This is a genomic window from Cellulomonas sp. URHE0023 (genome assembly GCF_000688475.1).
Lineage (GTDB): Bacteria > Actinomycetota > Actinomycetes > Actinomycetales > Cellulomonadaceae > Cellulomonas.
This window is the reverse complement of sequence record NZ_JIAN01000006.1, coordinates 683,604-741,274: the sequence shown is the minus strand read 5'-3', so window position 1 is coordinate 741,274 and position 57,671 is coordinate 683,604. Positions and strand designations below refer to the sequence as shown.

51 protein-coding genes, 1 tRNA gene and 1 riboswitch (2 of these 53 cut by a window edge) are annotated in these 57,671 nt (G+C 72.3%); of the genes, 36 read left to right on the top strand and 16 right to left on the bottom strand.

Features of this window, described 5'->3' with window-relative positions; translation table 11 throughout:
• Positions 1-530 carry the 3' portion of an NAD(P)H-dependent glycerol-3-phosphate dehydrogenase gene (locus N553_RS0112605; RefSeq protein WP_028046819.1) on the top strand. The gene continues 469 nt to the left of window position 1, outside the view, so the window shows 530 of its 999 coding nt (coding positions 470-999); its start codon lies off the left edge, out of view; its stop codon occupies positions 528-530.
• Positions 531-534: 4 nt separating this feature from the next.
• Here N553_RS0112605 and N553_RS0112600 read toward each other — a convergent pair whose 3' ends face one another.
• The gene (locus tag N553_RS0112600; protein ID WP_028046818.1) at positions 535-1,677 is read right to left on the bottom strand and encodes a PLP-dependent aspartate aminotransferase family protein; all 1,143 of its coding nucleotides are present in this window, start codon (positions 1,675-1,677) and stop codon (positions 535-537) included.
• 49 nt (positions 1,678-1,726) lie between these two features.
• Here N553_RS0112600 and N553_RS0112595 point away from each other — a divergent pair, with 49 nt between their 5' ends.
• Positions 1,727-2,860, top strand: coding sequence for a D-alanine--D-alanine ligase family protein (locus N553_RS0112595; protein ID WP_028046817.1), 1,134 nt, complete (start codon positions 1,727-1,729; stop codon positions 2,858-2,860).
• 334 nt (positions 2,861-3,194) lie between these two features.
• Positions 3,195-4,268 (top strand): acyl-CoA desaturase, encoded by a 1,074-nt coding sequence (locus N553_RS0112590; protein WP_028046816.1) that lies wholly within the window; start codon positions 3,195-3,197, stop codon positions 4,266-4,268.
• A gap of 4 nt (positions 4,269-4,272) precedes the next feature.
• Here the strand turns inward: N553_RS0112590 and N553_RS0112585 are convergent, their stop codons facing one another.
• Positions 4,273-4,749 (bottom strand): DUF3515 family protein, encoded by a 477-nt coding sequence (locus N553_RS0112585; protein ID WP_051640123.1) that lies wholly within the window; start codon positions 4,747-4,749, stop codon positions 4,273-4,275.
• Positions 4,750-4,795: 46 nt separating this feature from the next.
• On the opposite strand from N553_RS0112585, the gene N553_RS0112580 reads away from it, so the two are divergent.
• On the top strand, positions 4,796-5,773 hold the full coding sequence (locus N553_RS0112580; RefSeq protein ID WP_028046814.1) for a thiamine-phosphate kinase: 978 nt from the start codon (positions 4,796-4,798) through the stop codon (positions 5,771-5,773).
• Positions 5,774-5,821: 48 nt separating this feature from the next.
• On the opposite strand, the gene N553_RS0112575 is transcribed toward N553_RS0112580, so the two are convergent.
• Positions 5,822-6,346, bottom strand: coding sequence for a GNAT family N-acetyltransferase (locus N553_RS0112575; RefSeq protein ID WP_028046813.1), 525 nt, complete (start codon positions 6,344-6,346; stop codon positions 5,822-5,824).
• An 86-nt stretch (positions 6,347-6,432) separates the two neighbouring features.
• Positions 6,433-6,624 carry a 50S ribosomal protein L28 gene (rpmB, locus tag N553_RS0112570; RefSeq protein WP_028046812.1) on the bottom strand — a complete coding sequence of 64 codons (192 nt, stop codon included), beginning with the start codon at positions 6,622-6,624 and terminating at the stop codon, positions 6,433-6,435.
• A 288-nt stretch (positions 6,625-6,912) separates the two neighbouring features.
• On the opposite strand from rpmB, the gene N553_RS24310 reads away from it, so the two are divergent.
• The 11 genes from N553_RS24310 to mutM all read left to right on the top strand — a co-directional run bounded on the left by N553_RS24310 (position 6,913) and on the right by mutM (position 17,289).
• The gene (locus N553_RS24310) at positions 6,913-8,406 is read left to right on the top strand and encodes a DAK2 domain-containing protein (RefSeq protein ID WP_231505254.1); all 1,494 of its coding nucleotides are present in this window, start codon (positions 6,913-6,915) and stop codon (positions 8,404-8,406) included.
• 2 nt (positions 8,407-8,408) lie between these two features.
• On the top strand, positions 8,409-10,730 hold the full coding sequence (locus N553_RS0112560; protein ID WP_369796710.1) for an ATP-dependent DNA helicase RecG: 2,322 nt from the start codon (positions 8,409-8,411) through the stop codon (positions 10,728-10,730).
• 51 nt (positions 10,731-10,781) lie between these two features.
• The gene (locus N553_RS0112555; RefSeq protein WP_028046810.1) at positions 10,782-11,471 is read left to right on the top strand and encodes an ABC transporter ATP-binding protein; all 690 of its coding nucleotides are present in this window, start codon (positions 10,782-10,784) and stop codon (positions 11,469-11,471) included.
• Entirely contained in the window at positions 11,468-13,084 is a 1,617-nt protein-coding gene (locus N553_RS0112550; RefSeq protein WP_028046809.1) for a DUF6297 family protein, read from the top strand. Before N553_RS0112555 ends, N553_RS0112550 begins: the two co-directional genes overlap by 4 nt.
• On the top strand, positions 13,081-13,656 hold the full coding sequence (gene rsmD / locus N553_RS0112545; protein ID WP_028046808.1) for a 16S rRNA (guanine(966)-N(2))-methyltransferase RsmD: 576 nt from the start codon (positions 13,081-13,083) through the stop codon (positions 13,654-13,656). Before N553_RS0112550 ends, rsmD begins: the two co-directional genes overlap by 4 nt.
• A 119-nt stretch (positions 13,657-13,775) precedes the next feature.
• A complete protein-coding gene (gene coaD, locus N553_RS0112540) occupies positions 13,776-14,264 on the top strand; it encodes a pantetheine-phosphate adenylyltransferase (RefSeq protein ID WP_028046807.1) in 489 nt (162 codons plus the stop codon).
• Positions 14,261-14,746 (top strand): hypothetical protein, encoded by a 486-nt coding sequence (locus N553_RS0112535; protein ID WP_028046806.1) that lies wholly within the window; start codon positions 14,261-14,263, stop codon positions 14,744-14,746. Before coaD ends, N553_RS0112535 begins: the two co-directional genes overlap by 4 nt.
• Positions 14,747-14,856: 110 nt before the next feature.
• Positions 14,857-15,435, top strand: coding sequence for a DUF177 domain-containing protein (locus tag N553_RS0112530; RefSeq protein WP_028046805.1), 579 nt, complete (start codon positions 14,857-14,859; stop codon positions 15,433-15,435).
• Between the two features lie 2 nt (positions 15,436-15,437).
• Entirely contained in the window at positions 15,438-15,635 is a 198-nt protein-coding gene (gene rpmF / locus N553_RS0112525) for a 50S ribosomal protein L32 (RefSeq protein ID WP_028046804.1), read from the top strand.
• 49 nt (positions 15,636-15,684) lie between these two features.
• On the top strand, positions 15,685-16,383 hold the full coding sequence (gene rnc / locus N553_RS0112520) for a ribonuclease III (RefSeq protein WP_028046803.1): 699 nt from the start codon (positions 15,685-15,687) through the stop codon (positions 16,381-16,383).
• Between the two features lie 15 nt (positions 16,384-16,398).
• Entirely contained in the window at positions 16,399-17,289 is an 891-nt protein-coding gene (gene mutM / locus N553_RS0112515; protein WP_028046802.1) for a bifunctional DNA-formamidopyrimidine glycosylase/DNA-(apurinic or apyrimidinic site) lyase, read from the top strand.
• Here the strand turns inward: mutM and N553_RS0112510 are convergent.
• Genes N553_RS0112510 through N553_RS0112490 form a run of 5 tightly spaced genes read right to left on the bottom strand, consistent with a single transcriptional unit; the run spans position 17,286 to position 24,206 of the window.
• Complete coding sequence (locus tag N553_RS0112510; protein WP_028046801.1) at positions 17,286-18,233, bottom strand: NAD(P)-dependent oxidoreductase; 948 nt, start codon at positions 18,231-18,233, stop codon at positions 17,286-17,288. The two genes, mutM and N553_RS0112510, sit on opposite strands and share 4 nt — an antisense overlap.
• A gap of 19 nt (positions 18,234-18,252) precedes the next feature.
• Positions 18,253-19,995, bottom strand: a complete 1,743-nt coding sequence (gene cydC / locus N553_RS0112505) for a thiol reductant ABC exporter subunit CydC (protein WP_028046800.1) — start codon at positions 19,993-19,995, stop codon at positions 18,253-18,255.
• A complete protein-coding gene (gene cydD, locus N553_RS22520; protein WP_034621856.1) occupies positions 19,992-21,635 on the bottom strand; it encodes a thiol reductant ABC exporter subunit CydD in 1,644 nt (547 codons plus the stop codon). The genes cydC and cydD overlap by 4 nt, the downstream gene beginning before the upstream one ends.
• Positions 21,632-22,699 (bottom strand): cytochrome d ubiquinol oxidase subunit II, encoded by a 1,068-nt coding sequence (cydB, locus tag N553_RS22515; RefSeq protein WP_034621854.1) that lies wholly within the window; start codon positions 22,697-22,699, stop codon positions 21,632-21,634. The genes cydD and cydB overlap by 4 nt, the downstream gene beginning before the upstream one ends.
• Positions 22,700-22,712: 13 nt before the next feature.
• A complete protein-coding gene (locus N553_RS0112490) occupies positions 22,713-24,206 on the bottom strand; it encodes a cytochrome ubiquinol oxidase subunit I (RefSeq protein ID WP_028046799.1) in 1,494 nt (497 codons plus the stop codon).
• A 431-nt stretch (positions 24,207-24,637) separates the two neighbouring features.
• Here N553_RS0112490 and N553_RS22510 point away from each other — a divergent pair, with 431 nt between their 5' ends.
• The 5 genes from N553_RS22510 to proB all read left to right on the top strand — a co-directional run bounded on the left by N553_RS22510 (position 24,638) and on the right by proB (position 31,742).
• Positions 24,638-27,976: an Rne/Rng family ribonuclease gene (locus tag N553_RS22510; protein WP_051640121.1), complete on the top strand. Its 3,339-nt coding sequence runs from the start codon at positions 24,638-24,640 to the stop codon at positions 27,974-27,976.
• A 294-nt stretch (positions 27,977-28,270) separates the two neighbouring features.
• On the top strand, positions 28,271-28,579 hold the full coding sequence (gene rplU, locus N553_RS0112480; protein WP_197030074.1) for a 50S ribosomal protein L21: 309 nt from the start codon (positions 28,271-28,273) through the stop codon (positions 28,577-28,579).
• Positions 28,580-28,641: 62 nt separating this feature from the next.
• Positions 28,642-28,902 carry a 50S ribosomal protein L27 gene (gene rpmA / locus N553_RS0112475; protein WP_028046797.1) on the top strand — a complete coding sequence of 87 codons (261 nt, stop codon included), beginning with the start codon at positions 28,642-28,644 and terminating at the stop codon, positions 28,900-28,902.
• Positions 28,903-29,023: 121 nt separating this feature from the next.
• The gene (gene obgE / locus N553_RS0112470) at positions 29,024-30,547 is read left to right on the top strand and encodes a GTPase ObgE (protein ID WP_028046796.1); all 1,524 of its coding nucleotides are present in this window, start codon (positions 29,024-29,026) and stop codon (positions 30,545-30,547) included.
• A 49-nt stretch (positions 30,548-30,596) separates the two neighbouring features.
• The gene (gene proB / locus N553_RS0112465) at positions 30,597-31,742 is read left to right on the top strand and encodes a glutamate 5-kinase (RefSeq protein ID WP_028046795.1); all 1,146 of its coding nucleotides are present in this window, start codon (positions 30,597-30,599) and stop codon (positions 31,740-31,742) included.
• Positions 31,743-31,795: 53 nt separating this feature from the next.
• Here proB and N553_RS0112460 read toward each other — a convergent pair whose 3' ends face one another.
• The 6 genes from N553_RS0112460 to N553_RS0112435 form a co-directional block, all read right to left on the bottom strand.
• Positions 31,796-33,130, bottom strand: coding sequence for an LLM class flavin-dependent oxidoreductase (locus N553_RS0112460; protein WP_028046794.1), 1,335 nt, complete (start codon positions 33,128-33,130; stop codon positions 31,796-31,798).
• Positions 33,127-34,209 (bottom strand): LLM class flavin-dependent oxidoreductase, encoded by a 1,083-nt coding sequence (locus tag N553_RS0112455; protein WP_028046793.1) that lies wholly within the window; start codon positions 34,207-34,209, stop codon positions 33,127-33,129. The genes N553_RS0112460 and N553_RS0112455 overlap by 4 nt, the downstream gene beginning before the upstream one ends.
• Positions 34,210-34,324: 115 nt before the next feature.
• Complete coding sequence (locus tag N553_RS0112450; protein ID WP_028046792.1) at positions 34,325-35,968, bottom strand: ABC transporter substrate-binding protein; 1,644 nt, start codon at positions 35,966-35,968, stop codon at positions 34,325-34,327.
• Between the two features lie 64 nt (positions 35,969-36,032).
• Positions 36,033-37,664 (bottom strand): ABC transporter ATP-binding protein, encoded by a 1,632-nt coding sequence (locus N553_RS22505; protein ID WP_034621851.1) that lies wholly within the window; start codon positions 37,662-37,664, stop codon positions 36,033-36,035.
• Entirely contained in the window at positions 37,661-38,575 is a 915-nt protein-coding gene (locus tag N553_RS0112440) for an ABC transporter permease (RefSeq protein ID WP_028046791.1), read from the bottom strand. Before N553_RS0112440 ends, N553_RS22505 begins: the two co-directional genes overlap by 4 nt.
• A 1-nt stretch (position 38,576) precedes the next feature.
• Positions 38,577-39,578 (bottom strand): ABC transporter permease, encoded by a 1,002-nt coding sequence (locus N553_RS0112435; protein WP_028046790.1) that lies wholly within the window; start codon positions 39,576-39,578, stop codon positions 38,577-38,579.
• A 45-nt stretch (positions 39,579-39,623) separates the two neighbouring features.
• Positions 39,624-39,733, bottom strand: a riboswitch (SAM riboswitch).
• A 177-nt stretch (positions 39,734-39,910) separates the two neighbouring features.
• Here N553_RS0112435 and N553_RS0112430 point away from each other — a divergent pair.
• The 15 genes from N553_RS0112430 (at position 39,911) to N553_RS24305 (ending at position 54,670) form a co-directional block, all read left to right on the top strand.
• Positions 39,911-40,729, top strand: a complete 819-nt coding sequence (locus N553_RS0112430; RefSeq protein ID WP_028046789.1) for a nitroreductase family protein — start codon at positions 39,911-39,913, stop codon at positions 40,727-40,729.
• Positions 40,726-41,694, top strand: a complete 969-nt coding sequence (locus N553_RS0112425) for an aldo/keto reductase (protein WP_028046788.1) — start codon at positions 40,726-40,728, stop codon at positions 41,692-41,694. Before N553_RS0112430 ends, N553_RS0112425 begins: the two co-directional genes overlap by 4 nt.
• Positions 41,687-43,207: an MFS transporter gene (locus tag N553_RS22500; RefSeq protein WP_197030041.1), complete on the top strand. Its 1,521-nt coding sequence runs from the start codon at positions 41,687-41,689 to the stop codon at positions 43,205-43,207. The genes N553_RS0112425 and N553_RS22500 overlap by 8 nt, the downstream gene beginning before the upstream one ends.
• A 19-nt stretch (positions 43,208-43,226) precedes the next feature.
• Complete coding sequence (locus N553_RS0112415) at positions 43,227-43,643, top strand: rhodanese-like domain-containing protein (RefSeq protein WP_028046787.1); 417 nt, start codon at positions 43,227-43,229, stop codon at positions 43,641-43,643.
• Entirely contained in the window at positions 43,640-44,986 is a 1,347-nt protein-coding gene (locus tag N553_RS0112410) for an amidohydrolase (protein WP_028046786.1), read from the top strand. The genes N553_RS0112415 and N553_RS0112410 overlap by 4 nt, the downstream gene beginning before the upstream one ends.
• A gap of 2 nt (positions 44,987-44,988) precedes the next feature.
• Positions 44,989-45,981, top strand: a complete 993-nt coding sequence (locus tag N553_RS25415; protein WP_197030039.1) for a GNAT family N-acetyltransferase — start codon at positions 44,989-44,991, stop codon at positions 45,979-45,981.
• On the top strand, positions 45,978-47,084 hold the full coding sequence (locus N553_RS0112400) for an LLM class flavin-dependent oxidoreductase (protein WP_028046784.1): 1,107 nt from the start codon (positions 45,978-45,980) through the stop codon (positions 47,082-47,084). The genes N553_RS25415 and N553_RS0112400 overlap by 4 nt, the downstream gene beginning before the upstream one ends.
• 1 nt (position 47,085) lies before the next feature.
• Positions 47,086-48,195 carry an LLM class flavin-dependent oxidoreductase gene (locus tag N553_RS0112395; protein ID WP_028046783.1) on the top strand — a complete coding sequence of 370 codons (1,110 nt, stop codon included), beginning with the start codon at positions 47,086-47,088 and terminating at the stop codon, positions 48,193-48,195.
• 4 nt (positions 48,196-48,199) lie between these two features.
• Complete coding sequence (locus N553_RS0112390) at positions 48,200-49,519, top strand: glutamate-5-semialdehyde dehydrogenase (protein ID WP_028046782.1); 1,320 nt, start codon at positions 48,200-48,202, stop codon at positions 49,517-49,519.
• 247 nt (positions 49,520-49,766) lie between these two features.
• Positions 49,767-50,375 carry a nicotinate-nucleotide adenylyltransferase gene (gene nadD / locus N553_RS0112380; RefSeq protein ID WP_028046781.1) on the top strand — a complete coding sequence of 203 codons (609 nt, stop codon included), beginning with the start codon at positions 49,767-49,769 and terminating at the stop codon, positions 50,373-50,375.
• Positions 50,372-51,826: a hypothetical protein gene (locus tag N553_RS0112375; protein ID WP_028046780.1), complete on the top strand. Its 1,455-nt coding sequence runs from the start codon at positions 50,372-50,374 to the stop codon at positions 51,824-51,826. The genes nadD and N553_RS0112375 overlap by 4 nt, the downstream gene beginning before the upstream one ends.
• Positions 51,827-51,847: 21 nt before the next feature.
• Positions 51,848-52,237 (top strand): ribosome silencing factor, encoded by a 390-nt coding sequence (gene rsfS, locus N553_RS0112370; protein WP_028046779.1) that lies wholly within the window; start codon positions 51,848-51,850, stop codon positions 52,235-52,237.
• Positions 52,234-52,926, top strand: a complete 693-nt coding sequence (locus N553_RS0112365; RefSeq protein WP_028046778.1) for a histidine phosphatase family protein — start codon at positions 52,234-52,236, stop codon at positions 52,924-52,926. The genes rsfS and N553_RS0112365 overlap by 4 nt, the downstream gene beginning before the upstream one ends.
• 72 nt (positions 52,927-52,998) lie before the next feature.
• Positions 52,999-53,071, top strand: a tRNA-Ala gene (locus tag N553_RS0112360).
• Between the two features lie 231 nt (positions 53,072-53,302).
• Entirely contained in the window at positions 53,303-54,670 is a 1,368-nt protein-coding gene (locus N553_RS24305; RefSeq protein WP_051640119.1) for a M15 family metallopeptidase, read from the top strand.
• Between the two features lie 40 nt (positions 54,671-54,710).
• Here the strand turns inward: N553_RS24305 and N553_RS0112345 are convergent, their stop codons facing one another.
• Positions 54,711-55,604 carry an AraC family transcriptional regulator gene (locus N553_RS0112345; RefSeq protein WP_231505252.1) on the bottom strand — a complete coding sequence of 298 codons (894 nt, stop codon included), beginning with the start codon at positions 55,602-55,604 and terminating at the stop codon, positions 54,711-54,713.
• A 68-nt stretch (positions 55,605-55,672) separates the two neighbouring features.
• Here N553_RS0112345 and N553_RS0112340 point away from each other — a divergent pair, with 68 nt between their 5' ends.
• Positions 55,673-57,671, top strand: the 5' portion of a protein-coding gene (locus N553_RS0112340) for a DUF5107 domain-containing protein (protein WP_028046776.1). The gene runs 1,394 nt beyond the window's last position; 1,999 of the gene's 3,393 nt are visible here — the first part of the coding sequence; the start codon lies at positions 55,673-55,675; its stop codon lies off the right edge, out of view.

The following is a 57,671-nucleotide window of genomic DNA, read 5'->3' as shown; positions in this document are numbered from 1 at the left end:
CGGCGACGGCTCAGCTGGTCGCCAACGCCTGCGCGTCGGCATACTTCCGCCCGTACACAAATGACGACGTGGTGGGTGTCGAGCTCTGCGGTGCGGTCAAGAACGTCATCGCGCTGGCCGTCGGCATCTCGCAGGGTCGTGGTCTCGGCTACAACACCATGGCCACCGTCATCACCCGCGGTCTCGTCGAGATGACTCGTCTGGGCCTCGCACTGGGCGCCGATGCCGACACGTTCCCCGGTCTGGCCGGACTGGGGGACCTCATGGCGACCTGCGCCTCACCGGACTCGCGCAACCACACGCTCGGCGGGCACATCGGCCGGGGCAAGACGCTCGAAGAGGCCATCGCGGCGACCGGCGGCACGGCAGAAGGCGTGAAGTCCTCGCGCTCGGTGCTCGAGCTGGCCACGTCGCTCGGTGTCGAGATGCCGATCACGTCCGCCGTGGTGCGCGTTCTGCACGAGGGCCTCCCGATCGACCAGCTCGCGGCCCTGCTGCTCGCGCGGCCGCACAAGGCCGAGGGCGTCTGAGGGCCTACGACGCCCGCAGGGCTCGGTCGAGGTCCGTCCAGAGGTCCTCGACGTCCTCGATGCCGACCGACAGCCGCAGCAGGTCCTCCGGGACGGTGACCGACTCGGTAGGGAACCGGCGGCGCCGTTCCAGGCTCGACTCCACGCCGCCCAGGCTCGTCGCAGGAACCCAGAGCTCGAGAGCCGCGACGAGTGCGTCTGCGGCGGCGGCCCCGCCGCGCGGGCGCAGCCCGATGATCGCCCCGTAGCCGTCCATCAGGCGGCGTGCGCGCTCGTGCCCCGGGTCGGAGGGCAGGCTGGGGTGGCGCACCTGCTCGACGGCCGGATGCTCCGCGAGGCGCCTCGCGAGCTCGGCGGCGTTCGACTGGGCGCGTTCCACGCGGAGGGCCAAGGTGCGCAGTCCCCGCAGGGCGAGCCAGACCTCGAACGGTCCGGCGATCGACCCGTGCAGCGTGCGGTAGGCGAGCAGCCGTGCGTGCAGGCCGTCGTCGTCGGCGAGCGCGGCGCCCAGGACGACGTCGCTGTGGCCTGCGAGGTACTTGGTGACCGAGTGGATGACGATGTCGGCGCCGTGCTCGAAAGGACGCTGCACCAGGGGAGTGGCGAAGGTGTTGTCGACGCCCACGAGCGCACCCGCTGCGTGCGCGGCCTCGACGAGTGCCGGTAGGTCGGCCACCTCGAGCATGGGGTTGGTCGGTGACTCGACCCACAGCAGCGACGCGCCAGGCAGAGCGGCGACGACCGACTCCGTGTCGTCGATGTCGACGAGGACCACGTCGATCCCGTGCCGCTGGGCGAGGTCGCGCGCGTAGCCGATGGTCACCTGGTACGCGTGCCGCGCCAGGACGAGCCGGCCGCCGTCCGGGATGAGGGAGAACGCGGCGGCGATGGACGCCATGCCGGACCCGAACACGAGCGCGGGGTGGGTCGAACCCTCGAGGCGGCCGAGGGCCTCCTCGAACGGGTGCCAGGTCTCGGTGGACATCCGCGCGTAGAGCATCTCGCCCGGCGCGGGTACGCCTTGCGAGACGTACGTCGAGGACAGGACGAGCGGTGGGTTCACCGGGGCGCCCTGGGCCCTGGCTGGTCGACCGGCGCTCACGACGAGCGTCGCCGGAGACAGGTCTGCAGGTTGAGCGGGAGTCACTGCCGCAGGTTACCGGGGCGGCGCCCCGCGCCAGGTAGGGTTCGGCGCGATGGACACCACCACAGACCTCCCAGACCGTCGACCGCGGGTCATGGTGCTGTTCGGCGGCCGCTCGGGCGAGCACGCGATCAGCTGTGCGACGGCGGGTGGAGTGCTGCGCGCGCTCGACCGCGACCGGTACGACGTCCTCGCGGTCGGGATCACGCCTGCGGGTCGTTGGGTGCTCGCCGACGACGACCCGGATCGGTGGGCGATCACCGACGGGCGGCTCCCGCAGGTCGAGGACACTGCGGCCCACGTGCTGCTGCCGCAGGCGGTCGACGACCGCGACGTCCAGGTGCTCGAGTCCGGGCGCCTGCCGCGTGTGCTCGGCGAGGTCGACGTGGTGTTCCCGCTGCTGCACGGCCCGTTCGGCGAGGACGGCACGCTGCAGGGGATGCTCGAGCTGGCCGACGTCCGGTACGTGGGAGCGGGCGTCCTCGCCTCGGCGGTCGGCATGGACAAGCACATGATGAAGCTCGTCCTGGCCGGCCACGGTCTCCCGGTCGGGCCGTTCGTGGTCGTCCTGCCCGGGGAGCTCGAGCGCGACCCGGTGGGCCTGTCCGAGCGCGTCGCCGACCTCGGGCTCCCGCTGTTCGTGAAGCCCGCCAGGGCAGGCTCGAGCCTGGGTATCACGCGCGTGACGGACCTCGCGGACCTGCCGGCGGCGATCCTGGCCGCCCAGCAGCACGACCCCAAGGTCATCGTCGAGGCGGCGATCGTCGGGCGTGAGATCGAGTGCGGCGTGCTCGGCGGTCACGCAGGGACCCGCGCGCGGGCCTCGCTGCCGGGCGAGATCCTCGTGACCGACCCGCGGCACACCTTCTACGACTTCGAGGCCAAGTACCTCGACGAGGCGGGCGTCACCCTGGCCTGTCCGGCCGACCTGACCGACGCCGAGACCGCGGCCGTCCGGGACGTCGCCGTCCGCACGTTCGAGGCGGTCGGGTGCGAGGGTCTGGCGCGCGTCGACGTCTTCGTGACGTCGACCGGCGAGGTCGTGGTCAACGAGATCAACACGATGCCCGGCTTCACACCGTTCTCGATGTACCCGCGCATGTGGCAGGCGTCGGGCGTCACGTACCCGGAGCTCGTCGACGAGCTGATCCGGCTCGCGCTCGACCGCCCGACCGGACTGCGCTGAGGCGTCGCCGTGGACGGCAACCAGGTGTGCCCCCGGGCCCTACCTCGGGTTCTCCCACGAGTTTGCGTTCCCGGGGCAACAAGTCCAGAAATGTTCAGGCGGGTGCCGTACTGTCTGGGCATTCGTGGTGGACCGCCCGCGACAGAGAAGTGGCGGGTCGGCAGGCGTCTCCACCACCGTCGGGACGCCCACCAGCGTCTTTCGCACCTGTCGAACGGCTGGTGCGTCGCACGACCGCCCAGTCGCTGGCGGCTCCACGAAGATCGGTTGTGACCTACTTGAGCCTCGCGCTGCTCGCACCGCCCGCCCACCGCTCGACCTCCGGGGCGCTCGCATGAGCCCGGACTCCTCGGGCGCAGTCCTCGCGGGCGCACAGCGGAACGCCCAGGACTACTCCGCGCTCGCCGCCCACGTGCGCGACTCGGGTCTCCTGCGCCGCCGCTACGGCTACTACTGGACGCGGATGATCGCCGTCGTCCTCGCGTTCGCCGGCGTGTGGGTGCTCGTCGTCGTCGTCGGCGACTCGTGGTGGCAGCTGGCCGTCGCCGCGGCGCTCGCCGTCGTGCTCACGCAGGTGGCGTTCCTCGGTCACGACAGCGCGCACCGCCAGATCTTCGAGTCGAACGCCTGGAACGACTGGACCGCCCGGATCTTCGCCGGCGGGTTCGCGGGCCTCTCGGCCTCGTGGTGGCGGAACAAGCACAACAAGCACCACTCGGTCCCCAACCAGGAGGGTGCGGACCCCGACATCGCGCCCGGCGTCGTCGCGTGGACCTCCGACGTCGTCGAGAGCCGCAGCGGCTTCCGCGGCTGGTTCGGACGCAACCAGGGCTGGTTCTTCTTCCCGCTGCTCACCCTCGAGGGGATGAGCCTGCACATCTCGAGCGTCCGGGCCCTGCTCGCCAAGGGGCCTGTGCCGAACCGCAAGGTCGACGCCACGATCGTGATCAGCAGGATCGTCCTCTACATCGCGATCCTGCTGGTGCTCCTGCCCCCGGGCAAGGCGGTCGCGTTCTTCTTCGTGCAGATGGCGCTCTTCGGTGTCTTCCTGGGCGGGTCGTTCGCCCCGAACCACAAGGGCATGCCGATCATCCCGGCCGGGATGAAGGTCGACTTCCTTCGGCGCCAGGTGCTGACGTCACGCAACATCCGCGGCGGTGTGGCCGTCGACTTCGCGATGGGCGGCCTGAACTACCAGGTCGAGCACCACCTGTTCCCGAGCATGCCCCGCCCGAACCTCAAGCACGTCCAGCCCGTCGTCCGTGAGTACTGCGAGCGGCTGGGCGTGAAGTACACCGAGGTGGGCTTCTTCGAGTCGTACCGGATCATCGTCAAGTACCTGAACAACGTCGGCCTCGCCGACCGGGGTGCGTTCGACTGCCCGGTCGCCGCCCAGTACGGCCGGTGACCTCCTAGAGGCAGGTGCGCTGCTGCGCGGTCATCGCGACGGCGGCCCCCAGCTGGTCGACGTACGAGGTGCCCGTCGACGCGGCGACCGTGGCGGGCACGTCCACCTCGACGGCCGGAGAGCGGCCGTAGGTGGTCAAGGTCCAGCTGCCGTCGTCGTTCTCGACCGTCACCCAGTCGATGCTCGGCCCGCCCGGTGTCTCGACGGTCTGGCAGTGCTCCGTCGTGGGGCCGAGGGGTTCGACGCCGCACCGCAGGAGGATCGGTGCCTCAGGGTCGCCCCACGCGGCCGTGGCCTGGGCCGTGGTGTCGCGTCTCGGGAGGTCGTCGCCCAGCGAGTCCGGCATCGCGAGAACGACGCTCGCGCAGACCGGGTCGGTCGCGTGCGGGGCCGCCTCGGCGGCGACGGCGCTGGTGCACCCGGCAAGCAGGAGGAGCGTCGCGACGACGGCCGCGGGAGTCGCCAGTCGTCGGTTGCGCACGGGTCACGGTAACCCGGCAGGGCCGGCGACCCTCTACCGTGTCCGGGTGACCACGAGCGACCGCCCACTCGTCTCGGAGCTGTCCGAGGAGGAGCTCCTCGCGCGGATCTTCCCCCTGCTGCCGCGGGGCCTGGACACGCTCCTGCCGCCGGGCGACGACGCAGCGGTCGTCGCGGCACCGGACGGCCGGTTCGTCGTGACCACCGACGTGCTCGTCGAGGACCGGCACTTCCGGCGCGCCTGGTCCTCGGGGCAGGACGTGGGCCGACGCGCAGCAGTGCAGAACCTCGCCGACGTGGCCGCGATGGGAGCGCGGACCACGAGCCTCGTGGTCGCGCTGGTCATCCCCGCCGAGCTGCCTGTCTCGTGGGTCGAGGGCCTCGCACGGGGGTTGGCGCACGAGTGCGGACCTCAGGGTGTGGGGGTCGTCGGTGGTGACCTGTCCGGGGGACCCGCGGTCGTCGTCGCCGTGACCGCGCACGGCGACCTCGACGGACGGGCCCCCGTGGTCCGCTCGGGCGCCCGACCGGGTGATGTCGTCGCCCACGCGGGTGTGGCGGGCTGGTCGGCGGCCGGTCTTGCGCTGCTGGACGCGGACCGTCTCGAGCTGGACCACGGGCTCGTCGGTGCCTACCTGCATCCCGCATCTCCGCTGGCCGCCGGTCCCGCTGCGGCGCTGGCCGGCGCCACGGCGATGATGGACGTGTCGGACGGGCTCCTGCGCGACGCGGGTCGGTTGGCACGAGCAAGCCGTGTGGTCCTGGCCCTCGACGGGCCCGCGACCGCGTTCCCCGACGACGTCGAGCGGCTCTCTCACGCCGCCACGGCTCTGGGTGCGTCAGCGCACCGCTGGGTGCTCGACGGTGGCGAGGACCATGGCCTGCTCGCGACGTTCCCTCCGGACGTGGCCCTGCCGCCGGGGTTCCGGACGATCGGGTCGGTCCGGGAGGGGGCCCCCTCGGTGCTGGTCGACGGTGCGCCGGCGTCTCCGACCTCCGGGTGGGACCACTTCGGGGGACGCTGACAGGTCAGCCGAGACGTCCAGGGGAATCCCCGTCGGTGCTGGGACCGGTCAGCCGCGTCGGTAGCGGACCTCGAGGAGGCTCGCGCCGCCCACGTCGTCGTAGCGGTCGACCCCGTCCGCCTGGAAGCCGTGACGCCGGTAGAAATGCCGCGCGCGCTCGTTGTCGGCCAGGACCCACAAGCTGATCGGCGTGGTGGGGCCGACGGCGGCGATGACGGTGCGCATGAGGTCTCGGGCGACGCCGTGCCCCCAGGTGCCGGGGTCCAGGTAGATGGAGTAGATCTCCCGGTCGCCGCGGGCTGCGTCCTCGTCGCGGCTCGGTCCCACGGTCACGAACCCGACCACGTGGTCCCGGGCGACCGCGACCCAGGTGAGCACCTGGTCCGACGGGCCCTCACTGAGGTACGACGCCCATTCGTGCGCGCGCTGGTCCACGTCCAGGGAGGCGAGGTACGCCTCGGGCACGATGCCCGCGTACGCCTCCTGCCACGACCTCACGTGCACCCTGGCGATCCCTGCGGCGTCACCCTCGGCGGCGGGGCGGATCGTCACGTCGTCCAGCTGCTCGACCATGGACGTCACCCTGCCACACGGATCGGACATGGCGAAGGCCCACGAGGTGACAACCTCGCGGGCCTTCGCCGTTGGTCTGGTAGACGTCAGACGGCGCGCTGCACCTTGCCGGCCTTGAGGCACGACGTGCACACGTTGAGACGCTTGGGCGTCCCCGCGACGACGGCACGCACGCGCTGGATGTTCGGGTTCCAGCGCCGCTTCGTGCGCACGTGCGAGTGCGAGATGCTGTGCCCGAAGTTCGGGCCCTTGGCGCAGACGTCGCAGTTGGCAGCCACGGTCTTCTCCTGTTGCTCTGTACGGTCATCAGCCGCATGTGCGGCGAAGTCTTGGGTCGTTCGTGGGCGAGAGCGCACGAGCGACGCCGACTCCGAAAGTGGATTCGGGGGCCGCTGCGGGGCACCACCAGTGCCCGACCTGGTCGGGCAACCGGTCAAGACTAGCCCATCTGGCACGCCGACCCAAAATGTGGGTCCGATGCTGCAAGGTGGTGCCCGCAAGGACTGCTCGCGCCGAGCGGTCCTTCGGCAGACCGCCAGATGGTGGACGAGGTCGACGGAGGTGCGGTGGAGCGGCTCGAGGCAGGGGTGGTGCGCGCATGGGCGCACGCGTCGCACGCCGCGCTGGCGGGAACACGAGAGCGGATCGACGCGGTCAACGTGTTCCCGGTGCCCGACGCGGACACCGGGACGAACGTGCTGCTCACCGTGGCAGGCGGCGTCGAGGCGCTCGATGCCGAGCCGGCCGTCGCGGGAGAGGGCGTCCAGGACGTCGCTCGCGTGTTCGCCCGAGGTGCCATGCGGTCCGCGCGCGGCAATTCCGGTGTCATCGTGAGCCAGTACCTGACCGGGTTCGCCCACGCGCTGCCCGCGCACCCCGACGGCGCCGACGTCGCCCGGAGCCTGCGAGCTGCGGCTCGAGCGGCCCGCGGAGCGATGCAGGAGCCGCAGGAGGGCACCGTCCTCACGCTCGCGGACACCGTCGCCCGCAGCGCGGCGACGGCCGCAGACGCAGGGGCGGACCTGGAGACGATGCTGGGCTCGGTCGTCGCCGACGCGCGCATGGCCCTCGTCGAGATCAGCGCCGAGCACCCCGTCCTGCGTGCCGCACGCGTCCTCGACGCGGGTGCGTGCGCGCTCCTGGTGGTCCTTGACGCCCTGGCACGGGTCGTCGCCGGCGAGGAGCCGGCGGAGGGCGACTCCCTCGCGTGGTTGCCGTCGCCCCCCACGCACCCGTGGCCCGAGGAACCGGCGGGTGGTGCGTTCGAGGTCATGCTCCTGGTCTCCAGCGTGGGCGTCGACCTCGACGTCCCCCTGCACACCGCGATGGCCGCGCTCGGCGACTCGGTCGCTGTCGTCGGCGGTGAGGGGACGTGGCATGTGCACGTCCACACGGACGACCCCGCCGCTGCGATCGCCGCAGCAGGCGTGGGCCGCCGCGAGCAGGTGCTCGTGCGCCTGGTCGCCGCGGCCCACGCGTCCTCGGTGCAGGCCGACGCCGACCGGTGCGGTGTCGTGGTCTGCACCAGGTCGCCCGAGCTGGCCGCCTGGTACGCGTCGGCGGGCGCGGTCACGGTGGTGCGCTGCCCGGAGGTGCCCATCTCCGTGCGGCACCTCCAGCGGGCCGTGACGGACACGGGGGCGTCGCGGGTCGCGGTCCTCCCCGGTGACGCGGTCGGTGACGACGAGCTGGCCGGGCTCGTCGCGACTCATCCCCACGTCGAGCCCCTCGATGCACGCGACGAGCTGCGGGTGGCTGTCGCGGCGCTCGCTCTGGCCACGGCCGCGGACGCCGGGCCGGCCGCCGCACAGCAGGCGCTCGGGCGGTTGCGTTCCGTCCAGCTCGACGCCCCTGCGACGGCCCTGGCCGTGCGTGACGCGGTCGACCTCCTGCTGGTGTCCGCGAGCGGTCCCGTCGAGAGCCTCACCGTCCTCGTCCGGGATCCCGGTCAGGCGCTCGACGGGTTGACCGACTACCTCGCTGAGCACCACCCGGGTGTGGAGCCCACGGTCGTCGGCCCGACGGGTCGCGGACCGGCGGTCCAGATCGGGCTGGACTGATCGTGGCCGAGTCGCCGGGAGCACGGCGCGCGCCCAGGACCCGCAGCGGCCTGGTCTACGACGACAGCGTGCACACGGACGTCGACCCGATGAGGGAACCGGTCCCGGCCAAGAACGCGGCAGACCTGAAGAAGTTCGCGACCCTCGGCATCGTCACCAAGGCCGACCTCCTGGTGCACTACCCCTGGCGGTACGCGGACTCGCGCGAGGTCACGGACATCGCGAGCCTCGCGATCGGGCTCAACGTCGCGCTGATCGCCCGGGTGCGCGGCGCGCAGATGAAGCACGCCGCGAGAACCGGACGACCCCGGGTCGAGGCGACGATCACGGACGGGAACCGCTCACTGAGCCTGGTGATCTTCACCGCGAACGAGGGCATCGCCACCTGGCACCTCGGGCGGCTGGCCGTGGGCGAGCTCGGGCTCTTCTCCGGGGAGATCAACGTGTTCAACGGCCGCCTGCAGCTTGCGAACCCCGTCTACCAGATCCTGGGCAGCGTCGAGGACGAGGCGCGGGCGATGGAGGAGGCGGAGTGGCCGATCCCCATCTACCCCGCCACCAAGGGCCTCGACTCGGAGTCGATCCGCGCGACGCTGCGCAAGGTCCTCGACCCGCTGACCGAGGCGGACGTCCCGGACCCCGTGCCACCCGAGATCCGCGAGGCGCGCGGCCTCGGGTCGCGCCTCAAAGCGCTCCGCGACGTGCACGTCCCGCGCGAGGAGACCGACGTCCACCGTGGACAGGCTCGGCTGCGGTACGAGGAGGCGTTCGTGCTGCAGGCCGAGCTCGCCCGCAGGCGTGCCAGGGCCCAGCGGGAGGCCTCGACGGCGCGCCCGCCGCGGGCAGGTGGGCTGCTGGAGGCGTTCGACGCCCGGCTGCCGTTCGACCTGACGCCCGGTCAGGTGCTGGCCGGAGCGCAGATCGGCGACGACCTGGCACTCGACCGCCCGATGCAGCGGCTGCTGCAGGGGGAGGTGGGCTCAGGCAAGACCGTCGTCGCTCTGCGGGCGATGCTCCAGGTCATCGACGCGGGCGGGCAGGCCGTCATGCTCGCGCCGACCTCCGTGCTCGCCGCCCAGCACGTCCGCACGCTGCGCACGCTGCTCGGCGAGCTCGCCGAGGGCGGGATGCTCGGCGGCTCCGAGATCGGCACCCGCGTGGCGCTGCTGACGGGCGCGCAGGGAGCCGCAGAACGCAAGACCAACCTGCTCGACGCTGCGAGCGGGCAGGCCGGGATCGTCGTGGGCACGCACGCGCTCCTGTCGAGCCCCGTGCAGTTCGCGGACCTCGGGCTCGTCGTGATCGACGAGCAGCACAAGTTCGGCGTCGAGCAGCGAGGTGCGCTCCTCGCGAAGGCGAAGAACGCCCCGCACCTGCTGGTCACGACGGCCACCCCGATCCCACGGACCGTCGCGATGACGGTCTTCGGAGAGCTTGAGATCTCGGAGCTTCGCGAGGTCCCGTCGGGCCGCAGCGGGATCACGACCCACGTGGTGCCCGTGGACAGCCCGGCCTGGATGGACCGGACGTGGCGCAGGGTCGGCGAGGAGGTCGCACGCGGTGGGCGGGCGTTCGTCGTGTGCGCGCGGATCGACCCCGACGACGACGCGCTCACCAACGAGGACGACGGCGACGACCTCTACCTGGACGACGACGAGGCCACGACCGTCGCCCAGGCGACCACGGCGGGCGCGAGACCGCCGAAACGTCCGCTGCGCGCGGTCCTGGAGGTCGTCGAGACGCTGCGCCAGGACGACCGGCTCGGGGGAGCGGCGGTCGGTGTGCTGCACGGCCGGATGTCCGGCGAGGAGAAGGACCGGGCGATCGCAGACTTCGCGTCCGGCGCCACCCCGGTGCTGGTCTCGACGACGGTCATCGAGGTCGGCGTCGACGTGCCGGCGGCGACCGTGATGGTCGTCCTGGACGCGCACGTCTTCGGACTGTCGCAGCTGCACCAGCTGCGCGGCCGGATCGGGCGCGGACGGGAGCCCGGGATCTGCCTGCTCGTCTCCGGCGCCCCGGACGGCAGCACGGCCACACAGCGGCTCGAGGCGCTCGCGGCGACCACGGACGGCTTCGAGCTCGCCCGCGTCGACCTCCTGCTGCGCCGCGAGGGTGACGTCCTGGGCGCGGCCCAGTCGGGTCGCCGGGGTGCCCTGCGGTTCCTGCGCGTGGTCAGCGACGGCGCCGTGATCGACCGTGCGCGAGACGACGCCAGGGGGCTCGTCGACGCCGACCCCGAGCTCACGCCGTGGCCGGCACTGCGCGGAGCGATCGAGGACCAGCTGGCAGACGGTCGCGAGGAGTTCCTGGGTAGGACCTGACGTGCCGGACCGCGGCGCGTCGGCACATCTGGCGCAGATACGCTGGCGAGCGTGTCGAAGCCCGTCATCAGCGCCAAGGACCTGCTCGTCGGCTATGGCGGCGCACCCGTCTGTGCCCCGGTCACGTTCACGCTCGCGCCCGGAAAGGTCATCGCGCTCGTCGGCGCCAACGGTTCGGGCAAGTCGACCGTGCTGCGTGCCGTCATCGGTCTGCTCGAACCGTCCGGGGGTGCGCTGCAGGTCTTCGGCGCCAAGGTCGACGAGCGCGACGTCGGCTTCCGCACCAAGGTGGCGAGCGTTCTCGACGACGACGCGTACTTCCCGGCGCTCACCGTGTCCGAGCACCTCTACCTGACCGCTCGCGGTCACGGCGTGCGAGGGGCGGACGCCGTGGTCGCGGAGCTGCTCGCCGAGTTCGGGCTGGCCGACCACGCGAGGTCGCTCCCGGTGGCTCTCTCGTCCGGCCAGCGCCGCCGCCTGCTGCTCGCGGCAGGCTTCGTCAGGCCCCGCTCGTTGCTGGTCCTCGACGAGCCCGAGCAGCGGCTCGACCGTGGCATGCGCGACCGCCTCGCGGCCCGGATCGTCGCCGAGAAGAAGGCCGGTGGCGCGGTGCTCGTCGCGACCCACGATCCCGACCTGCTGCGAGCGGTCGCCGACCGTGCGGTGCACGTCTCGGACGAGGTCTCGAAGCTGCTCCCGGCCGACCAGGCCGCGGACCTGATCTCGCGGGAGAACCCGTGACCGTGGACGACCAGGTCGAGGACGAGCCGGCCGTCCAGCCGTTCGAGCTCAGCCCGATCCCGCGGGCCAAGAGCATCCGCAAGTACACCGCCCAGGCGGCGAGCGTGCGGAGCGACGCGACGATCGGGTCGCTGCTCGGGGATGTCTACTACGCCGTCATCAGCCTCGCCATCAGCATCGGCGTGGCCCTCGGGGCGTCCCAGGCGATGCGCGTGGCGCTCCCGCCGGAGCCGGACATCAGCAGCCCGATGAGCCTGAGCCTCGCCAGCCTCGTGATCGTCATCCTCATCGCGCTGGCGGGTGTCGTGCTCTCGCTCGCGGGGCGGCTCGGTCCGGTCGGTGCCGGCGGTGCGGAGGCCGCCTGGTGGCTCGGTCTGCCGGTCGACCGCCGCGGTCTCCTGCGCCCGGCCGCGAGGCGGCTGCCGCTTCTGGCCGGCTTCGTCGGCGCGGTGATCGTCGCCCTCCTGGACGCCGGGCTGCTCGCTGACGAGGGATCGCGCGTCGCACGGGTCGCCTCGGCGGCAGCACTCGTCGCGGCGGGGATCGTTCTGGTCGCAGGTGTCGGCCAGTCGGCGAGCGTCTCGCGACGGGCGATCGCGCTCGTCGGTGACGGGCTGCTGTTCCTCGCGCCGGTCGCGGCCGTCGTCCTTGCCTCGTGGGGCTGGTCCGCGGACGCCGTGCCCGGCCCGCCGTGGTGGCTGGTCGTCCTGCTGCTGCTCGTCGTGGTCGGTCTCGCGTTCCTGCTGGACTCCCGGCTGGGCCGGATCCCGGCGAACACGCTGCGGGAGAGCGGCTCGGTGGCCACGCAGGCCGCCGGTGCCGTCGTCTCCATGGACTCACGCGAGCTCGGTCGGGCGCTCACCGACGGCGCAGCGGCGCCGGTACGCCGCTGGACGTCGAGGCTGCGCACCGCCCGGGGTCCGGCCACCGCGCTGGTCACCGCCGACCTTGTGGTCCTACGACGTTCGGCCCGGCACGTCGTCCAGCTGGTCGTCGCCGCGCTGGTCCCGGTCCTGGTCAGCACCGTCCCAGAGCTCGCGAGCCCGTTCGGCGTCCTGCTGTCCATCCTGGTCGCGGGATACGTCGCCATGAGCGCCACGGGCGAGGGAGCACGCCGCGCGGAAATGGCCCCCATACTCGACAGGCTCCTGCCCATCGATGCGCAGACCGTCCGGCGGCTGCGGATGATCGTGCCCGCCGCGGCGATGCTGCTCTGGTCGGTCGTCGCGTTCGCGGCCGTGGGGCGCTGGGCCTCGGACGTGCCGAACTGGATCGCCCTGGGAGTCCTCTCGACGCCGGTGTGGGCGGCTGCGGCTGTCCGGTCGTCGTACCGGCCGGCCCCGGACTGGGGTGGAGCACTCGTCTCGACGCCCATGGGTGCCCTGCCCACCGGGGTCGCCTCGGTGCTGGCGCGTGGTCCGGACCTCGTGGTGCTGTGCCTGCTGCCGGTGTGGATCGCGGTGCTCCTGCGCACGATCAACACACCGCTGATCGTCGCCCAGGTCGCCCTGTCCAGCATCGCGTTCGCCGTCGCCTCGTCGATCGCCAAGGGCTCCCTCATGGAGCGGATGATGGATGCCCAGGACAACGCCAAGGCGGGTGCTGCACGGTGACACGGGTCGTGGCCGGCTCGGTCGGTGGCCGGATCCTGCAGGTACCCCGTACAGGCACGCGGCCGACGAGCGAACGTGTTCGCGAGGCGCTGTTCTCCCGGCTCGAGCACCTCGACGTCGTCGACGGTGCGCGCGTCCTCGATCTCTACGCAGGGTCGGGCGCCCTGGGCATCGAGGCGGCCAGCCGCGGGGCTGCGCACGTGACCCTCGTCGACTCGGCACGCGACGCGGCCGAGGTGTGCCGTCGCAACGTCGCCGCCGTCGGTCTCCAGGACCGGGTCGTAGTGGCCGCCGACAAGGCGGACCGGTTCGTGCAGCGGCCGGCGACGTGGGACCTCGTCCTCGTCGACCCCCCGTACGACGTGACCGAAGCAGATCTCGCTGCGGTCCTGGCACCCCTGGCGCTCTCCCCGCACGGGGTGCTGGTGGTCGAACGCGCACGGCGCTCGCCCGAGCCGGCCTGGCCTGCCGCCCTGGTCCGCTTCGACCGTCGTGCGTACGGCGACACGGTGATGTGGTTCGCGGAGGCGTCAGCCGGACCCGTGCAGGACGGTGGGGCAGTGTCCGCCTAGGGCCGCCTGTCGTCGGCGCTGCACGGTCCGAGCCGCACCGAGCGACGCGTCCATGGCCCGACGGCAGGGGCGCCGCGTGTGGTCGCGACCTGGCGCACACGCTGCCCTACCCTGACGAGGTGACCATCGCCGTGTGCCCCGGGTCGTACGACCCGATCACCCTCGGACACGTCGACGTGGTCCGCCGTGCACGGTCCATGTTCGACGAGGTCGTCGTCGGCATCGCGTCGAACTCCTCGAAGTCCGCGCTGCTGGGGGTGGACGTGCGCGTCGCGCTCGCTCGTGCGGCCGTCGACGGGATCGACGGCGTGCGGGTCGAACCCGTGACCGCGTTGCTGGCCGACTTCCTTCGGGAGGTGCGCGCCAACGCCGTCGTCAAGGGCCTGCGCGGGGGCGCCGACTTCGACGCGGAGCTGCCCATGGCGCTCATGAACCGGCACCTTTCTGGGGTGGAGACCGTGTTCGTGGTGGGTGACCCGGCGCTCGCTCACATAGCGTCGTCGCTGGTCAAGGACGTTGCGCGGTACGGAGGGGACATCGAGGACCTGGTCCCTGCAGGCGTGGGGGACGCGGTGCGCGATGCACTGGGACGAAGGGACGGAACATGACCGAAGAGGATCCGACGACGCGCCCCGAGGGGTTGACCGGCGTCCTGGAGGCGATCGCCACGGCGGTCTCGACGGCGCGAGCCATGCCCATGTCGTCCTCCGTGCTGGTCAACCGCGCCGAGCTGCTCGATCTGGTCGAGCAGGCGCGCGACGTGCTGCCCACCCAGCTCACGCGCGCGGACCAGGTCCTGGCCGATGCCGCGGCCGCGCGTGCCGAGGCCCAGGCAGGGGCGGACGAGATCCTCGCGAGGGCGCGCCGCGAGGCCGCCGCCCTCGTGGACCAGGAGGCCGTCGTGCTCGCCGCGCAGGAGCGGGCCGCGCAGCTGCTGGCCGAGGCAGAGGAGACCGTCGAGCGCCTCCAGCGGGACGCTGACGACTACTGCGACCGACGTCTGGCCGACTTCGAGATCGACCTGGGCAAGGTGCTCGGTCAGGTGCAGGCGGGACGCGCGAAGCTTGCAGGGCGGCTGGGTGCGGAGTGAGACGTCCGCCACTCCGGCACGATTTGGGTGGCCCGTGACCTGTGCCGTAGAGTTGTCCGTTGGTTCTGCCGCTCATGGCACGGACCGAGATCAACGAGGGGACCCTGGCCGTGCAGCGCCCTGTTCACCTCGATCCTCGTTCGCCGTTCGTGCTCGATACGCACGAGCTCGGCCGACGTCCAGGATCGACGCGGACCGTGCAGCGCACCGTGGCTGCCCCGGAGGATCTCGGTACTGACGTGATCGGCGTCCCCACCGGGAACGACGTCGAGCTGAATCTTCGGCTCGAGGCGGTCATGGAGGGGGTCCTGGTCACCGGATCCGTCCGTGGTCGGGCGATCGGGGAGTGCGTGCGCTGCCTGGGCGAGGTCATCGAGGATGTCGATGTCCAGCTCACGGAGCTCTACGTGTATCCCGAGCGCGCGGCCGTCGCGGCGGAGGACGGAGATGACGAGGAGGACGTGCGTGAGCTCGAGGGCGATCTGATCGACCTGGAGCCTGCGCTGCGAGACGCGGTCGTGCCGGCTCTGCCGTTCCAGCCGTTGTGCACGCCCGACTGCCCAGGTCTGTGCTCCGAGTGTGGTGCACGTCTGGCGGACGACCCTGACCATTCGCATGAGACGCTTGATCCTCGCTGGGCCGCTCTGGGCGGCCTCGTGGGCTCGAACGACGAGACGAAAGAGAGCTAGCCGTGGCTGTTCCGAAGCGCAAGATGTCGCGCAGCAACACCCGTGCGCGTCGGTCGCAGTGGAAGACCACTGCCACGACGCTCCACACGTGCCCGAAGTGCAAGGCGAACAAGATGCCTCACACGGCCTGCCCGTCGTGCGGCACGTACAAGGACCGCTCGTACGCCGAGGCAGTCCGGACCGAGTTCGAGGTTCGCTGAGCACGTCGCTGGCAGAGGCTGTAGTGCACCCGATGACCGGAGGACCGGTATGAGTGCCACGGCTGACCAGCTTCTCGAGAAGCTCGGGGTCCACCTGGACCCCGAGCTTCTCGTGCTTGCCCTGACGCACCGTTCGTTCGCGCACGAGGCGGGCGGGCTGCCCACCAACGAGCGGCTCGAGTTCCTCGGAGACAGCGTGCTCGGCCTGGTCGTCACCGAGTCGCTCTACCGGACGCACCCCGGGCTCTCCGAGGGGTCCCTCGCGAAGATGCGGGCGGCCACGGTGTCCCAGCGCGCGCTGGCGGTGGTTGCCCGCGCGCTCGACCTGGGCAGCTTCGTTCTCCTCGGCAAGGGCGAGCTGTCCACAGGCGGAGCGGAGAAGGACTCGATCCTCTCGGACACCCTCGAGGCGGTGTTCGGCGCCGTGTACCTGTCGCACGGCCTCGAGACCGCTCGCGCGCTGGTCGAGCGGCTCGTCGGCCCGTCGCTCGTGGCAGCCGCGGACCTGGGTGCTGGGTTGGACTGGAAGACGTCGCTGCAGGAGCTGTCGGCGGCCATGGGACTGGGGGCACCCGTCTACGACGTGGACGGTGAAGGCCCAGACCACGCCCGCACGTTCACAGCGCGTGCCGTCGTCGACGGCGTCGCTCGCGGCGTCGGTGTCGGCCGGGCCAAGAAGGTGGCCGAGCAGGACGCTGCGGCCGACGCGTACCGTGCGCTCGAGGACCTGCGCTCGGCGCAGGACTGACCCCGCAAGCCTGACGTGCCCGAGCTGCCCGAGGTCGAGACCGTCCGCGACGGACTGGCACGGCACGTGCTGGGTCGCACGGTGTCGAAGGTCGAGGTCCACCGCGACTACAGCGTCCGTCGGCACGTCGGCGGCCCCCTCGACTTCGCTGGTCGGCTCACCGGAAGACGCCTCGAGGCGGCCGTGCGCCGCGGCAAGTTCCTCTGGCTGCTCCTGGACGACCACGACGACGCCCTGATGGCCCACCTCGGCATGAGCGGTCAGCTGCTCGTGCGTGCCGAGCCCGTCGACCATCCGCACCTGCGGGTGCGGCTCACGCTCGACGACGGCTACCTGGACTTCATCGACCAGCGCACGTTCGGGCACCTGAGCGTCCCGGACCTGGCGCCGACGGCCGACGGCGAGCCCGGTGGGTACGGCTCCGAGCGCCCGGTGGTTCCTGAGCCCGTCGAGCACATCGCCCGCGACCTGCTCGACCCGTCGCTCGACCACGGCGCGTTGGTCAGGGCGGTACGCCGCCGGAAGACCGGCATCAAGCGCGCGCTGCTCGACCAGACCCTCGTCTCGGGGATCGGCAACATCTACGCCGACGAGGGCCTCTGGCGGGCGCAGCTGCACTACGCGAGACCTACCGAGACGCTGCGGGTCGCCGAGGTGGAGCGCGCGCTGGCCGGTGCCCGCGAGGTCATGACCGAGGCGCTCGAGCAGGGCGGCACGAGCTTCGACGCCCTCTACGTGAACGTCAACGGGAACTCGGGGTACTTCGACCGGTCGCTGAAGGTCTACGGCCAGGAGGGGCGACCGTGCCCCCGCTGCGGCACGGCGGTCCGGCGGGACGAGTTCATGAACCGCTCGTCGTACTCGTGCCCGCACTGCCAGCCACGGCCGCGGAACGGCCGTTTCTAGCTGCGCGGAACGACGTTCCTCAGGTCACCACCGGACAACAGCGCGACGAGGTTCTCGCTCACCAACGCGCCTGCACCGAGGGGCCGTCCGCCCGCCGCATGCGGCGTGACCAGGATGCGGGGTTCGGCCCAGAGCGGGGAGTCGGCGGGCAACGGCTCCGTGTCGAAGACGTCCAGAGCGGCACCCGCGATCCGGCCGTCACGGATGGCGGTGAGGAGCGCTGTCTCGTCGAGCACCGACCCGCGGCCCACGTTCACGACGAAGGCGTGGTCGGGGAGGAGGTCGAAGACCGCACCGTCGATCACGCGCTCGTTCTGAGGCGTCGCAGGCAGCAGCGACACCAGGACGTCGGCGCGGGGGAGCGCGTCGGGGAGGTCGAAGGTGGAGATGACGGGGTAGCCGTGCCGGTCGCCCGCGCTGCGGGCGACGCCCTGGACGTCGGCGCCCAGCGCGGTCAGCATCGGGGCGAGCCGTGCGGCGATCGACCCGAAACCCCAGACCAGCACCCGCGAACCCGCAAGGCTGCGGAACTCCAGGCCGGGCCGGAACTCCTGGACACCGCCGAGCTCGTGCGCCCACCGGTGCTGGTCCTGAGCGCGGACGCACTCGGGGAGCCGCCGCGCAGCCGCGAGCAGCAGCGCGAGCGTGTGCTCGGCGACCGGTCCGTCGTGCAGGCCTCGACCGGACGTGATGACCACCTCGGGCGCGAAGCCGGCCGCGAGCGCCGAGTCGGGGCCGGCAGCGAGCGTCTGCACCCACCGCAGGCGCGTCAGCCGACGCGCCGCGTCGGCCATCTGCCGGTGTCCGTTGCCCCACACGACGAGCGCCTCTGCGTCGAGGACGTCGTCAGGAAGCGGCTCGGAGATGTCGTACCGGACGACGCGGACGTCGGCCGGGACGGTGGGCGAGTCGGACATCGACGAGGGCAGCAGCAGCGTGGTCACCCCGCAACGATGCCACCGGTCAGGGGCGAGCGACGGCTCCGCCCGCACCCTCGAGCTCGAGCGCGGCCCGGTACCCGGGAACGGTGCGTCGCAGGTCCGCGTGGGTCCCGCGCGCGCGGACGTGACCGCCGTCGAGCCACAGGACCTCGTCTGCGGCGTCGAGCGGGCTCAACCGGTGCGTCACCACGACGACGCCCCGGGGGTCGCGCAGCAGGTCGGTCACCAACGCATCGGCGGTGGCCGGATCGAGGTGCTCGGCCGGTTCGTCGAGCAGCAGCAGGGGTGCGGGCGAGAGCAGGGCTCGCGCCACGAGAAGGCGTCGGCGTTCGCCCCCGGAGACGGTGCGCGCGTCGGGTCCGAGGACGGTGTCGAGACCGTCCGGCAGGCCGGTCAGCCACCCTCCGAGGGCGACGCGCTCGAGGACCGCGGAGGCCTCGTCGCGCGTCACGTCGCCGCGTGCGACCCGGAGGTTCTCCAGGACCGTGGTGCCGAACACGTGCGCGTCCTCGGTCCCCACCAGGACTGTCGCCGTGACGGCCTCTCGTCCGTAGTCGGACACGTCGACGCGGTCGAGCCGAAGGGTGCCCGAGCGTGCGGGCAACAGGCCGGCCAGGGTCAGTAGGGTCGTGGTCTTGCCGGTGCCCGACGGTCCGACGATCGCGACCGACCGGCCGGGACGCAGCGTGAGGTCGAGACCCTCGACGACCGACGGTCCGTCGGGCCACGCGCACGTCAGGTCGCCGGCCACCAGGTCCGGCAGCGGTCGTCGCGGGTCGTCGAGCACCGGAGACGGCCCGGCGCCGCCGTCCAGCAGCGCGAGCACCCGCGCGGCCGCAGCACGGGACCGGTGCACCTGGATCATCGCCGCCGGCAGCAGTGCGGTCGCCTCGAACGCGGCCAGAGGCGTGAGCACGACGACTGCGAGGTCGACCGCGGCGAGCCGGCCCGAGCCGACGGCCGGGATACCCGTCAGGAGGGCTGCGAGGACCGCGAGACCGACGGCCAGCTGCCCGAGCCCCGCGGCGAGCGCGGCGGACGGTGCACCGCCGTCCGTGGCGACGGCGATCCGCGTGTCGGCTGCCCGGAGCGCATCCATCTCACGCTGCAGGCGCCCGGACACCAGGAGCGGGCCGGCGTCGTCGAGGAGCCCGAGTGCCGACGCCGTCATGTCCGCGTGCGCCTGCACCGCGCGCTGCTCGCTGATCCTCGCGCCACGCGACGCCAGAGCCGGTGCGGCGACTCCCGCGAGCACGAGGCAGGCGGCCAGTGCGAGCCCTGCCGGAGGCCAGAACAGGCACATCACGATCGAGGTCACCAGCCCGAGGAGGGCGGCGACCCCGATCGGCAGCAGACCGCGTACGACGACGTCACCGACCGCGTCCACGTCGGCTCCGACCCGGGCCAGCAGGTCGCCGCGGCGCAGCCGCAGGACGGCCTCTGCGCGGCCCGTCGCGAGCCTGTCGTAGAGCGTGGTGCGCAGCTGGGTCATGCCCCGCAGGGCGACGTCGTGCGAGACGAGGCGCTCGAGGTAGCGCAGGACCCCGCGGCCGATGCCGAACGCGCGGACCGCGACGGTCGCGACGCTGAGCGCGAGCACGGGCGGCATCTGCGAGGCGCGCGCGATCAGCCAGGCAGCGGTCCCGGCCAGCGCGACCGCGCAGCCGAGCGCGAGCGTGCCGAGCAGCAGGGCGAGCACGACGCGGCGACGGTCGACGTCGAGCAGCGTGACGGCGCGGCGCAGGGTCCCCGTGGGCGGTCTCATGCGGGCACCGCCGGGTCCATGGCGTCGGCGTCGCTGCGGACCTCGACGACGGTGTCGGCGCAGGCGACCAGCGACGGGCGGTGCGCCACCAGCAGCACCGTCCGGCCCGCCGCGCGCAGCACCCGCACCGTGTCGAGGACGACGGCCTCACCGGCTGCATCCAGGTGCGCGGTCGGCTCGTCGAGGATGACCAGGGGTGCGTCGGACACGAGTGCCCGGGTGAGGGCGACCCGTTGTCGCTGTCCGAGGCTCAGTCCTTCGCCCCCGCGTCCGAGCTCGGTCTGCCAGCCGTCGGGCAACGTCTCGAGCACGGCGTCCAGACCGGTGAGCGCGGCCGCGGCGTCGTGCACCCCGCCGACGGCTGCCGCGACGGTCCCCGGCTCGAGGACGGGGCGTTGGGGGAGCCACGACACCTGCGACCACAGCGACGTCGGGTCGATGTCGGCCAGGTCGAGCGTTCCGACCTTCACCGCACCCTCGTCGGGACGAACAAGGCCGAGCAGGACCTCGACGGCCGTGGTCTTGCCCGCGCCGCTCGGACCGGTCAGGGCAACCACGGTCCCGGGCTGCACGTCGAGGTCGAGCGCCGCGGGGGAGCGCCCGTGCGTCGTCCTCACGCTGACCCCGTCCAGCGTGAGGACGACGCGGCGCAGGTCGGGGGCCGGTTCGGTGCCGGTCACGGGGACGGGTATCTCAAGGACCGCGAACGCCTGCGCGGCGGCCGCGACCCCGTCGGCGGCTGCGTGGAACTGGGCACCCACCTGCCGCAACGGCAGGAAGACCTCCGGTGCGAGGACGAGCACGGCGATCCCGGTGGTGAGGGCGAGTTCGCCGTCGACCAGCCGGAGCCCGATCGCCACCGCGACCAGGGCGACCGACAGCGTGGTCAGCAGCTCGAGCACCATCCCGGACAGGAAGGCGATCCGGAGCGTGCCCATCGTGGCCCGCCGGTGGGCGTCACCGAGGGCGTGCACCCGCGCCCCCTGCCCGCGCTCGCGACCGTGGGCGCGCAGGGTCGCAAGACCGGCCAGCAGGTCCAGGACCTGGGCGCCCAGGTGCTGCATGGTGACCAGGCCGCGTTCGGACCGTCCCTGCGTGAGCCGGCCGACGAGGACCATGAAGACCGGGACCAGCGGCAGGACGCAGACCATGATCACGGCCGAGACCCAGTCGAGCCCGAGCACGACGAGCAGGACCCCCGGGGTCACGGTCGCAGCGAGCAGGAGCTGGGGCAGGTACCGCACGAAGTACGGCTGCAGGTTGTCCAGCCCACGGGTCGCCAGCGTGACGACGGCCGGCCCGTGCCCCGACGCGAGCCAGCGGGGACCGAGCGCGACGGCGTGCTCGACCACCTGCTCGCGCAGCTCCGTGATCGTCGCAGTCGCGGCCCGGTGTGCGAACCGTTCCTGCCCGGACGTCACGAGAGCTCGCGCGCCGACGACGACCGCCAGCCACGCGATCGTCGGCCGCAGTGAGGCGAGCGAGGCGCCGTCCTGCACAGCGCCACCCAGCGCGTGCGCCAGCAGCAGCGCCTGGCACACGACCAGCGTGGCGGTGAGCACGCCGAACCCGGCGGTGAGTGCGACGTAGCCGCGGGCAGAACGGGCGTACCGCAGCAGCCGCGGGTCGAGCGGCCTCACCCCTTGGCGACCGGCTGAGGCTCGGGTGGCGGGACCTTGTCGAACGTCAGGCCCGTGTGATCGGGGATGCTCGTGGCGGAGATCCGCTTGCGGAACACCCAGTAGGTCCAGCCCTGGTAGAGCAGGACGATCGGGGTCAGGACCACGGCGACCCACGTCATCACCGTGAGCGTGTAGTGGGTCGAGGACGCGTTGTCGATGGTCAGCGAGTTGGCCGGGTCGAACGCGGGCATGACGTCGGGGTACATCGACCCGAAGATCAGCACGACTGCGGCGACGATGGCGACGGCCGAGGCCGTGAACGCGAGCCCTTCACGGCGACCCCGGGCTGCGACGACCACGACCGCGAGGGAGATGGCGGCGGCCGCGACGGCGATCCAGGTCCACGCGACCGAGTAGGCGATCTGCGCCCAGACCGCCCAGGACCCGGCCACGACCAGGGTCAGGATCGAGGACCCGGCCGCGAAGGCGCCCGCCCGCTCCCGGATGTCCCCGTCGGACTTCAGCGCCAGGAACACCGCGCCGTGCGTCAGGAAGATCAGCAGCGTGGTGGCGCCTCCGAGCAGCGCGAACGGGTTGAGCAGCGCCCAGAACCCCCCGACGTACTGGTGGTCCGCGTCGAGCTCGACGCCGCGGACCAGGTTGGCGAAGGCGACGCCCCACAGGAGCGCCGGCACCCAGGAGCCGACCATCAGCGCACCGTCGGCAAGGGATCGCCAGCGGTCGTCGTTGATCTTGCCGCGCCACTCGAACGCGACGACACGCACGATGAGGGCGAGCAGGATCAGCAGCAGCGGCAGGTAGAAGCCGCTGAACATCGTGGCGTACCACTCGGGGAACGCCGCGAACGTGGCGCCCCCTGCGGTCAGGAGCCACACCTCGTTGCCGTCCCAGGTGGGTCCGATCGTGTTGATCATGACCCGTCGGTCGCGGTCACGGGCGTCCCGGTCACCCCGGGCCAGGAGCCCCAGGAGCATCCCGACGCCGAAGTCGAACCCCTCGAGAACGAGGTAGCCGGTCCACAGGACCGCGATGAGCAGGAACCAGACGACGGTCAGATCCATGGCTGGGCCCCTCTCAGTAGGCGAACGACAGCGGTCGCGCCGCGGCGTCCGGGTCGATGTGGTTGTCGGGGTTGTCGGGGCTGTAGTCGCGTTCGGAGTCCGCCACACCCTCGATCGTGTAGCGGTGCATGAGGCGGTACCAGAACACGGCGAGGACGCTGTAGAGCAGGGTGAACGAGACGAGCGACGTGACGACGGTCCCGGTGCCGACGATCGTCGACACGCCCCGCTGGGTCAGCATCCACACCCCGTCGACCCCGCTGGGGTTCGGGGCTACGACCCAGGGCTGCCTGCCCATCTCGGTGAAGATCCAGCCGAACGCGGAGGCCAGGAAGGGCGTCGCGAGCGCCGCCAGCGCCAGCCGGCTGATCCACGGGTTCCCGCTCACCCGCCCACGGCGGGTCACCCAGAGCGCGAACACGGCGAGCGCCGCCGAGCCGAGCCCGAAGCCGATCATGAGCCGGAACGACCAGTAGGTGATCGCGAGGTTGGGCTGGTAGGAGATCGGGTCGCCGGCCGCGTCGGTGAAGCCGTACTTCTCCTCGTACTGGCGCTGCAGGTCCTCGACCCCGGGCAGCGGAGCGTTGAAGTCGCCGCTGGCCAGGAACGAGGTGAGCCCAGGGATCTCGATGACGTGCTTGACGCCCTCGCACGAGTTGCTCAGGTCGCCGATGGCGAGCAGGGAGAACGACGCGCCGTCGACCGTCTCGCAGAGAGCCTCTGCCGACGACATCTTCATCGGCTGCTGCTGGAACATGAGCTTGGCCTGCTGGTCGCCGCTGAGCGCCACGCCCACGCCGGAGATGAACATCACGATGACGCCCAGGACGATGGCGGGCCGGTAGATGTCCCGAGCCTTGTCCGCCTGCCCTGCACGGACGAGACGCACCATCCACCACGCCGCGATCCCCGCGACGAACGTTCCCGCGGTCAGGAACGCTGCCGAGATGGTGTGCGGGAACGCGGCCCACAGGGTCGAGTTGGTCAGCACCGCACCGATGTCGTTCATCTCGGCGCGGCCGGTCGCCTCGTTCCAGATCGCGCCGACGGGGTGCTGCATCCACGAGTTCGCGGCGAGGATGAAGAACGCCGACAGGTTGGTGGACAGGGCAACCGCCCAGATGGTCGCCAGGTGCACCTTCTTGGGCAGCTTGTCCCAGCCGAAGATCCACAGACCCAGGAAGGTCGACTCGACGAAGAAGGCGGCGAGCGCCTCCATGGCCAGCGGAGCCCCGAACACGTCGCCGACGAACCGCGAGTACTCCGACCAGTTCATCCCGAACTGGAACTCCTGCACGATCCCGGTGGCGACGCCGATCGCGAAGTTGATCAGCAGGAGCTTGCCGAAGAACTTGGTCAGACGCAGCCAGCGCTCGTTCCCGGTGCTCACCCAGATGGTCTGCATCACCGCGACCAGGGGGGCAAGCCCGATCGTGAGCGGCACGAAGATGAAGTGGTAGACGGTCACGGCGCCAAACTGCAGGCGGGCCAGGTCGAGCGGGTCCACGGGGTGTGCCTCCGTCGGGTGTCTGCAACGGTCGTACCCCATCCTGCTCCTTCGGGGAGCCCTCTGAGTACAGGACCTTCGGCACGTGCGGACGCCGTGTCAGATCAGGTACGTCCGGCGCCGACTCTTTGCGGCGAAACACCCGAGGAGGGGGTCGCTGTGCGATACTGGCCGCGGCTCCCTGGGCGACCACACCGTCACGGGACCCTTGAGCTCGCAGCATCAGCATGTCGTGCGCGCCAGCCGCCGCCCTGCCAGCCGGGACGTCCCAGATCGGGACGCCGGCCAGGCCTCGCAGGCGATGGCGCCGACACGGTGCAGCAGCCACGACCGCCGACTTTCCGTCGCCGCGCAGAACGCGTGCGACGACCGACCTGCCGAGTACCGCCTGATGTGTGGGTGGCGTTGCTCGGTACCCAGGAGCACCTCGCGTGACCGACGAAGCCACCCCCACCACCGCAACGACGAGCGTCGAGGGTGAGGCGACGAAGGCGCCCCCGCGCCGCCGCCGTGCCACCCGTGTGACCGCTGCGCCCAGCAACGACGTCGCGACCGAGGCGATCACGACGCTGCCGACGCCCGAGCCGGCGCCGGCCGTCGCCGTAGCCCAGCCCGTCGAGGCGCCCGTCGCACCGGCGACGCCCGTCAAGAAGTCCCGCCGGGTGACCCGCACCGTCGTGCCGGTCAGCGCCGACGGGCCGCCGGCCGCCGCCGAACCGGCTGCTGTGTCCGCCGAGCCGGTCGTGGCAGACGCCCCGGCCGCCCCCGCAGCGGCGCCCGTGCCCGACGCCAGCTCCGAGGACGCCCCGCCTGCCAAGGCGCCGCGGCGTCGTCGTGCGAGCACGCGTCCCGTGACGACGCCCGAGCCGGTCGTCGAGGCCGAGCCCGAGGCCGAGGCCGAGGTCGACGACGAGACCGCCGCGCCCGCGCCCACGTTCGACGTGCTGGCGCAGTTCGCCTCGAGCGCCCCGGTTCAGGTTCCGCTCGAACCCGCCGAGCCGGCTGCAGCCACCACCACGAGCACGACGACGACCGGCCCCCGGTTCGCCACGACGGCGTTGCTGTTCCAGGCACCGGACCCGACCGCCACGCGCCCGCGGCGCCGTCGCGCACAGGCGAGCACCGGCTCGCCCGAGGAGATCTCCGAGGCTGCGCACCGCATCGAGGCCGACGAGCCCACCGCGGCTGCGGTCGCCGAGTCCGAGCAGGCCGACGCTCACGGCGCCGAGGCGTCCAGCACGACGACGTCGTCGTCGGCACGCGGCTCACGCCGTCGCGGCCGTCGCGGTCGCAGCGGCGGCGGTGCGGGGACCGGTGCGGGGACGGACGAGCCGCAGGACGACTCCGCCGAGGACGACCTCGAGGCGGCCTTCGCGCGCGACCTCGCGCAGGACCTCGCGCAGTCCCAGGACCGCGCGGACGAGGACGAGCCCGACACGGTCGCGGCGGACGAGGCCGACGACTCGGACGAGGACGAGGACGGTCCGGACGACATCGGCGGAGGTGCCGGAGCGGCGCGTCGTCGACGCCGTCGTGGCGGTCGTGGACGGCGCAGCCGCCCGGACTCCCCGGCCGGGGCGTCCGAGGACGAGGCGACCGACGACGAGAGCGCCCCGAGCGAGGACGCCGACGACACCGACTCCGACGAGTCCGGGTCCGATGACGGCGGGTCGAGCCGTCGCCGTCGTCGCCGTCGCCGTGGCTCCTCGGGTGGCTCGGCCGACGCGGCTGAACCGCGCGCGACCCGCACCCGGGCACCCAGCGACGAGGTCACCGCACTGCGCGGGTCGACGCGGCTGGAGGCCAAGCGCCAGCGTCGGCGCGACGGACGCGATGCGGGGCGTCGTCGCCAGATCATCACCGAGTCGGAGTTCCTGGCCCGCCGTGAGTCGGTCGAGCGCACGATGATCGTGCGCGAGAAGAACGCGCGCACGCAGATCGCCGTGCTCGAGGACGGTGTCCTGGTCGAGCACTACGTGTCCAACCAGGCGCAGACGTCGATGGTCGGGAACGTGTACCTCGGCCGGGTGCAGAACGTCCTGCCGAGCATGGAGGCGGCGTTCGTCGACGTGGGCAAGGGCCGCAACGCCGTGCTCTACGCCGGCGAGGTCAACTGGGACGCGACCGGGCTCGAGGGCGGGTCGGCGCGTCGCATCGAGCAGGCGCTCAAGTCCGGGGACCCGGTGCTCGTCCAGGTCACCAAGGACCCGATCGGGCACAAGGGTGCGCGGCTGACCTCCCAGGTCACGCTCGCCGGTCGGTACCTCGTCTACGTCCCCGGTGGCGGCATGACAGGCATCAGCCGCAAGCTCCCGGACACCGAGCGCAACCGCCTCAAGCGGATCCTGCGCGAGATCGTCCCCGAGTCGGCGGGCGTGATCGTGCGCACCGCCGCAGAGGGTGCCTCCGAGGATGAGCTGCGCGCCGACATCGCGCGCCTGCAGGGTCAGTGGGAGGCGATCGAGAAGAAGTCGAAGACGGCGTCCGCACCCGCCCTGCTGCAGGGTGAGCCCGACATGGCCATCCGCGTGGTGCGCGACATCTTCAACGACGACTTCTCCAAGCTGGTCGTCGAGGGTGCAGAGGCGTGGACCACGATCTCGTCGTACATCGACGAGCTGGCCCCGGACCTCGCGCAGAAGGTCGAGCGCTGGACGTCGCAGACCGACGTCTTCTCCGTGCACCGCATCGACGAGCAGCTGGCCAAGGGCATGGACCGCAAGGTCTGGCTGCCGTCGGGCGGCTCGCTCGTGATCGACCGCACCGAGGCCATGACGGTCGTCGACGTCAACACGGGCAAGTTCACGGGCTCGGGCGGCACGCTCGAGGAGACCGTGACGCGCAACAACCTCGAGGCCGCCGAGGAGATCGTCCGTCAGCTCCGGCTGCGGGACATCGGCGGGATCATCGTCATCGACTTCATCGACATGGTGCTCGAGTCGAACCGTGACCTCGTCCTGCGCCGGTTGGTCGAGTGCCTGGGGCGCGACCGCACCAAGCACCAGGTCGCCGAGGTCACCTCGCTCGGTCTGGTTCAGATGACCCGCAAGCGCGTGGGTCAGGGCCTGGTCGAGGCGTTCAGCGAGAACTGCGAGCACTGCCACGGGCGCGGGTTCATCGTGCACGAGGAGCCGATCGAGAAGAGCAACCAGCGTCCCGACGCGGGTGAGCAGCAGGCGCCCTCGAACGGTGATGCGGCCAACGCGCGCTCGCGACGCAAGCGCGGCGGAGCGGCCAAGGAGCCGGTCAGCCACGCGCCGCACGCAGGCGTACCGGTCCTTCCCGAGGCGCGTGAAGCGGTCAAGGCGACTCTCGCGACGATCGCGGCCGCGGCCGCGCACGCGCACGAGCACGAGCACGAGCACGCTGCCGTCGTCGGTGCACCGGACCAGGAGGCGCCTGTCGACGAGGTCGCGGAGCTGGAGACCGAGCAGGTCGCGCCCGCACAGCCGGCGCTGGACGTCTTCGCGGCGCTGGCCGCGTCGCACCCGGGGGCGACCGCGGCCGAGCACCGGGAGGACGGCGAGGGCGCGCAGCTCGAGCTCACTCCCGTCCCGGCCGACGTGTTCGAGGCGGGCGACGACACGGAGCTCGAGGCGGGCGACGAGACCGAGCTCGAGGCGGCCGACGAGACCGAGCTCGAGCCGGCCAGCGAGACCGAGCTCGAGCCGGCCAGCGAGATCGAGCACGAGCTCGAGCGGGACGGCGTCTCCCAGGTCGATCCGGAGGGCGAGTCCAGCGAGCCCGTCCGCGAGCCCGAACAGGTGTGAGCGCGGCCTGAGGCTCCCCGCGTCGACGTGCGTTGTGTCACGTCGTCCGCGGGGGAGCCGTCCAGGTTTGACCCTGCGGCGTGCTGTCCGTACTCTTGAATGTCGGCGCGTCGTGTGCGCGCCGATCATTGCGTGCCGCGTGATCCCACGGGATCGGTGCCGACGCGAACCCCGACGGAAACCGGTGCAGACCGGTGGTGCGGGATGTGCGCGGGCGCCAGGGCAGGCACTGCACCGCAGGTACGAGAAGTTTCTATGACATTCGCAGTTCGACGAGCAGAGATGAGCAGCAACGTGGTGTACGCGATCGTGAAGGCTGGCGGCCGCCAGGAGAAGGTCGCTGTCGGCGACGTCGTCGTCGTCGACCGTCTCTCCGCGCAGGCCGGCTCGACCATCGAGCTGACCGCCCTGCTGCTCGTCGACGGTGCGACGGTCACGACCGACGCCTCGGCGCTGGCCAAGGTGAAGGTGACGGCGGAGGTCGTGCGGGACGAGAAGGGTCCCAAGATCGACATCCTCAAGTACAAGAACAAGACCGGCTACCGCGTCCGCAAGGGTCACCGCCAGAAGCTGACCCGCCTGAAGGTCACCGGCATCTCCTGATCTCGCGCCGCGGCCCCTCGGCTGCGGACCCCCACACTTCTGAGCACGAAAGCAGGTTCGTCATGGCACACAAGAAGGGCGCGAGCTCCTCGCGCAACGGTCGCGACTCCAACGCCCAGCGCCTGGGCGTCAAGCGCTTCGGTGGCCAGGTCGTCAAGGCCGGCGAGATCATCGTCCGCCAGCGCGGCACGCACTTCCACCCCGGCGTCAACGTCGGCCGTGGCGGCGACGACACGCTGTTCGCCCTCGCCCCGGGTGCCGTGACGTTCGGTCGTCGCCGTGGTCGCAAGGTCATCGACGTCGTGGTGGCCGCTGAGGTCTGAGTGTCACAGTGCGCGGCATCGGGCCGTGCTCGTCGCTTGTCAGTTCTTCGTGAAGGGGCGCACCAGTGCGGTGCGCCCCTTTCGCGTGTGAGTATCGAATGAGCAAGAAGGAGGTTCAGCCGTGGTGACATTCGTCGACCGGGTCGTGCTGCATGCGACCGGCGGTGACGGTGGGCACGGCTGTGCGTCCATCCACCGGGAGAAGTTCAAGCCCCTCGCCGGCCCCGACGGAGGCAACGGCGGCAACGGCGGCTCGGTGATCATCGAGGTCGACCCTCAGGTGACGACGCTGCTGGACTACCACCACCTGCCGCACCGGCACGCCCCCTCGGGCACGCAGGGCATGGGTGACCACCGCTCGGGCTCGACGGGCGGCGACCTGGTGCTCGGCGTCCCGGACGGCACGGTCGTCAAGGACGTCGAGGGCAACGTGCTCGCGGACCTCGTCGGCGTCGGCGCGCAGTACGTCGCAGCCCCCGGCGGCCGTGGGGGACTGGGCAACGCGGCTCTCGCCTCCGCTCGCCGCAAGGCCCCCGGCTTCGCGCTGCTCGGCGAGCCGGGCGAGGCGCACGACGTCGTGCTCGAGCTCAAGACGATCGCGGACGTGGCCCTCGTGGGCTATCCGAGCGCCGGTAAGTCGAGCCTCGTCGCGGCGATCTCCGCTGCGCGGCCCAAGATCGCCGACTACCCGTTCACGACTCTGGTGCCCAACCTCGGCGTCGTCCAGGCCGGGACGGCCCGTTACACGGTCGCGGACGTCCCCGGGCTGATCCCCGGTGCCTCCGAGGGCCGTGGCCTCGGTCTGGAGTTCCTGCGCCACATCGAGCGCTGCGCCGTCATCGTGCACGTGCTCGACTGCGCGACGCTCGAGCCCGACCGGGACCCGATCACCGACCTCGAGGTCATCGAGGCCGAGCTGGCCACCTACGCCGGCGACCTGAGCATCGAGGGTGGTCGGGTGCCGATCACCGAGCGCCCGCAGATCGTCGTGCTCAACAAGATCGACGTCCCCGAGGCGCGCGACCTGGCCGAGCTGGTCAGGCCCGACCTCGAGGCACGCGGTCTGCGCGTGTTCGAGGTGTCGACGGCCAGCCACGAGGGTCTGCGCCCGCTCACGTTCGCGCTCGGCGAGATCGTCGACAAGGCCCGTCGTGACGCCCCAGTGCCCGAGAACACGCGCGTCGTCCTGCGCCCGAAGGCCGTCGACGACGCCGGGTTCACGGTGACGCGGCGCGAGGTCGAGGGCCAGGGCGTGTACTTCTGGGTGCGTGGCGACAAGCCGGAGCGCTGGGTCCGCCAGACCGACTTCTCCAACGACGAGGCCGTCGGCTACCTCGCCGACCGGCTCGCCCGCCTCGGCGTCGAGGAGCAGCTGTTCAAGGCGGGTGCCACGCCCGGTGACGAGGTGCGCATCGGCCCCGAGCACAACGCGGTCATCTTCGACTGGGAGCCGACGCTCATGACGGGCGCCGAGTTCCTGGGCGGCCCGCGTGGCGTCGACCTGCGCATCGAGGAGCGCACGCGCCCCACGCGTGGCGAGAAGCGCCAGGAGTACAAGGAGCGCATGGACGCCAAGACGGAGGCCCGCGAGGAGCTCTGGACCGAGCGCGAGGCCGGTGTCTGGACCGACGCGGCCTCCGAGTGACGTCCGGCCCGCGGATAGGAACCGCAGGTCAGGTGCGTCGCGCGGCAGAATGCGCGTCGTGACCGTCGACCCCCTGGACCGCCAGCAGCTGGTCACCGCGGCGCGCCTCGTCGTGAAGATCGGGTCGTCGTCGCTGACCACGCCCGACGGGCGGCTCGCGCCGGAGCGGCTCAACGCGCTCGTCGAGGTGCTCGCGGCGCGCCGTGCTGCCGGTGGCCAGGTCGTGCTGGTGTCCTCCGGCGCGATCGCGGCGGGCATCGGCCCCCTCGGGCTGGCGGCCCGGCCGAAGGACCTCGCGACTCAGCAGGCCGCGGCCTCCGTCGGCCAGGGGCTGCTCGTGGCGCACTACACCGCGGCGTTCGCGCGGCACGGCCTGCAGGTCGGTCAGGTGCTGCTGACCGCCGACGACACCGTCCGACGCGTGCACTACCGCAACGCGCACCGGGCTCTGACCAGGCTGCTCGACCTGGGCATCGTGCCGGTGATCAACGAGAACGACGCCGTCGCGACCGACGAGATCCGGTTCGGTGACAACGACCGACTGGCGGCGCTCGTCTCGCACCTCGTGCACGCCGACGCGCTCATGCTGCTCAGCGACGTCGACTCGCTCTACACCGGGCCGCCGTCGCGTGACGGGTCCCGGCGCATCGCGTCGGTCGTGGTCGCGGAGGACCTCGAGGGCATCGACGTCGCGTCGCGGGGCAGCGCGGTGGGCACCGGAGGCATGGTCACGAAGCTCGAGTCGGTCGCCATCGCGACGCAGTCGGGTGTTCCGGTCGTCCTGACGTCCGCCGCCCAGGCCGCTCAGGCGCTGGCGGGCGAGGACGTGGGCACGTGGTTCACCGCGACGGGTCGTCGTACGTCGATCCGGCGGCTCTGGCTGGCGCATGCGGCGAGCACCCGCGGCCGGCTCCTGCTCGACGCCGGAGCCGTGCGTGCCGTCGTCGAGCGGGGCACCTCGCTGCTGCCCGCGGGGGTCACCGGAGCGGAGGGTGCATTCGAGGAGGGCGACCCCGTCGAGCTCGTCGGGCCCGACGGCGCGTTGGTGGGCCGCGGGCTCGTGGCCTACGACGCCTCGGAGGTGCCCGGGCTGCTCGGCCGGTCGACCCAGGACCTGCGGGCGGAGCTCGGCCCCGGCTATGACCGCGAGCTCGTGCACCGCGACGACCTCGTGCTGGTCCGCAAGCGCCGCTGAGCCGGTGGACGGGCGACGTCCGCACATACTGAGGCGTGCGGACGCCGCCGAGGTCAGGCGGTGACCGGAACGGGGCTCGGCGTCCGACGCGTCAGAGGGTCGCGCAGACCGAGGTGCTCACGGAGCGTGCTGCCCGTGTACTCGGTGCGGTAGGCGCCCCGCTCCTGCAGCTCCGGGACGAGCAGGTCGACCACGTCGTCCAGACCGCTCGGGATGATCCACGGCGTGATGTTGAACCCGTCCGTCGCACCCGTACGCACCCAGCGGATGAGCTCCTCGGCGACCGTGGCCCCGGAGCCGACGAACCCGCGCTGGCGCTCCTGGGCGATCACGAGCTGACGGATCGACAGGTTCTCGGCCTCCGACCGGGCTCGCCACTCCTGGGCGATCTCGCGGGGGTCCTTGCCGTGCCGGCGGGTGCCGCGCGTCTCGCCGATGATCTCGATGACCGGGTCGTGGCTGGGCACGGGTCCGTCGGGGTCGTACCCGGAGAGGTCCTCGCCCCAGACCTGTCCCAGCAGGGACAGGGCGGTCGCGGGCGTGACCTGCTGCTCCTTGACCCAGCGCGCCTTCTCCCAGGCGTCGTCGTCGGTGTCGGCGAGGACGAACTGGGTCCCGGGCAGGATCTTGACGTCGTCCTGCGGCCGGCCTGCCGCGACCGTACGGCGGCGGACGTCCTCGGCGAACGCGTACGCGTCGTCGTAGTCGGTGCCGTGCGCGGAGAAGATCACCTCCGCGTGAGAGGCGGCGAAGTCGCGGCCGTCGGCAGAGTCGCCGGCCTGGAACAGGACCGGGTGACCCTGCGGGCTGCGCGGCACGGTGGGGGTCACCGTGATGTCGAGCGTCTCGCCGGAGAACCGCACCTGGCCGTCGGGGGAGCCGTCCCAGATCGCCTGGGCCGCGCGTACGAACTCGCCCGCGCGGACGTACCGCAGGCTGTGGTCGAGCCAGCCGCCGCGCCGGAAGTTCTCCCCGGTCCACGCGTTGTCCGTGGTGACGATGTTCCACGCACCACGTCCCCCGGAGAGCAGGTCCAGGCTGGCCAGTCGGCGCGCGAGGTCGGCCGGGTCGTTGTAGGTCACGTTCTGCGTGGCGACCAGGCCGATGTGCGTGGTGACCGCAGCAAGGGCCGCCAGCTGCGTGATGGCGTCGGGGCGTCCGACGACGTCGAGGTCGTGCAGCACCCCGTTCTGCTCGCGCAGCCGCAGGCCCTCTCCCAGGAAGAAGGCGTCGAACAGCCCGCGCTCGGCCGTCTGGATGATCTGACGGAACGACTCGAAGTCGGTCTGTGAGCCGCTCGCCGGGTCGGACCAGATGGTCGAGTGGTTGACGCCCTGGAAGAAGACGCCGAAGTGCACATGGGCGTGCGGGCGCAGAAGGTCGGTCACGAGATCTCCTCGAGCGTCGCGAAGCGGTTGGTCGGACGGGGGAGGCGCAGGGTGTCCCGCAGGGTGGCCCCGGGGCGTGGGGTGGGAACGGCACGGGCGACCCGCAGCGCCGGAAGAACCCGACGGACGATCTCGGGCAGCTCCTCCTCGAGCACCGACGGCAGCAGTCGCACGCCGTCGACGACGCCCCGCAGGGAGAGCAGGAGCTCCACGAGCCCGTCGGCGGAGCCCGTCCACCGGACGACGTCGCCGGACGGCGTGACCTCGTCCAGTGCGGCAAGCCGGTCGGCAGCCGTGGCGCGCTGGGTGTCGAGCGTGACCGCCACGTCGAGGAATGTGAGCGGGGCGCCGGACGACTCGGGCGTCTGGACCAGCGCGACATCGAGGAGCTCGGTCGGCACCGTCCCGGCGCGCGCGACGACCACCGGCTGTCCCTGCGGGCCGCGGGGGACGATCAGCGGTCCCTTGACCGTGAACGGCGCCCGTGAGCCGTCGGGTGCGTCACGCAGGCCCGGTCCCGCGAACGGTCCCGACCCGCCGCTCGTGAAGTCGACGTAGTGCAGCCGGTCGCGGTCGATGTACCGGCCGGTCGCGGTGTCGCGGACGACCGCGTCGTCCTCCCACGAGTCCCACAGGTCACGGACCACGCGGACCACGTCCCGCGTCTCGTCGAGAAGGTCCTGCCCGTCGGCGACGGGCCGGTCGAGGGCCGCACGTGCACCGGGAACCGGACCGGAGCCGACGAGCCAGCCCGAGCGGCCCGTCGAGGCGTGGTCGAGCGCGGCCACCTGCGCCGCGAGGTGGAACGGCTCGGTCACCGCCGGGTGCGCCAACGGCACCAGGCCGATGCGGGAGGTGAGCGGCGCGACGAACGCTGCGCGGGTGACCGCGTCGACCCCGGACGGTCGCGTCAACGAGTCGTCGAAGGTGACGAACGAGACGCCCGCGTTCTCGGCGGCGGCGACCGTGCGACGCAGGTGGTCGGCGGACAGCAGCCGGTCCGGGGACAGCGAGGTGGCGTAGGCGGCTGCGGGATGCGCACCGGCGCCGTCGACCTCGAGAGCGATGTGCAGCGTCATGTCAGTGGCGTCCTGAGCAGAGGCGCGGTCATGGGTCCTGCCTTCCAAGAGGGGTGGTCCGGTCCGGGCGTGACGGGGGCGGACCGCACGCGGCCCGCCCCTCGTCGTGATGCGGTCAGCCCGCGATCCATGCCTGCGTCAGCTGGTCGAGGCGCGAGTCCGCCCCGAGCTGCACGTCGTGCACGTCCGTGTCGAGCCCGAGGAACGTGGTCAGCTCGTGCACCGGGACCACGTGGTGCTGCGTGACCAGCCGCTCCTGCGCGTCGGCGAGGACGGCGTCGCGCTCGGTCGGGTCACCGATCGTCAGCTGCTTCTGCAGCAGCGCCTCCAGGTCGGGGTCGGCCAGCTTGTAGAAGTTGGTCGCCGCCGTGGAGTACTGCGTGCGCAGCACGTCACCGTCGGCCCTGCTCAGGTTGCCCCAGACCAGGTCGAAACTGCCCTCCTTGAGCTTGGCCTGGAAGTCGGGCACCGCACCGCTCCAGAGCTGTGCGTCGATCCCGTTGGCCTTGAGCTCCTGCTGGATGAGCTCCACCGACGTCTGGTTCGGCGAGAAGTTGGTGATCCAGACCAGGACCGGTGCCAGCGGCTTGCCGTCCTTGGCGTAGATGCCGTCCGCACCCTTGGCCCAGCCGGCCTTCTCGAGGACGCTCGCGGCCTTCTTCGGGTCGGTCACGATGCTCGTGCTGACGTCGGCGACCCCCGGCGTCGTGCTCGCGAGCGGTCCTTGTGCCACGGCGAAGCCGTCGTTGAGGGCGGTGTCGCGGACCTCGGTCGGGTTCACGGTGAGCGCGATGGCCTCGCGTACGGCCGGGTCGGAGCCGAGGGCACCGGCCTCGTTGAACGTGAGCCCGAACGTGATCCCGGGGTTGGCCCGGTGCACCACGTCGAAGCCCGAGTCCTCGAGCGTCGCGATGTCGGTCGGCTGCACGCCTCCGATCACGTTGACCTGGTCGGAGGTGAGCGCTCCGGTCCGCACGCCCGCCTCGGGGATCACCTGGAACGTGACGGAGTCGAGGTGCGCCTTGCCGGTGTTCTCGCGGCCGGCCGGACCCCAGGCGTACTCGGGCCGGGCCTTCAGGACCGTCTCCGTGTCCTTGGTGTAGTGGTCGAGGGTGAACGGCCCGGTGCCGACCACGCCCGTACCGCTCGCGCGGTCGTCGAAGGGGATCGCGAGCGTCGAGTCGGCGACCAGCCCGAGGGCGACCGAGGACGAAGCCTGCGGGAACGCTGCGTTGGGCGTCGTGAAGGCGACGGTGACGGTCGTCGGGTCGACGACGGTCGTGCCGGCGTAGCCGATGAAGCTGGCTGCGGCGGAGCTCTTCGCACCAGCCGCGATGGCGTCGTCGAAGTTCTTCTTCACCGACTCAGCGGTGAAGGGCGTGCCGTCGGAGAAGGTCACGTCGTCGCGCAGCGTGAACGTGAACTGCGTCGCGTCGGCGTTCGCCTCCCACTTCGTGGCCAGCCACGGCTTGAGCGAGCCGTCGGCAGGGTCCTGCCAGAGCAGGGAGTCGACGAGCTGGCGGGTCACGTAGAAGGTGTCGTTGCCGGATCCGACGCCGGACGGGTTCAGCGAGATGGGGTCGTTGCCGATCGCGAACGTGAGATCGCCGCCGTCGACGGGGGCGTCTGCGGCGGTCGAGGCGCTCTCGTCGGATCCCGCCTCCGTCGTGCCCGACGAGCACGCCGCGAGCAGGAAGGCAGTGGTGGCGATGCCGGCCAGGAGGCCGGCGTGACGGCGCGAAGGTCGTCGCAAAGACATGGTCTGGTGCTCCTTGATGAGGGTGTGGGAAGGCGTGCGGGGGCTCATCCGCGTCGACACGAGGTCACGACGCACCCCCCTGGCCGACGCGCACGCGACCGCCAGGGATCGCTGAGAGCAGCTCCGCGGTGTACGCGTCGGTGGGTCGGGCGAACACGTCCTCGACGTGCCCCTGCTCGACGACGCGCCCGTGCTGGAGGACGGCGACCTCGTGGGCCACCTGCCGCACCACGGCGAGGTCGTGCGAGATGAACAGGTACGACAGCCCGAGCTCGGCCTGGAGGTTGGCCAGCAGGTCGAGGATCTGCGCCTGCACCGAGACGTCCAGCGCGGACACCGGCTCGTCCAGCACGACGAGCTCGGGGTTCAGCGACAGGGCGCGGGCGATCGCGACGCGCTGCCGCTGCCCGCCCGACAGCTCGGCGGGCCGGCGCTGCAGGACGGTGCGGGGCAGCGCGACGACGTCCAGCAGCTCAACGGCCCGGGCCGCGCGCTCGGTACGGGACCCCACCGCGAAGGCGCGCAGCGGCTCGGTGATGATCCGCTGGACGGAGAACCGCGGGTCGAGCGACGCGTACGGGTTCTGGTAGACCACCTGCATCCGTCGGCGCAGGAGCCGCAGCGCTGGTCCGTGGGTGTGGGTGACGTCCGCGCCGTCGAACAGCACCGACCCGGACGTCGGCTCGGCGAGCCGCAGCGCGAGGCGTGCGGTCGTGGACTTGCCCGAGCCGGACTCGCCCACGAGTGCCAGCGTCCGCCCCTTCGGCAGGACGAACGACACGTCGTCGACCGCCCGCAGGGTGCCGCCGCCGGCGGACCGGGGGAGCGGGAACTCCTTGGTCAGGTTCCGGGCCTCGAGGACGGGGACCGCGGACCGTGGCACCGGGGCGGCGATGATGCGGGCACCGCGCAGGCTCGGTGCCGCCGCGAGCAGCTCGCGCGTGTACGGGTCGCTGGGTGACCCGAGCACCTCGTCGGGCGTGCCCTGCTCGACGACCCGGCCCTGCGACATCACCACGATGCGGTCCGCTCGGTCGGCGGCCACACCGAGGTCGTGCGTGATCAGCAGGATGCCGGTCCCGGTCCCCGTGGTCAGCTGTTCGAGGTGGTCCAGGATCTGGCGCTGCACCGTGACGTCCAGCGCGCTCGTCGGCTCGTCGGCCACGAGCAGGCGCGGCTTCGCGGCGAGCGCGATGGCGATGAGCACCCGCTGCCGCATGCCTCCCGACAGCTCGTGGGGGTACTGGCGTGCGCGGACCTCCGGCTGAGCCAGACCCGCACGTCGCAGCGACTCGATCGCCTCGACGTGCGCGTTCTTGCGGTCGGCGAGCCCGTGGATCCGCAGCACCTCGGCCACCTGCTCGCCGATGCGGGTCACCGGGTTGAGGGACACGGTCGGGTCCTGCGGCACGAGCCCGACGAGGATGCCGCGCACGGTGCGCAACGCCCGCTGCGAGGCGTTCACCACGTCGTTGCCGAGGAGGTCGATGCTCCCGTGGTCGATCACCGCCGCCGGCGCGAGCAACCGGACGACGGCCGCGGCCGTGGTCGACTTGCCGGAACCGGACTCGCCGACCACAGCGACGGTCTCACCGGCGTCGACGTGCAGCGAGACGTCGCGCACGGCGCGGACCGTGCCGCGACGGGTCCGGTACGCGACCGCGAGATCGGTGACGGTGAGCAGGCGCTCGCTCATGCGTCGTTCCCTTCGTGGCGGTCGAGGGCGCGGGAGATGCGGCCGGCCGCGAGCACGGTGAGCGCGATCGTCAGGCCGGGGAGCGTGGTCAGCCACCACGAGGTGCGCAGGTAGTCGCGCCCGCCCGAGACGAGCGCTCCCCACTCGGGCGCCGGCGGGGGAGCGCCGAACCCGAGGAAGCTGAGGGCGGACACGGCGAGGATCGCGGCGCCGAGCTGGAGCGCGGCCAGGACGATGACGGGACCGGACGCGTTGGGCAGCACGTGCTGGAAGAGCACGGACCACCAGCGGCTGCCGCCGGCGTGCGCGGCCTCGACGTACACCGACGAGCGGACGCGCAGGACCTCGGAGCGCATGATGCGCGACACCGTCGCGACCGAGGCCAGGCCGACCGCGATCGCCACCTTGATGGTGCCGAAGCCGAGCGCGGTGATCAGGGCGAGCGACAGCAGGAGCCCCGGGATGGAGAGCAGGACGTCGATGATCCGCATGACGACGTCGTCGAAGACGCCCCCGACGAAGCCGGCGAGCAGTCCTACCGCTGCACCGACGAGCAGCCCTACGCCCACGGCGACGAGCGCGGCCTCGAGGGTCAGGTGCGTCCCGTGCACCACCCGCGTGTACAGGTCGCGCCCGATCTGGTCGGTGCCGAACCAGTGTGCGGAGGACGGCGCCTGGAGCTTGTCGGCCGGTACGCCGACGAGCGGGTCACCGGGAGCCAGCAGCTGCGGTGCGAACGCCGCCGCGAGGATGAGTGCGAGCCAGACCGACGCGACGAGCAGGCCGGGCTTGCGCAGGATGTCGAGGAGCCAGGCGAGCCGTCCGCGGGTCTGCTCGTCCTGCCGCTCGCGCAGGGCGTCGGCGAACCGGTCCTTCGAGGTGGCGGTGACGTCGTCGAGGAGCTCTGTCATGTCACACCCCGGCCGTGGCGGGCTCGAGCGTGGGGGCGGCCTGCGCGGTGGCCGGCTGGCTCCTGGCGGCCTTCGAGTGCCGCACGATGCGGGGGTCGAGCAGCGGGTAGAGCAGGTCGACCGCGAGGTTGACCAGCACGAAGACGGCGGCGGCGAACAGGACGATGCCTTGCACCACGGGGATGTCCTGTGCGGTGACGGAGGTTGCCGTCAGCCGCCCGATCCCGGGGCGGGAGAACACGGTCTCGGTGACCACGGCGCCGGCAAGCAGCTCGCCGACCACAAGTCCGGTCACGGTGAGCGCGGGGAGCGAGGCGTTGCGCAACGCGTGCCGGAAGTGCACCCGAACCGGGCCCACGCCCTTGGCGCGCGCGGTGTCGACATAGGGCTGGCGCAGGCTGTGCTGCAGGCTCCTGGACAGCATCTGCGCGATGAGCGCGGCCGTCGGCACCGCAAGCGTCACCGCCGGGAGCACGATCGAGGAGAACCCTTTGTTCCCGACCGCCGGGAAGATCGGGTGGGCGAACGAGAACCACTGGACGAGCATCAGACCGAACCAGAACGAGGGGATCGCGACGCCGAGCGGCGGGACGCCGAGGAGCGCGTTGGACAGTCCTCGAGAGCGCGTCAGCGTGGCGACGATGGCGAGCGCACCGCCGACGAGCAGCGCGAGGACGAACGCCGCCGCGGCGATGGCCGCGGTCGGCGGGATCGCCTCGGCGATCAGCGCCGCGACCGGTCGGTGCAGCACGACGGACGAGCCGAGGTCTCCCCGCAGCGCGGCCCCCAGGTGGGTCGCGTACTGCACGGGCAGGGACTGGTCGAGGCCGTACTGCGCCCGCAGCGCGGCGAGCTGGGCCGGTGTGACGTCCGAGGACTCGCTGCCGAACATGAGGGAGACCGGGTCGCCCGGGAGGGCGTAGAGCACGACGAACGACACCGTGTACGCCGCCCACAGCACGAGGAGCGCCTGTCCGAGGCGTGCGAGCACGTAGCGGTTCATCGTGTGCCCCGGGGGTAGGCGCGCATCGGGTCGTCCTCGCTTCGTCGTCTGTGCTTGCACGGCGGGTGCCGTGCCGGGTAGTCACCTGGAGCACCCCGTCACTGCCGAAGGGTTGCTGTCCGACGAGCCAGGGCTTTGCGTCGGAACTCGAGACCGGCCGCGAAAGTAGGGACCGCACTCCTTGTCGTCAACGGTCTTCTGGGACATCTCACGAGATGGACACGATGCCCGCAGACCGAGATGTGAGACGTCGGCCACCGACCGTTGACTTCCGTCGCGCTGCCGCAGACGCTCCCCGCCGACCCGTCGACAACGCGCTCACCAGGGGAACCATGTCTGTCGTCCTCGCTCCGTCCACGCTCGAAGCCCGGTACGGCGGCATCGCGCCGGCCGACATCGCCAGCAGCGACGTCATCGAGCTCCAGCTCGCGCACCGCTCCGTGCGGCGCTACCTGCCCGACGCGGTCACGGACGCCGAGCTCGCGGCCGTCGTCGCCGCCGCGCAGTCCGCAGCGACCAGCTCGAACCTCCAGCTCTGGAGCGTGGTCGCGGTGCGCGACCACGAGCGGCGTGCCGCGCTGTCCGCGCTCGCGGGCGACCAGGTGCACATCACGCAGGCCCCGCTGCTGCTCGTCTGGCTCGTCGACCTGGGCCGCGCGCACGCCATCGCCGCCGCCCACGGCGCACCGACCGAGGGCGCCGAGTTCCTCGACACGGCCGTCGTCGGGTTCGTGGACGCCGCGCTCGCGGCTCAGAACGCGGCGCTCGCCGCCGAGTCGCTCGGCCTGGGCACGGTATACATCGGCGCGCTGCGCAACGAGCCGGTCGAGGTCGCCGCGCTCCTGCGTCTGCCGCGCCACGTGTTCGCCGCGTTCGGGCTCGTGGTGGGGCGGCCGGACCTGTCCGAGAACACCCGTGTGAAGCCTCGCCTGCCGCAGTCGGCCGTGCTGCACCACGAGGTGTACGACGCCAGCGAGCACGCCGACGACGTCGCCGGCTACGAGGAGCGCATCGGCGAGTTCTACGCGGTCGAAGGTCTCGCGCACTCGTGGGTCGGGCGCGTGCTGGCCCGGCTCTCCGGCCCCGAGGCGCTCAACGGACGCGACCAGCTGAGGTCGGCTCTCGAGGACCAGGGGTTCCCCCTGCGATGAGCACCACCACGAGCCGGGAGATCGGCCCTCTGTCGGTGTCGTCCGTCGGTCTCGGCGCGATGTCGCTGACCGGGGCGTACGGCACCGCGGACCGCGACGAGTCCGTAGCGACCGTGCGACGCGCGCTCGAGCTGGGCGTGACGTTCTTCGACACGGCCGACGCCTACGCCGACGGGGAGAACGAACGACTCCTCGGTCCGCTGCTGGCACCGCACCGGGATCAGGTCGTGCTGGCCACCAAGGTCGGCCTCGGCGTCCCCGGCCGTGAGGTCGACGGCCGGCCGGAGCACGTCGACCGTGCGATCGACGCGAGTCTCGAACGGCTCGGCTGGGACCACGTCGACCTCTACTACCTGCACCGGGTGGACCCGCAGGTGCCGATCGAGGAGACGGTCGGGGCGCTCGCGGACGTCGTGCGGGCCGGCAAGGCGCGGTACATCGGGCTCTCCGAGGCGTCGGCCGCGACGATCCGACGTGCGCACGCCGTGCACCCGGTCGCGGCCGTGCAGAGCGAGTACTCACTGTTCCACCGTGGCGTCGAGGACGAGGTGCTCCCCACGCTGCGGGAGCTCGGCATCGGCTTCGTCCCGTTCTCGCCGCTCGGTCGGGGGATCCTCAGCGGCGCCGTGACGTCGGCCTCGATCGAGGTCGGCGACGCCCGCGCGCGCCACGAGCGGTACCAGGGTGACGCGTTCGCCTCCAACCTCCGTCTCGTCGAGCGGCTGAGAGCGCTGGCCGATGCCCGCGGTGTGCCGTCGGCCAGGCTGGCGCTCGCCTGGGCCCTTGCGCAGGGCGACGACATCGTCCCGATCCCCGGAACGCGACACGCCACCCACCTGGAGTCCAACGTCGCCGCCGCCGACCTCGTCCTGGACGCGGCGGACCTGGCCGTGATCACCGATGCGGTTCCGGCCTCGTCGGTGGTGGGTGTCCGGCACCCGCAGGCGCACCTGCTGGATGGCTGACGCGACGCCGATGACCAGTACCGCACCCGTGGTTGCCCGCGCGTCCGAGTCGGAACCGGTGGACCGCACCCGTGTCCTTGCGGTGTGCCTCGTCGTCGGCTTCGCCACGCTCGTGGACCAGGCCATCCTCACCGTGGCGGTCCCGTCGATGCGCGGGTCGCTCCCGGCCCGGACGAGCGAGGTCCAGTGGATCCTCGCGGCCTACTCGTTGGCGTTCGCCGTCGCCCTCGTGCCTGCGGGCCGGCTGGGCGACGCCCGTGGTCGGCGCAGCCTGCTGATCGGAGGAGTCGCGGCGTTCTCGGTGTTCAGCATCGTCGGTGCGACCGCGCACGACCCGGACGTGGTGGTGCTCGCCCGGCTGCTGCAGGGCGCCGGTGCAGGAACGGCCAACCCGCAGGTCATCGGGCTGGTCCAGGACCACTTCCCGGGGCGCGAGCGCACGCGCGCACTGGGGCTGTATGCCACCGTGGGCGCGTTCGCGGCGGTGGTCGCACCACTCATCGGCGGCACGGTGATCGGCGTTGCGGGCACACCCGACGCCTGGCGCTGGGTCATGGTCTTCAACGTGCCGTTCGGCCTCGCCGCCGCGGTGCTGGGCTGGCGGTGGCTCCCGCGCCGGACCTCCGTCCCTCGGACGGCCGACCTCGACCTGCCGGGCCTCGGTCTCCTGGCGGCGGCGACCGTCACGCTCCTCGTGCCGGTGGTCGTCGTGAGTGGCGGCGGCGACCGGTCGACCGGTCCGGCCGGGATACCGACGGTGGTGTACGGAGCCCTGTGCGTCCTCGCGGTGCTGGCGTTCGTGGTGTGGGAGCGGCGCTACGCCCGACGTGGGCGGACCCCGATCCTCCTCCCGGAGCTGGTGCACAACCGCGGTTTCGCCCTGGGCACGGCCGTCGCGATGTTCACCTTCGGGGCGGCGCTGGGCTCGTCTCTCGTGCTGACGCTCTTCCTCCAGGAGGCGCTCGGGCTCACCGCCCTGCATGCAGGTCTGGTATCCACCCCCGCCGCCGTGGTGGGTGGGCTCGCGTCGGCGTTCGCGTGGCGCATCACGGGTGGACGCGGGCGTTCCGCGGTGACGTGGGGGCTCGTCGCCGTCGCGCTCGGCACCCTCGCCACCATCGCCCTCGTGCTGCTCGCACCGCCGACCGTCGCCGTCGTGGGCATCGCGATCGCGCTGGCGCTCACCGGCGCGGCGAGCGGGCTGTCGTCGGTACCGAACCAGTCGCTCACGCTCGGCCACGCGACGGCCGGTGCGCACGGGCTCGCCGCGGGCTTCCTGCAGGTGTCGCAGCGGATCTCGTCGACGCTCTGCATCGCGGGCATGGGCGGCGTCGTGCTCGCGTCGGCAGTCCCCGGTGACATCCCTGCCTACCGGCGGGCGACCGCGGAGGGTCTGGCGGTCACCGTCGTGCTGGTCCTGTGCGGCCTCGTCTGCTCGTGGCTCGACCGCCCGTCCCACCCGACCACATCTGTTCCCACCACGTCCGCAGTACTGACGGCCGCCAGGCCGTGAGCCCCACAAGGAGAGCCCCATGACCGAGACCACATCCCGCCCCGGCGCGCCCGCCGAGCACCTCAGCCTCGAGGAGGCGTCCGCGCTCGCACCCGCCGTCACCCCGCAGGAGGCCGCCGCGCGCGTCACGGAGGGCGCCTTCCTGCTCGACGTGCGCAGCGAGGCCGGCCGGTCCCGCACCGGCGCCATCCCCGGTGCGACGGTCGGAGACCGGTACGCCATCGACGACGAGTTCGACCTGACCGCGGCCACGCACCACGCGCCCGTCGTCTCGTTGGACACGCCGATCGTGGTCGTCTGCGGCTCGGTTCGAGGGTCGGGCCCGGTCGCCGCGGAGCTGCGGGCCAAGGGCTTCACCAACGTGGCCCACGTCGAGGGCGGGTTCGGGGCCTGGAAGGACGCGGGCCTGCCCGCCGAGGAGCCGACGACCCGATGAGCACACCGTCCACCGCGTTCCTCGACGAGCTGCACGCGCGCACCGAGCGTCGCCGCGCGTCGTTCGTGCCGCTGACCTCCCCGTTCGAGGGCGCCGACGAGTCCTCGCGGGCCCGTGTGCGCAGGGCGGCGAGCGCGGGCGAGGGGGACGTCCTCGACGTCGCGCACGCGATCCACTCGCACGCCGAGGAAGCGTTTCGTGAGGTCCGCTCCGTCGCGGCGATCGCGGACCTGCTCCGCGCGCACGGTGTTCCCGCGACCGTGGGCTCGCACGGGCTGTCGACGTCGCTGCGCGCGGGCCTGACCAAGGCCGGGCCTGACGACGGTGCGGTCCGTGAGGACGCTGGTCCGACCCTCGCGATCATCGCCGAGTACGACGCGCTACCCGGGGTCGGCCACGCGTGCGGGCACCACCTGATCGCCGGTGCCGCGACGGGGGCGTTCCTCGCGCTGGCCGCGGCGGTCGCGGACGGGCTGGACCTTCCAGGCCGGGTGCTCCTGCTGGGCACGCCGGCCGAGGAGGGCAGCTCCGGCAAGGAGATCTTGGCGCGGAACGGGTTCTTCGTGGCGGTGGACGCCGCGATCATGGTCCACCCGTTCGGCTTCGACGTGGTCGACCACCCGTTCCTGGGCCGGCGCCAGCTGCGGGTCACCTACCACGGGGTCGCGGCGCACGCGTCGGCCAGCCCGTTCATGGGGCGCAACGCCCTCGACGCGGTTGCGCTGAACTACCAGGCGGTCGCGATGCTGCGCCAGCACATCCCGCCGAGCGACCGCGTGCACGGCGTGGTGCTCGAAGGTGGGACGCGGCCGAGCGTGGTGCCCGAGCGTGCCACCGTCGAGTACTACGTCCGGTCGGCCAGCCCCACCACCCTCAGCGACCTGTCCGAGCGCCTCGCGGACATCGCGCAGGGCGCCGCGTTGGCCACCGGCACCACGGCCGAGCTCGTCTGGGACGCGGCACCGTTCACGCTCCCGGTCCGCACCAACGGTCCGCTCGCCGAGCGCTGGGCCGTGCACCAGGAGGAGCGCGGACGGACGGTGCTCGCCGGGGGCGTGGTCCCGGAGTCCTTGGCAGCGTCCACGGACTTCGGGAACGTGAGCGTCCGGTTGCCGGGCATCCACCCGATGATCGCCGTGAGCGACCCGGGCGTCGCGCTGCACACCCGCGAGTTCGCGGACGTCGCCGGCGGTCCGCGGGGCGACGCGGCCGCGATCGACGGTGCCGTCGGGCTCGCGCTGACCGCGCTGGACTACCTGTCAGACCCGGACCTGCGCGCGGCCGTGCGCCAGGACTTCGAGGACGCCGGCGGTGTCCTGGACGTCGAGGGGTACTTCTCGTGATCGTGCGCACTGCAAGGCCCGACGAGCTCGACACCGTCGCGGTGCTGACGGAGCACGGCTTCGCGACGGGGCCGTTCGGGCCGACGAAGGACCCGGAACGGCTGGCGCTCCTGCGTGACGCTGCGGGACGGGCGGCCGCGGGGGACCTGCTGGTCGCGGCGGACGAGGGCCGGCTCGTGGGCACGGTGAGCCTGGTTCGGCCAGGGACCGGCTACACGAGGCAGGCGCGCGCCGACGAGGCCGAGGTCCGGTTGCTCACCACCGCGCCGGAGGCCCGCGGGCTCGGCGTCGGGGCCGCGCTGATGGCCGCGTCGATCGAGCGCGCGCGTGCGTGGGGCGTCTCCGGGCTCGTGCTCGACACGGGTGCCCGCAACGCCGCCTCGCAACGGCTCTACCACCGGCTCGGGTTCGTGCGGCTGGTCGATCGCGAGACCATCGAGGGGCTGGTCGTCTTCGGCTACGACTTCTCCCGCTCCGGCGTGCTGGTCCGCCTCGTCGCGCCGCACGAGTACGCGCGCGTGTCCCAGCTCTCGGTCGAGGCCTACAGCCACGACTACGACATCCGCGACGAGTACCGCGCGTCGCTCGCCGACGTCTCCACCCGGGCCCGCGAGCACGAGGTGTGGGTCGCGCAAGACCAGGCGACGGGCGAGCTGCTCGGCACGGTTGCCACCCCGCGGCCGGGCGAGCACATCTCGGAGCTGGGCCAGGACGGCGAGCTCGACTTCCGGCTGCTCGCCGTCGCTCCGGCCGCACGACGCCGCGGCATCGGGGTGCTCCTCACGAAGCACGTGATCGGGCTGGCCCGCCAGCGGGGCCTGCACCGGGTGGTCATGAACTCCGGCCCGCAGATGCTCGGTGCCCACGCGCTGTACGAGCGTCTCGGCTTCGTCCGTCTCCCCGAGCGTGAGACACGCACGGTCCCGGGCGGCACGTTGCTGGCCTTCGGCTTCGACCTCTCCACCGTCCCCGTCACGCAAGGAGCACGACCGTGAAGTTCCAGGTTCTCGACATCGTCCCGCACGGCCCTCACCCGGTGACCGGCGAGCTGCTCGACCCCTCGACCCGCCTCGAGCGTGTCGTCGAGACGGCCGTGCTGGCTGAGGAGCTCGGGCTCGACGCGTTCGCGGTCGGCGAGCGTCACGCGGGCGACTTCCTGTCGTCGTCGCCCACCGTCCTGCTCGGCGCGCTCGCGCAGGCGACGGACCGGATCCTGCTCAGCACGGGTGTGACGGTGCTGAGTCTGCTCGACCCGGTCCGGGTCGCCGAGGACTACGCGACGATCGACCTGCTGTCTCGCGGCCGGCTCGAGATCGTGATCGGCAAGGGCAACGAGGACAAGCACTTCCCGTTGTTCGGGCTCGAGCTCGAGCACCAGTACGACTACCTGGAGGAGAACTACGAGCTCCTCACGCTCCTCCTGAGCCAGGAGCACGTCGACTGGCACGGCACGTTCCACGCGCCGCTCACCGACGCCACGACGCTCCCGCGCCCGTACGACGGACCGTTCCGCATCTGGCACGGCTCGGCCACCAGCACGATCGCGGTCGACCTCGCCGCCAAGCACGGCGACCCGATCGTGTCCGCCAACGCGCTGCAGCCGCGCGAGAACTACAAGGTGCTCATCGACCGGTACCGCGAGCAGCTGGTGGCGCACGGGCACGACCCGGCGGTCGGCTACGTGGGCTCCGGCTCCGGGGGGCTGTTCCTCGCGGACACGACGGAGCAGGCGACCGAGGAGTACCGCGCGGTGTACGAGGGCTTCGCGGCACGGATGGCGGCCCGGCACGCCGGCGAGACCCGGCCCGGGAAGGTCTCGTCGTTCACCCACATCGAGGACGCGGTCGAGCGCGGTCCGGCCCTCGTCGGCTCCCCGGAGCGCGTGGCCGAGAAGATCCTCGACTACCACGGCTCCTACCAGCACGACCTGCAGTCCGTCTCGCTGAACCCGGTGCTCCCGTACGAGCAGCAGCAGGACGTCCTGCGCCGGTTCGCCGAGGAGGTCGTCCCGCTGGTCCGGGCCGAGGTCTCGACGACCCTGTGGGGCCCGCAGGACGCCGGTCGCGCCCGAGGCCTCGACCGTCTCGTGGTGGCCTGACGTGTCCGTGGAGTTCCTGGGCGCGGGGTACGGCAACCCGTCGACGGAGACGACGCCGCTCGTCGGACCCGTCTGGGACCCCGGGTACGCCCGGGACATCGCGCGGGCGCACGAGGCGAGCGGCTGGGACCACGTCCTGTTCCCGTACGCGTCCGACGGTCCCGACCCGGCGCAGGCTGCCGCGTGGGCGTCCGCGCACACGGACCGCATCCTGCTGCGCGTCGCGCACCGGCCCAACGTCTCGGCGCCCACGTTCGCCGCCAAGACGTTCGCGACGCTGCAGACCGCGTCCGGCGGGCGCGTCACGGTGCACCTCATCGCGGGAGGCCTGACCAGCGACCAGCTGGCCGAGGGCGACGGCCTGGACAAGGACGCGCGTTACGACCGGCTGGCCGAGTACGCCGAGGTCCTGCTGCGGTCGTGGACCTCCGCGCGGCCGTTCACGCACGCCGGGCCGTACTACGCGGCGCAGGACTTCGTCCTGCGGGCGCGGTCCGAGCCTCGTCCGGGGCTCTCCGCGGGCGGGGCGTCGCGTCGAGCCCTGGAGGTCGGTGCGCGCGTCGCGGACGTGTTCGCGTTCTTCGGTGAGCCGCTCGAGGCGACGGCGCAGCAGGTCGAGCTGCTGCGTGGATTCGCCGCGGCGGCGGGCCGCCCGACGCCTCGTCTGCAGATCGCCTTCCGGCCGATCGTGGCGCCGACGGACGACGAGGCGTGGGCCAAGGCGCACGCGATCCGGGCACGCATCGACGAGCTGGCCTCACGACGCACGGTACGGACCCTCACCGAGGCGCCTCGCGAGCCCGGCAAGCTCCCGGAGAACACGGCGAACCTGCGGCTGGCCGAGCTGGCGGCGTCGGGCGACCGGCACGACCGGGCGCTGTGGACCCCGACGGTCGCCGGCGCAGGAGGACTGCCGACGAGTGCGACGGCCATCGTCGGCTCGTACCGGACCGTCGCCGATGCGCTTCTCGACTACGTCGACCTGGGCTTCGAGATCTTCGGGCTGCGCGGGTACGACCTCCTCGCGGACGCGGTCGAGTTCGGCGAGAACGTGATCCCGCTCGTGCGCGCGGGCGCCACGTCGAGGCTGGCTGCGGCCGTACTACCCTGACCAGATGACCACGTCGCTCGACCAGCCGCCGACCACGGCACCCCAGGCGCCCGGCGGGACGGACGTCACTGCGGCCGTGCGCGCTGTTGCCGAACGGGCGAAGGTCGCGTCCCGGACGCTCGCCACGGCCACGCGCGCCACCAAGGACGCCGCCCTGCGCGCGATGGCCGACGCGCTCGTCGAGGCCACGCCGCAGATCGTCGAGGCCAACGCGGTGGACCTCGAGCGCGGTCGCGCCAACGGCACGTCTGCCGGACTCCTCGACCGTCTCGCGCTGACGCCCGACCGGATCCACGCGATCGCGGACGCACTGCGCGAGCTCGCGGCGCTGCCTGACCCGGTGGGCGAGGTCGTCCGCGGTTCGACGTTGCCCAACGGTCTGCGCATGCGGCAGGTACGGGTCCCGATGGGTGTCGTGGGCATGATCTACGAAGCCCGCCCGAACGTGACGGTCGACGCCGCCGGGCTCGCGCTCAAGAGCGGCAACGCGGTGATCCTTCGGGGTGGGTCCGCGGCGGCGGCGAGCAACGAGCTGATCGTCGACGTCCTGTCGCGGGCCCTCGTCTCGCAGCGCCTGCCCGGTGCGCTCGTCCAGTCGATCGACGCGTACGGGCGCGAGGGTGCCGTCGCGCTCATGCACGCCCGGGGCCTGGTCGACATCCTCGTGCCGCGCGGGGGAGCGGACCTGATCCAGACGGTCGTGCGGGAGTCCACCGTGCCGGTCGTCGAGACGGGCGTCGGCAACGTGCACGTGTACGTCGACGAGTCGGCGGACCTGGCGATGGCGCTGCCGATCCTGCTGAACGCGAAGACCCAGCGCGTCGGTGTCTGCAACGCCGCCGAGACGCTGCTCGTGCACCGGGCCGTGGCCGACGAGTTCCTGCCGATCGCTCTCGCGATGCTCGCGGACGAGGGCGTCACCATCCACGCGTGCGAGGAGACGCTCGCCCTGGCGCCCGACGAGGCGGACGTCGTGGCGGCCACGGACGAGGACTGGGCGACCGAGTACCTGTCGCTGGACCTTGCGGTCCGGGTCGTCGACTCGCTCGACGAGGCGCTCGAGCACATCCGTACCTGGAGCTCGGGGCACACCGAGGCGATCGTCACGCGCGACCTCGCGTCCGCGGACCGGTTCGTCGCCGAGGTGGACTCCGCTGCCGTGATGGTCAACGCCTCGACGCGGTTCACGGACGGCGGGCAGCTGGGCCTCGGTGCAGAGATCGGCATCTCCACGCAGAAGCTCCACGCGCGGGGTCCCATGGGACTCGGCGAGCTGACGACCACCAAGTGGATCGTGCACGGCGACGGGCACGTAAGACCCTGAGCAGCACATCCGTTCGTGCGACACTGATCGCATCTGCCCCACCCCTGGAGGATTGTCGTGCGTGTTGCTGCTGAAGCTGCCGAGGTCGTGACCGAGCTGCCCTTCGAGCCGTGGGTCTTCGGCGTCGGTGCGTTCGTCGGGCTCGTGGCCATGCTGCTCACCGCCTACGCCTTCAAGAGCATCGGGACGCGCCACTGACCCGGACCGCCGGAGGGATCGTTCTCGGTATCGACGGAGGGATCGACCGATGACGCAGTCGCCCGTCCGGAGGCTGCGCCTCGGAGTGATGGGCGGCACGTTCGATCCCATCCACCACGGTCACCTGGTTGCCGCGAGCGAGGTTGCCGCGAGGTACGACCTGGACGAGGTCGTGTTCGTCCCTACCGGCCAGCCGACGTTCAAGCTCGACCAGGACGTGACGCTCGCGGAGCACCGCTACCTGATGACGGTGATCGCTACCGCGTCCAACCCGCGCTTCACGGTGAGCCGGGTGGACGTGGACCGCGTGGGTGTGACGTACACCGTCGACACCCTCCGCGACCTCAAGGCGGCACGCCCGGACGCCGAACTCTTCTTCATCACAGGTGCGGACGCCATCACGCAGATCCTGACGTGGAAGGATGCAGAGGAGCTCTTCGCGATGGCACAGTTCGTGGCGGTCACCCGCCCCGGGCACACGCTGTCGGTCGACGGGCTTCCCGGGGATCGAGTCCAGGTCCTCGAGGTCCCGGCTCTTGCGATCTCGTCGACGGACGTCCGCGCACGCGAGACCGCCGGGCAACCGGTGTGGTATCTCGTCCCCGACGGGGTTGTCCAGTACATCGCCAAGCACAGGTTGTATCGAGGTATGCCATGAGTGAAACCGGCGAGCGGCGCAGCCGCCGCGAGCTCCACCGGCCCGAGACGGACTCCGTCGAGGGTGTCGCGCCCGACGCCGGGTCCGCGGCTCACCAAGCGACCTCGCCCGCTGCGTCACCCTCGTCGGCCCCGGTCTCGCGCCGTGCGATGCGTGAGCAGGGAACCGCGGAGACCTCCGCCGTCGCGCCGGCCGATGCAGCGGCCCGGTCCCGCCGCTCGATCCGGGACACGGCACTCGACCCGACGGGGGAGCGACCAGCCGCTCAGGCGGCCCCGACCACCCGACCGGCACCGTGGTCGGCGTCGCCGACCTCGGCCGGAGCCGTGCCCAACCCGTCCCGGCCGCCGCTGCCGGCCCAGCCGTCGGCGCCACCGCAGGCGTCCGCTCCTGTGCGGCCCTCGACGCCGTCGGCTCCCGCTCAGCCGAGCGCGCAGGACTGGGGACACCGTGGCGCCGCCGGGAACCCTGGGGCCGCTGGGCGAGCCGCGTCCACGGCCCCGTCTGCCCCGTCGTCGCAGGGCCCGACCGTGCAAGGCCCGACCGCCCAGGGTCCGACGGTGCAGGGCCAGGCGCGTCCCCCGGTGGCCCCTGCCCGTCCCACGCAGCCATCGGCCGTCCCGCAGCGCAACCAGGTGCAGGCGCCGGGTGCAGGCGCCGCGCCGGGTGCCGCAGCCCCCTGGCAGTCGCCGCCGACGCAGCCCGCCTACGGTGCCCGTCCGCCGGCGAGCGCGCAGCCGACCCCGTCCTATCCCGCCCGTCCGGCCGCACCGGCCCAGCCGGCCGCGTTCCAGCCTCCTGCCGGACAGCCGGCCGCATTCGCCCCCACACGTGGTGCCGGACCGGAAGCCGGTGGCACGGCGGCCGCGCGCCGTGACGGCCCGAGCTGGGCCGCGACCGGTCCCGCAGCTGCTGCCCCCGCCGCATGGACCGCGGCCGGTTCAGCGGCCGCGCCGACGGCCGGTTCAGCCGGCGCGCCGACAGCGGCGCCCGCCTGGCAGCCCAACGCCGCCTCGCCGGCCCCCGGCCGACCGGCTGCCGCTCCGCAGGCATGGGCCCCGACCCCCGGTGCGGACGCGGGTGCCGGACCTGCTGCCTGGTCTCCGACGCCCGCCGCGGACGCGGCCGTACCCGCCCCGCGTCCGGGCGCGAGCGGCGTCGCCACAGGCTTCGGCACCACGCCGTTCGCCGAGTCGATCCAGCCCGCAGAAGCCATCAAGCCGGCCGCCGCCCACGACGACGATGATGACGAGGACGACGACGAGCGTCCCCGGCACCCGTACACCTGGCTCCACTTCCTGGCCTTGGCGCTCGTCGCCTTCGTGCTGGGGTTCCTGATCGTGCTCCTGTGGAGCAGGTCCGGGGCGCTCGCCGCCTCCGGGACCGACTCCGCGCCCGCACCGGCTTCGGCCGTGCACACGTCACTCGGCCCCGTTGCCGACCCCGCCTGACACCCGAACCTGAGGAGACCTGTGGCTGCGACCGAACGTGCTATCGAGCTTGCCGTCGCTGCGGCTCGCGCCGCGTCCGACATCAAGGCCGAGGAGATCATCGCCCTCGACGTGAGCGAGCAGCTCGTGCTCACCGACGTCTTCCTGATCGCCTCAGGGAGCAACGAGCGGCAGGTCGGCGCGATCGTCGACTCGGTCGAGGAAGCGCTGTTCAAGCTCGGCGCCAAGCCGATCCGTCGTGAGGGCAAGGGTGCGGGGCGCTGGGTGCTCGTCGACTTCGGGGACATCGTCGTGCACGTACAGCACGCTGAGGACCGCGTGTACTACGCGCTCGAGCGCCTCTGGAAGGACTGCCCTCTCATCGAGCTGCCCGCGGACGCGCGGGGGACCGACGAGGGCACCGACGCGTGACCGCGGGCCGGCTGATCCTGGTCCGGCACGGTCGCACCGCCTACAACTCGCAGGCGCGCCTGCAGGGCCAGGTCGACATCCCGCTCGACGAGGTCGGACGGTGGCAGGCCAGGACGGCGGCGGCGCTGCTGCTCGCCCGCCACGAGCCGACGGTCGTCGTCACGTCCGACCTGTCACGGGCCCATGAGACCGCGAGCTTCCTGGGGCGCGCCGCAGGGCTCGACCTCGTGGTCGACCCCCGGGTGCGGGAACGCGGTTTCGGCGTCTGGGAAGGGCTCACGGGCGAGGACCTGCGCCGTGACTGGCCTGAGGAGTTCGCCGTCTGGCGGGCGGGGGGCCAGCCTCAGGGCGTCGGGGCGGAGACCCGCGCCGAGGTCGCCGCGCGCACGAGCGAGGGGATCGCGGAGCACGTGGCCGCGCTCGGTCCCGACGACACCCTGGTCGTGGTCTCGCACGGCTCGGCGATCAGCAGCGCGGTCGGTGCGCTGCTCGGCATGCCCGAGGACTGGCACGGCTTCAGCGGGATGCTCAACGCCCACTGGACCGAGCTGATCGCCACCCGGGGGGACATCGCTCCGTCGTGGCGGATGGTCGGATACAACCTCGGACCCACCGATGCGTCCTCCGACTGGAACGCCGGACCGGACTCCAGCCACGACGCCGACTCCGAGACCCGGGACCCCGATTAGCGTTTGGGCGACCGATCGTCGTAAACTCTCCCAGCGCCCGCAAGGGTGTGGTGGTCCGTCTCGGCGGGCCGCGGGGCTGTGGCGCAGCTGGTAGCGCACCTGCATGGCATGCAGGGGGTCAGGGGTTCGAATCCCCTCAGCTCCACCGAAGTATCAGGTCAGAGGCCGTTTCTCCACTCGGAGAGGCGGCCTTTCGGCTTGCATGGGCATTGAGCTCGTCGTCCTCGACCGGCATGCCGGTGGCATCGAGGTGGGTGAAGCCGCGTCCCGTGCGGAGTGGGCCGGGCGGCCGTCGTTGGTCTGAACCCCCCGTCTGGCGGTCGACGGGCGGGGTGTCGTAGTGGGATCGTCGGACGACGCATCGCGGAGGACACCAGTGATCGAGCCACGACTGACGCCCGAGGGGCGCCATTCGGCGCGCCCGCGGCAGGGTCGGCGGCCGTGGGAGTCGGTCGTCGTCCTCGCGTCGATGGTGTTCGTGACGGCCGCCGTGGCCGCGCCGCTGAGCGACGTCTCCCACTCCACCGACGTCCCACAGGCGGCGACCGGCGCCCAGGTGCCGGTCACGGACGAGTCGAGGGGACCGGCGCGCACGCAGGCGCTGGAACTGCTCGACGACCGCGTGGCGGCGGTGGAGGCAGCGACCGTCGCGCTCGTCGGTCACCCGTTGGACGACACGACGAAGGCCGCCTCGCGGACACTGATCCGTTCCGACGTGGTCGACGCCCCGACCGTGCCCGTCACGCCGGGACTGACCGCCGAGCAGCTCCCGGACCGGGTGGTGGGCGCGCGCGAGCAGGTGGCGACGGGTGATGTCGACGCGGCGGCGCGCGTGGTCGAAGGCGTGGAGACCGACGTGCTGCTGGTCGCGCTCGACCTGGGCGACCAGTCGGCGCAGAACGCCGCGATCACACGTCTCCTGGTCTCCACCGATCCGCAGGTCGCGCTGCTCGACGCGGCGGTCGGGGCCACGCACGCCGCCGCCGAGGCCCGGGACGTCGTCGCGGCCGCCACCTCCGCGGTCCAGGCGCGGGACGCCGCTGCCGGCATCACGGTCGCGGCCCAGCAGGTCGCGGTGGCGGGGGACGAGGAGGACAAGGCGGCGGCCGCCAAGGTGCAGGAGCAAGCCCGGTCGACCGACGGCTACACCAACGGGAGCATCCCACTGAAGGCACTGTGCACGGTCGCTTTCGCGCCGAGCCAGCACCTGCGCTGCGACGCGGCGGACGCGCTGGAGCGGCTGAACGACGCCTACCGCGTGGACTTCGGCCACGACCTGCTGATCTCGGGCTCCTACCGCACGCTCGAAGAGCAGATCAGCACCCGGGCGGCCAAGGGGACCATGGCCGCGGTGCCGGGTACGTCCAACCATGGCTGGGGCCTGGCGATCGACCTCGACCAGTCGAATGGCTACCGGTCGGCGCAGTACACGTGGCTGAAGGCGAACGCGATGACCTACGGCTGGCACCACCCGACCTACATGGACGAGGGCGGCCGCGGACCGCACGAGCCATGGCACTGGGAGTTCGGGACGTCGGACGACGCCGGCACGGGCACGTCGGTGCCGATCACGGTGGGCGTCCCGGCCCCCAGCGCCCCGACCCAGAGCCAGCCCGCGCCGCCGGTCGTCGATCAGCCCAGCAGTGCCCCGACCGAGCCGGCGCCGACCCCGACTGCGACGCCCACCGCGACGCCGACGCCGAGCAGCGGCCCGACCGAGAGCGCGGTGCCGGCCGCTCCGTAGTGCGGCTGGTCAAGTCTGCCCGTGAGCAAGTGTGCGGCGCTCAGCCCTTGTCGTGCGAGCGGTACTCGGTAGGGCTCATGCCGTGGATCCGGCGGAACTGCCGGGAGAAGTACAGGGCGTCGCTGAACCCGACCTCGGCCGCGACCGACGCGACCGGGCGCTCGGTGGTGTCGAGCAGCTCGCGTGCCGCTCCCATGCGGAGACGGGTCTGGTACTCCAGGGCGCCGTAGCCCGTGGCCCGACGGAAGAGCGCTGAGTAGTGCGAGACGCTCAGCCCCGCCATGCCGGCCAGGTCGGGGAGCGACATGCGGGTGGAGACGTTGGCGCGGAGGTGCTCGATCGTCGCCTCGACCGCGTCCGGCTGCTCGTTGCGGATGGTCCGCCGGTCGGCGGCCAGGAGCGACATCGCGTGCCACGCGGCACCCGCGGACGCCAGGAGGCTCCCTGTCGTCTCGTCGCGCTCCATCCGCCGCAGGATCGTGTCGAGCAGGGAGATGACGCGCGCCGGGTCGCCGACGCCGAACACCGGTTGCTCTGGTGTGGCGCCGATCGCCGCCAGCAGGTCGGGGACCTGCTGGCCGACGAGGTGCATCCACCAGATCGTCCAGGGGTCGTTCGCCTCGGACTCGTACTGGTGGGCCAGCCCGGCGGGGATGGCGATCGCCTGGCCTGCGCGCACCTGGTGCACACCGGAGGGCAGCGTGCAGGAGCCCCGGCCGGCCGCGCACACGATGACGATGTGCTGCGCGGCACCGTTCGGGCGGGTGCGCCCGTGGGTCGACGCACGCGGGAAGTACCCGACATCGGTGACGAGCAGCTGCGACAGCGGTCGAGTTCTCAGCGCCTGAGCGACGAGCGGGCGCGGGAGCACGCGCATGCGCTGACCGGGGAAGCCTTCCCGCCGACGGGCTGGCTCCTGGCGCATCTCGATCATCGATTCGTCCATGTGTCTCGGCAGAATGCCCATTCTGCAGCATGGCGGCCGCGCATAGCGTCCTACCCATGCTCCATGACGAGTCGCGCCTGAACCTGCCCGCCGTGCCTGCGCACCTCATGGGTCGGGCCGTCGCCGCGTGGCGCCAGCCGGTCACGATCGACACCTATCTGCCGGACCCGGCCGACCGCTACCCGGCGTTCCTGGAGAGCCGCGTGTACCAGGGCTCGACGGGCCGGGTGTACCCGCTACCGTTCCACGAGCGCATCAGCCCGACCAAGGCACCCCACGTCTGGGACGCCATCCACCTGGAGAACCCGTGGATCCGGCTGATGATCCTGCCGGAGCTCGGCGGCCGCATCCACGTCGGGATGGACACCACCAACGGGTACGACTTCTTCTACCGCAACAACGTCATCAAGCCGGCACTCGTCGGCCTCGCGGGACCGTGGCTCTCGGGCGGCGTCGAGCTCAACTGGCCACAGCACCACCGCCCCGCGACGTTCCTCCCGGTCGAGGCGACGATCGAGAACGAGCCCGACGGAGCCGTCACGGTGTGGTGCTCGGACCACGACCCGTTCGCCCGGATGAAGGGCATGCACGGGATCCGGCTGCGTCCGGACACGTCCGTGATCGAGCTGCGCGTCCGGCTGTTCAACCGCACCGACGAGGTGCAGACGTTCCTGTGGTGGGCGAACGTCGCGGCTGCCGTGAACGACGACTACCAGTCGTTCTTCCCGACGGACGTGCACGCCGTGGCCGACCATGCCAAGCGCGCCGTCACGGCGTTCCCTGCGGCCGACCGTCCGTACTACGGGATCGACTACCGGGCTCACAAGGACGCTGTGCACCCCGACGCCGACCGGATCGACTGGTACCGCAACATCCCGGTGCCGACGTCCTACATGGCGCTCGGGACCCAGGACGACTTCTTCGGCGGCTACGACCACGGACGTCGGGCCGGCTTCGTGCACTGGGCCGACCACCAGGTGGCGCCCGGCAAGAAGCAGTGGACCTGGGGCGACGGTGCGTTCGGGAAGGCGTGGGACGCGAACCTCACGGACACCGACGGTCCCTACGTCGAGCTGATGGCCGGTGTCTTCACGGACAACCAGCCGGACTTCACCTTCCTGGCACCGGGCGAGACGAAGACGTTCAGCCAGTACTGGTACCCGATCCAGGAGACCGGCCCCGTCCACCAGGCCAACCTCGAGGCGGCCGTCCGACTCGACGTGTCGCCGGGCCCATCGACCACCGCCGTCCGCGTCGCGGTCGCCATGACGCGGGTGCGCGCCGGAGTCGTCGTGCGGGTGAGCGGGCCTGACGGCGCGACGCTGTGGCAGGTCGAGGCGGACTCGGGTCCGGATCGTCCGGTCGTGCATGACATGACTCTTGACGGTGCCTGGGCTCCTGAGGACCTGACCCTCGTGGCCGAGCACGACGGTGGCGAGGTCATCGCGTGGCGACCCCGGGTGGCGCACCGTGCCCCGGAGGTGCCCGAGCCCGCGCAGGAGCCCAAGGCACCCGCAGAGGTCCTGTCGGCCGACGAGCTGTACCTGATCGGCGTGCACCTCGACCAGTACCGGCATGCGACACGGTCACCCGAGCCGTACTGGCTCGAGGCGCTCAGGCGCGACGCGGGCGACCACCGCTCGAACCTGGCCCTGGCCGCACGGCGCTACCGGGCAGCGCAGTACCCCCAGGCCGAGCAGCACCTCCGCGCGGCGCTCGCACGCCAGACCCGCCTGAACGCGAACCCGGGCGACGGTGAGGCCATGTTCCGCCTCGGCCAGGTGCTCGCGCGCACCGGTCGTGCGGACGACGCCTACGAGGCGTGGGGCAAGGCGCAGTGGAGCCGGGCGTGGCGGGTCCCGGCGCTCCTGGCGATGGCACGGCTCGACGCCTCGCGCGGCAACGACCGCACCGCACTGGACCATGCCCGCGCTGCCGCCGGCGCCGATCCCGACCATCTGCAGGCGCACGCGGTGCTGGCCGCCCTGCTCAGGCGCGCCGGCAGGGACAGCGAGGCCGACGCCGTGCTGGCGCGCTCGCTCGAGCGTGACCCCC

Coding starts and splice junctions, on each gene's coding strand:
- N553_RS0112595 (WP_028046817.1), top strand. CDS start 1,727: ATGGACACCACCACAGACCTCCCAGACCGTCGACCGCGGGTCATGGTG.
- N553_RS0112590 (WP_028046816.1), top strand. CDS start 3,195: ATGAGCCCGGACTCCTCGGGCGCAGTCCTCGCGGGCGCACAGCGGAAC.
- N553_RS0112575 (WP_028046813.1), bottom strand. CDS start 6,346: ATGGTCGAGCAGCTGGACGACGTGACGATCCGCCCCGCCGCCGAGGGT.
- N553_RS0112535 (WP_028046806.1), top strand. CDS start 14,261: ATGACCGAAGAGGATCCGACGACGCGCCCCGAGGGGTTGACCGGCGTC.
- rnc (WP_028046803.1), top strand. CDS start 15,685: ATGAGTGCCACGGCTGACCAGCTTCTCGAGAAGCTCGGGGTCCACCTG.
- cydC (WP_028046800.1), bottom strand. CDS start 19,995: ATGAGACCGCCCACGGGGACCCTGCGCCGCGCCGTCACGCTGCTCGAC.
- cydB (WP_034621854.1), bottom strand. CDS start 22,699: ATGGATCTGACCGTCGTCTGGTTCCTGCTCATCGCGGTCCTGTGGACC.
- rpmA (WP_028046797.1), top strand. CDS start 28,642: ATGGCACACAAGAAGGGCGCGAGCTCCTCGCGCAACGGTCGCGACTCC.
- proB (WP_028046795.1), top strand. CDS start 30,597: ATGCGCGTCGTGACCGTCGACCCCCTGGACCGCCAGCAGCTGGTCACC.
- N553_RS0112455 (WP_028046793.1), bottom strand. CDS start 34,209: ATGACGCTGCACATCGCTCTCGAGGTCGACGGCGCCGGTGCGCATCCC.
- N553_RS0112450 (WP_028046792.1), bottom strand. CDS start 35,968: ATGTCTTTGCGACGACCTTCGCGCCGTCACGCCGGCCTCCTGGCCGGC.
- N553_RS22505 (WP_034621851.1), bottom strand. CDS start 37,664: ATGAGCGAGCGCCTGCTCACCGTCACCGATCTCGCGGTCGCGTACCGG.
- N553_RS0112440 (WP_028046791.1), bottom strand. CDS start 38,575: ATGACAGAGCTCCTCGACGACGTCACCGCCACCTCGAAGGACCGGTTC.
- N553_RS0112435 (WP_028046790.1), bottom strand. CDS start 39,578: ATGAACCGCTACGTGCTCGCACGCCTCGGACAGGCGCTCCTCGTGCTG.
- N553_RS0112430 (WP_028046789.1), top strand. CDS start 39,911: ATGTCTGTCGTCCTCGCTCCGTCCACGCTCGAAGCCCGGTACGGCGGC.
- N553_RS0112425 (WP_028046788.1), top strand. CDS start 40,726: ATGAGCACCACCACGAGCCGGGAGATCGGCCCTCTGTCGGTGTCGTCC.
- N553_RS22500 (WP_197030041.1), top strand. CDS start 41,687: ATGGCTGACGCGACGCCGATGACCAGTACCGCACCCGTGGTTGCCCGC.
- N553_RS0112415 (WP_028046787.1), top strand. CDS start 43,227: ATGACCGAGACCACATCCCGCCCCGGCGCGCCCGCCGAGCACCTCAGC.
- N553_RS0112410 (WP_028046786.1), top strand. CDS start 43,640: ATGAGCACACCGTCCACCGCGTTCCTCGACGAGCTGCACGCGCGCACC.
- N553_RS0112390 (WP_028046782.1), top strand. CDS start 48,200: ATGACCACGTCGCTCGACCAGCCGCCGACCACGGCACCCCAGGCGCCC.
- nadD (WP_028046781.1), top strand. CDS start 49,767: ATGACGCAGTCGCCCGTCCGGAGGCTGCGCCTCGGAGTGATGGGCGGC.
- N553_RS0112375 (WP_028046780.1), top strand. CDS start 50,372: ATGAGTGAAACCGGCGAGCGGCGCAGCCGCCGCGAGCTCCACCGGCCC.
- N553_RS0112345 (WP_231505252.1), bottom strand. CDS start 55,604: ATGATCGAGATGCGCCAGGAGCCAGCCCGTCGGCGGGAAGGCTTCCCC.